Here is a 41,391-nt window from a genome sequence, read left to right on the forward strand (position 1 = left end):
GCCTCCACTCCAGCCAGCATCTTGAATCACAAAACAGACAAATCGGGAATCCCCTTCGATTCCATCAAGCCGTGAACCGCTCTAGAGGAACGACCGTCGTTCCTTCGCGCTCCCTCCGTCCTGCTGATGTCGAACAGTACGATGCCGCCAGCCTTGAGTCAGGCCGCCAGCTTGCGCGTTGTGCCCAGTGCTTCCTCGACCGTATCGAGAAACATCTCCGCACAGGCTTTCCAGCTATAGCGCATGGCACGTTCGCGGGCTTCGGCACGGTCTACATTGAGCGCGGCAAGCGAGGCCTCGCGCAGATCGTTGGAGACCGCGCCGCCGAAGCCGTCGCCGACGATGTCGATCGGCCCGGTCACCGGATAGGCGGCAACCGGCGTGCCGCTGGCCAATGCCTCGATGATGACGTTGCCGAACGTGTCGGTGCGGCTCGGGAAGACGAAGACATCGGCCGAGGCATAGATCTCGGCCAGTTCGTCGTTGGGGCGATGGCCAAGGAAATGCGCTTGCGGATATTTTGCCTTGAGCCTGGCAAGCTCGGGGCCTTCGCCGACGATCACCTTGCTGCCCGGCAGGTCGAGGTCGAGAAAGGCGGAGAGGTTCTTTTCGATGGCGACGCGGCCGACGCAGAGGAAGACAGGGCCGGGGAAGCCGAGATCCTTCTTCTTGTCGGGCCGGAAATGGTCGGTGTCGACGCCGCGCGTCCACGGCCGCAGCTTGGTGAAGCCGCGCGCTGAGAGGTCGTCTGCGAGCGACTGGGTGGCGACCAGCGTGCCTTGGCCGGAATTGTGGAAATCGCGCAGCCAGCGATAGGCCCAGCTTTCCGGCACCGGCAGCCGTGCGCTGAGATATTCGGGGAAGCGCGTGTGATAGCTGGTGGTGAACGGCCTGCCGGCATTGCGGCAATAGCGCCGCGCCATGATGCCGAGCGGTCCTTCGGTGACGATGTGGATGTGGTCGGCTCTGCCGGCGTCGATCAGGCGCGCGACATGGCCGGGCGTGGTCAGCGCCAGCCTGATGTCGGGATAGGTCGGCAAGGGCAGGGTGCGAAAGATGTTCGGCGTCAGGAAATCCACGGCGACATCGAAGGATTTCAGCGTCTCGGTGAGCCGCTCCAGCGTGTGGACAACGCCGTTAACCTGCGGCCGCCAGGCATCGGTGACCATCAATATGCGCATGGCGGCCCTTTGCAGGAAAGGTCGACGGTTGCCTTGAGACGATGCCGGAACGGCGACCAGCCCGCTGCTCTCGCTTCGCTCCAGCGCACCCGGACGGGCACGGGGTCGAAGTGAGGCGGCAAGGCCGAATCGATTGAGGTCGCGCGCTTCATGCACGCTCTTGATCATGGTTTCATGACGGGCGGATGAAGCCGGTTTCCACTTTTCGGAATCGTGCCCGGTTATGCGGGAACCTTGATGACAGCGCGCAGTCCGCCGAGCGGGCTGTCTTCAAGGGTGATGTCGCCGCCATGGGAACGGGCGATGTCGCGGGCGATCGACAGGCCGAGCCCGGTGCCGCTGGCATCGAGGTTGCGGGCCTCGTCGAGCCGCACGAAGGGTTTGAACACGTCTTCGCGCCGGTCAGCGGGGATGCCCGGACCATCGTCGTCGATGGTGACCAGCAGCGAGCCGCGGCCATGGGTGGCGTTGACTTCCACCGTCTTGGCATAGCGGAAGGCGTTGCCGATCACGTTGGACATCAGCCGGGCAAAGGCGTTCGGCCGCACATGCACGTCGGGGTCTCCGGCAAGCGTCGTCGACAGCTTGCGCTTGCGCAGCCTGGCCTCCTCGTCGAGTTTCTCGAAATAGGCCTCGAGATCGAACCGTCCGGCGTCTTCCGAAGCCTCGCCACGGGCAAAGGCGAGATAGCCTTCGAGCATCGACTGCATGTCGTCGATGTCCTGGTCGAGCGCGGCCTTGGTCTCGGCCTTGCCGCCGGAAAGCGCCAACTGCAGCTTGAAGCGGGTGAGGATGGTTCGCAGGTCATGGCTGACGCCGGTCAGCATGGCGGTGCGTTGCTCGATCTGGCGCTCGATGCGCTCGCGCATCTGCATGAAGGCAAAGCCGGCGCGGCGAACCTCCTCGGCGCCGCGCGGCCGGAAGTCGCGCGGCATCGGCCGGCCCTTGCCGAAACTTTCGGCGGCTTCGGCGAGCATCAGGATCGGCCGGATCTGGTTGCGCAGGAAGGGGATGGCGATCATCAGGAGCACCAGCGAGGTGCCGACCATCCAGATCAGGAAGATGTGGGTGTTGGAGGCATAGGCCTGGCTGCGGCGCACGAAGACGCGCAGCACCTTGCCCTCGAGCTGCACGCGCACCTCGACGATGTTGGAGTTGCCGACCGTGTCGATCCAGAACGGGCGGTTGATCTGGCGGGTGATCTCGGACGAGAGAACATCATCCAAAATCGAGAAAAACGGCTTTGGACCGGGCGCGGGCAGTGGGTCGGGCGGCAAGAGGTCGACCTTCAGCTGCATGCGGTCCTGGGCGATGCGGATGATGTTGGTGTAGTCGGCATCGCGCGGATAGGTCTCGATCAGGTCGATGATGGCGGCAATGTCGCGCACGGTGGCCTGCGACAGGCGCTGCGTCACGGTTGCCCAATGACGTTCCATGAAGACGAAGGCGACGACCGATTGCAGCAGGATCATCGGCGCGATGACGATGATCAGCGAGCGGGCATAGAGCCGCTTGGGCATATAGAGCGAGACGAGGCGCCAGAAGCGGTTCCAGGCGCGCGGCACCGCCTTCAGCGTCCGCGCGGCGCGTGCGCTCAAGCCGCCATTGCCCGGCTGTTCCAGTTCCGTGGTTGCCATTCGCTCATTTCGCTTGCCCGCAGCCGCTCAGCAGGCCGCAGGCGGCATTCTATTCCACGCTGAGCCGATACCCAATACCGCGCACGGTCTGCAGCCAGACCGGGTTGGACGGATCGCGCTCGATCTTGCGGCGCAGCCGGTTGATCTGGACGTCGATGGTGCGCTCGCCGACCTCCGAATCGTCACCGACAAGCTCGTGGCGGGGTATCGTCTCGCCGGCCCTTGCCGCGAAGATCGCCAGGATCTCCTGTTCGCGGTCGGTCAGCTTCAGCGCCTCGCCGCCACGCTTCAATTCGCGCCGGGCGATCTGGAAGGTGTAGGGGCCGAAGACCAACTGCTCGACCTTGGGCGTGGTCGCCGGGCCACCACGGCGAAGGATGTTGTTGATGCGCAGGATCAGCTCGCGCGGATCGAACGGCTTCGGCAGGTAGTCGTCGGCGCCGGCCTCAAGCCCTGAGATGCGGCTGTCGGTCTCCGACAGGGCCGTCAGCATCAGGATCGGTACGTTCTTTTCGGCCCGCAGCGACTTGGTCAGGTCGACGCCCGTCTCACCCGGCATCATGACGTCCAGCACCAGAAGGTCGAAGTCGAGGCCGGCAAGCTTGCGCCTGGCTTCGCCGGCATTGCCGGCGACGGTGACGCGAAAGCCGTTTTCGGTCAGATACTGCTTGAGAAGATTGCGGATTCGGGTGTCGTCGTCGACCACAAGCAGGTGTGGCGCGTCGTCGTCCGGTGCGGCCGCGTGATCGACCCGTTCAGTGCTCTCCATGGCTTTTCCCTGACATTTTTGCGGACCCAACGTCGATCTGCGCCCTCAGTTCCGGATTGACCATCGCTTCGAGGAACCGTTCCACCAAGGTCCGTTCGGTTACTCCGGAATCCCCCAATGCAGCATGGATGCGGCGCGACTGTGGCCGCGCCAGCGCCAGCGCCAGCGCACGGCCCTTGGCCGTCGGATAAAGTTCGCGCTGGCGGCGGTCGCGCGGACCTTGCAACTGCACGACATGGTCGGTGTCAATCAACTGCTTGAGCACACGGGCCAGGCTCTGTTTGGTGATCTTCAGCACGTCGAGCAGTTCGGCGACCGTCAGGCCCGGCCTGCGGTTGACGAAATGCAGCACCCGGTGGTGGGCCCGGCCGAAGCCGTAGTCGGCCAGGATCTGGTCCGGATCGGAGGTGAAGTCACGATAGGCGAAGAAGAGCAGCTCGATGATGGCGAAGTCGATGCCGTCCTCGACCGACATCGCGGTCCTGATCGGTTTTCCGGCGGCTAGGCTTCGATCCGTCATTATTTCTCCGTGGGAAAGAGAGATTATGTCAGTACTATTGACGTAATTTCCCTGCAATGGTAATTTTTGACAAGCTTTTGGGCGGATTGCGAACGAAAAGGCAAGGGAAGCCGGTTTTTCCGGAATTTCCTAAGTTTGCCAGAGCGCAATTATCCGCCTACGCTCCACCATAAAAGCCGCTTTGGGCGGCCGACACGAAACACACAACGATACAACTATCCGGGCTGCCGCCCGTGGGAGGTTACCATGGCATCCGTTCCCTTCGATCAACTCGATGGCTTCATCTGGATGAACGGCGAATTCGTCCGATGGGGTGACGCCAAGATCCATGTGCTGACGCACGGGCTGCATTACGCCAGCGCCGTTTTCGAGGGAGAGCGTGCCTATGGCGGCGAGATCTTCAAGCTCAACGAACACACCGAGCGCCTGCATGAATCGGCACGCCTGCTCGGTTTCAATATCCCCTATTCGGTGGCCGAGCTCAACGACGCCTCTTCCACGCTTCTCAAGAAGCAGGGTTTCCAGGACGCCTATGTCCGGCCGATTGCCTGGCGCGGCAGTGAGCAGATGGGCGTCTCGGCGCAGAACAACCGCATCAACTGCGCCATCGCCATCTGGCAATGGCCGAGCTATTTCGATCCTGCGCAGAAGCTGAAAGGCATCCGTCTCGATGTGGCGGAATGGCGCCGGCCCGACCCGCGCACCGCGCCTTCCAAGTCGAAGGCCGCCGGCCTCTACATGATCTGCACCATGTCCAAGCACGCCGCCGAGGCCAAGGGCTATGCCGACGCCATGATGCTCGACTGGCGTGGCCAGGTCGCCGAAGCGACCGGAGCCAACATCTTCTTCGTCAAGGAGGGCAAGATTCACACACCCAAGCCCGACTGCTTCCTCGACGGCATCACCCGCCGCACGGTCATTGGGCTGGCCAAGGATCGCGGCCTGGAGGTGATTGAACGCGCCATCCTGCCGGAAGAGCTGGAAAGCTTCGAGCAGTGCTTCCTGACCGGGACGGCAGCGGAAGTGACGCCGGTTTCCGAGATCGGGCCTTACCGATTCGAGGTCGGCGAAATAGCCAAGAATCTTATGAATGACTATTCTGCGGCCGTTCAGCCCAAGCACGCGATCGCCGCAGAATAACGAAAGTCACAGCTTTTTTAGGAAGTAGGGGCGGTTTTCGGGCCGCCCCTTTTATTTCAGCGTTTCTGCATTTGACTTTCGTCCAATTCGGCGTCTCATGATGGTGTCGGCCCGGGAGGCTGACAGCTATGGAGGGACTAATCATATGGACATGAACACGCTTCTTCCGATCATCATACAGGTGATTACTGGCGTCATCGGTGGTCAGGCGGTCGGTGCGGCGCTCAAGACGGCGGCGATGGGTCAGCTTCCCAAAATCCTGGGCGGAGCCATTGGCGGCGTCGGCGGTGCGGCGATCCTCGGCAGCCTGCTGGGTGGCGGTGCGGTCGATCCGGCGGCTGCGGCAGCAGCAACGAGCGGTCTCGGCAGCGCGCTGAACCTGCAGAACATCGTCGGCGGCGCCGGCGGCGGCGCGATCTTGACCGCCATTCTCGGCGCGGTCTTGGGCGCCATGAAGAAGTAGGCAGGCCGTTTCGGTCTTTTCAAATGGGCGGCTTCGGCCGCCCATTTCCGTTTTCGGAGCTACCGATGTTCGTCTTTCGAGGGTGGACGCCCTTTGTCCGCGCCTCTACATCACCCGTGAACATCGAAAGGACGATCATGGGTCAGCTCAATGCCGGCATCGTGCCGGTCACACCGTTCCAGCAGAATTGCACCATCCTGTTCGACATGGATGACAAGCATGGCGTCGTCGTCGATCCTGGCGGCGATATCGACAAGGTGCTGGCGGTGCTGAAGGACAATGCGATCTCAGCCGGGGCTATCTGGATAACGCATGGCCACATCGACCATGCCGGCGGCGCAATGGAGTTGAAGGAGGCGCTCGGCGTCGAGATCATCGGTCCGCATGAGGCCGACAAGTCGCTGCTCGACAATCTGGAAAACCAGGGCAAGCGCTACGGCATCGCCGGAGCGCGTAACTGCGTGCCCGACCGGTTCCTGGCCGAAGGCGAGACCGTGTCGTTCGGCGGCCATGTGTTCGAGGTGCTGCACTGCCCCGGCCATGCACCAGGTCACGTTGTTTATTACAACCGCGCGGCCAAGTTCGCCCATGTCGGCGACGTGCTGTTCCGCGGCTCGGTCGGCCGCACCGACCTGCCGGGCGGCGACCACGCGGCGCTGATCGCTTCGATCAAGGACAAGCTCCTGCCGCTCGGCGACGACATCGGCTTCATCTGTGGCCACGGTCCCGGCGGACGTTTTGGCGAGGAGAGGCGGATCAACCCTTTTTTGACTTGAACCAGGCTCGGAACCGTAGCTGTTTTCATCAGCCTCAAGCGACCGTTGACATTGTAGGGACCACAACAAAAAAGCGCTGGCCTTGCGGTCAGCGCTTTTCTGTTTTGGGGGCAGGGAAGCCCTTGGTTTAATTGGCAGTGCAGAAATGCTGTTCGCCGTCATTGCCGGTGAACGTCCCGGTACGGGAATTGAAGCTGCGGTAGCGGTCCGAGCAGTATTCGTACCAGTCACGCGTCCATGGCTCGGCATAACGATCGGCGTAGACCACCCGCGGCTCCGCATAGTAGCGGCGCACCGGGGCCGGGCGTATCACCACGTCACGATCGTAACCGTCATCGTAGTAGCGGTCAGCGCCGGGCGGCGGCCGGTCATTGGCCAATGCACCACCGATCAGCGCGCCGGCCGCGAGGCCGAGCACGCCGGCGGCAATGGCATCGCCGTTGCCATGATGGCCATGATGACGGCGCCAGTCGCGCGCATTGGCGGCGGGCAAGGCCGTGAGCGTGGTAGCGACCACGGCAGCGGCCAGGACGGCGGTTTTGAAAATTCGGTTCATGTCGATCTCCTTCGTGCCGGCCCGTGTAGTTTCGGGGATGCGGTCCGGCTTTACCGAAGACTAATATGCGACCGTGGCTGAACGGGGGCTGAACGGATTTTTACGTGTCTATTCAAAACAGACGTCAAAAATCATAGGCTCTCAAGGGAGCGATCTGCCTGGGATCGCCGGTTTGAAGCCGGCTCAGCCGACCGACAGGTTGACGGCCTTGGGACCCTTGCCGCGCTTGTCCGGCTCGGTGTCGAACGACACTTTCTGGCCATCCTCGAGACCGGGAAGACCGGACGCCTGCACGGCTGAAATATGGACGAAAACATCCTTCGCTCCATCATCGGGCGTGATGAAGCCGAAGCCCTTGGCATGGTTGAAGAATTTGACGGTGCCGGTCTGCGGCATGGGAAGCTCCTTTGTCCCATAAACTCCAGTCTCGGGCCGGCAAATGCCCGAGTGGAAATTTGTCCTTTATTTTAGCGTCATCGGCAAGGGAAAGTTTTGCGGGCGTCTAAAGCACGTTGCGGCGCGCTTTGGGTCTTTGTTTTTATGCAAGTCGTTGCCCAGAACCTGGCGGCTTGGGCGACATCACCGGCCCGCGCCTTCGATAAGGAAAAGGCGCGACGAAGATCGCCGCGCCTTTCAAAATTCAGATCCCTCTCCAGGCCAGGTGCAGGCATGGAGCCTCCGTCGCACGTCCGAGTGACATGCGGCGCGCCGATGGCTCAGGCTGCGCGGAGGTTGACGGCCTTGGGGCCCTTGCCCATGCGGTCCGGCTCGACGTCGAAGGTGACCTTCTGGCCGTCGACGAGCGTGCGCAAGCCGGAGGCTTCGATCGCGGAGATATGGACGAACACATCCTTGGCGCCACCATCGGGCGTGATGAAACCGAAGCCTTTGGTCGCGTTGAAGAATTTAACGGTGCCGGTCTGGGCCATTGGGGAAACTCCTTCACCCGTTCAGTCTTTGGTGGTCCCGCCCGCCGCCTGGCGCAAAGGGCAGTTCCCGGTGGTTGCTTCGGCAGTCATGCATTGGCGCATGGTCAAACCCCCCGCCGAAAACGGGGCCGTCAGAGATTCACAGTATCGGGGAAAGGTCGTCCAAAACGTTCCGCTCTCCGGGTCGCAAATGCCCGAACACGGAATTTATCGCACGGAAACGTGATGGTTGCAAGATACCGCCGCGGGCCGCCACACTGGGCGCATCCCGACGCAAGGATCGACTGACTTGGGCATCGATGGGCTCGGCATAGGCTTGCTTGCCGGTCGGGTCATCGGCCAGAGCCAGCCCACGAATGGGCCAGACATCGGCGGCGCGCTACCCCCCCCCTTGCGGGCCAGGCGCCGTCGTCGTTGCGGGGCCCAAACGGGGGGTTGCATTTGGCAAGGGAATGGCGAGGATCGATAACCGGGGACGCGATCGTGGGAGATCATCATGAAATTTCTGGCGGCAATCTTTTCGCGGCAGGGTTTTGCCATCCTGTTGCTGTCGGCAATTCTTGCCGCCTGCACCGTCGTCGTCGATGAGGGACCAGGGCCGCGCCCGCGTCCGCCACGGCCCGAACCGCAATATTGCAGCAAGCAGTACGAGCCGGTCTGTGCCCGCCGCGGCGGCGACCGCCAGACCTTCGCCAATGCCTGTCTTGCCGACCGGGCCGGCTACCGCATCGTGCGCGACGGCCCGTGCCGCGACGGCGGCGGTGGCGGTGGCGGTGGCGGTGGCGGTGAAGAGCAGACGTTCTGCACCCGCGAATATGCTCCGGTCTGCGGCCGCCGTCATGGCGAGATGCGCACCTTCCCCAATTCCTGCGAAGCCCGCGCCGCGGACTATCGCGTCGTTGGCGACGGGCCGTGCTGAGGACGCTGCGCCTTGTTGAGGACGACAGGCGTCAAGCCGTCGGCTTCACCTGGCGACAGTAGGCGATGAACTCGGACGCGGGCATGGGTTTGGCGAAAAGCCAGCCCTGGGCGTAGTCGACGTCGCGCGCCGCGAGATAGTCGGCTTGCGCCTGCGTTTCCACGCCCTCGGCAACGATCTTCAGCTTTAGTGTCTTGGCCATGTCGATGATATGCGGGGTGACGGAACTGGTGGCGGAATTCGTGCTGATCGTATCGATGAACGATTTGTCGATCTTGAGCGCATCGAGCGGCAGCCCCTCGAGATAGGACAGGCTGGAATAGCCGGTGCCGAAGTCGTCGATTGCCACTGCGTGGCCAAGTTCGCGGGCGCGAACGAGCGTCGAGCGGGCCGAGTTGATATCGACGAAACCTCGCTCCGTCGCCTCGAGCCAGATTTGCTGGGGCCGGATCCCGGTGTGCTGCAACGCCTTTTCGATGATAGGCAGGACCCGCGCGGTGCCGACATCGGTTGCGCTGAGATTGATGGCGATGTGAAGAGAGCGATCGGCGGCCAGGAGCCTGTTCAGGTCGAACACAACCATCGCAATGACCTGATCGGTGATCGCTGTGATCAGGCCGCTCTCTTCCGCCAGCGGAATGAAGAGATCGGGCCGGACGAGGGAACCGTTCGACCGCTTCCAACGCACCAGCGCTTCCGCCCCGATGCATTTGCCGGTCCTGAGTTCGACGATCGGCTGATAGTGGACGATGAATTCGCGCTTGCGTACGGCGATCTGCAATTCTCCCAAGGGTGAAAGCCGCCTTCGCGACAGCCACACAACCATGCCGATGATGAAGGCGGCCATGAAGGCGCCGAGCGGGAGCAGCAGAAATTGCTGCTGGCGAACGCTGCCCAGGATCTGGCTTGTCGGTTCGGTGGCGACAGCGATCCAGCCCGTCTCGCGCGCGGTGGCAAACAGGAGATCGTCATCGATGCCTTTGCTGGGGCCGGCGATGATCTTCTCGACGCGGGCGGGATCAGGGCCGTTCAGCGCGCCAAGCAGGATGCCCGTTTGCGTCGTCAAGGCGAGCTGGACACCGGGATCGACGATGACGTCGACAAAGCGTACCGGATCGACAAGGACATTGTGGTCCCTGTATTGCAGCGCCATCAGCGAATGGCCCTCGCTCATCACCGGCTGCATGCGGGCGGTGACGGCAATGCCGTCCCTGGTGGTGAAGTCCGGGGTGGATTGCGCAACGCGCCCTTCGGTCGGTCCCCAGGAAGAGCATTTGAGCAGGCCGTTTTCGAAATAGCCCATTTCTTCGATCGGGCGCGTGTTGATGGTGAGTTGCCGCATACGGGCTATATGGTCCGCCGAACAGCGGATGCCGGTGAACTGGTCGATCTGCCGCAAAGCGGCGGTGGCATCGTCGAGCGAGATGTCGGCCCTGGCGATGGCGCGGCTGGCGAACAGCTGCAGCCGCTCATGTTCCTTTTGGACGGCCTGAATCCAAGCGAGATGAAACATAGCCGCGATTGGCACGATGGCGCCCAGCATGGCCAACACCACCGCCGTCACGATGATGCGCGACCTGTCCATGCGCCTCCTGCCTCCGGGTATGAGCGGCGATCGTGGGTGGTCGCCCGCAACGTCTCGGCCACCAATCGTGGCAGCGGCCCGGTTCAGGCGGATCTTAGGGCCTCGATCTTACGTGAACTTTAATGGAGTCGTGGGGCAGCACCGCCGCTCTAAACCGGATAGGCGCCGTCGGCCGGGCCGGCGTAAAGCTCGCAGCCATTGTCGTCGCAGATGCGCAGGCGATCGGGGATTTGCGGCATGGCCAGCGTGTGGAACAGCGCGGTGGCGCCCTGCAGCGCGGCGCGCAGATTCGGCGCCTCCAGCGATACCTTGTCGAGAGTGGCTTCGTCGGCGTCGCGCGACCGGTAGAACTCGATGATGAAATTCAAGCGCGCCTCCGGGGCAGAGCATTGCGCGGGCCTGTTCAGTCAATTCGTCCCCTCACAGAGGGACGACGGAGAGGACGCACGAGGCGCCCTCCAGTTTGTCAGCCTTTCGACTTCGGCTTCAAGCTGCTCTCCGCCTGCTTGACCGAGGAGCCGAACGGGGAGGCGGGCTTTGCCACGACCTTGTCCTTCTTCGGCTTGCGTGTCTCGCGGTTGCTTCGCTGTTGACCTTTGGACATGTCGTGCTCCTGCTTCAGTGTTGGCTTGGCGGTGGGGTCTCAGATGAGCGGGTTGCTGGCAACAACGGGGTTGTCGGCAACAACCGGATCTGCCGGTTCGAGATTGTCTTCGGTGGTGACCCGCTCATAGGTCTCCTGCTCGCTGCGGATGCGGTATTGCGGCGAACCATCCTTGACCGGCAGCCTGCTCTTGATCTGGAACAGTTCGGCGGTCTTCTGAACGAGGCCGGTGCGGCTCTTCATGCGCACGGTCTGACCGATCGAAAACTGGTGCGCGGGCGTGTCGGTGCGCGGGCGCGCATTCTGCTGGAAACGGATCATGCTGCATTCTCCCTGTCGCGCTTCAGCGCTGTTTCGAGTTCGAGGTAATCGATGGCGACAAGCTGGCTGGTGGGCGGGTTTTTCGCTGCCCTTGCCGGCAGATGGATGAAAGTGGCGACGCGGCGCCAGGCAAGCCGCGACATGCCCTCGATCAGCTCTTCGTCGTGGTCGATGTCGTAGTCGCCGGCCGGCAGCTGCCCTTCCAGTCCGCCGAGCACGAAAGGTGCGGTGAAGTGCGCGATGGAGTGGGTGGTGCGGTCCGGCATTGTTTACCTATGCAAAGCAGCGGTCCTGAAAACAAAAAAGCGGGGACGAGCCCCGCTTTCCTATTTCCGGCAGTCGCTGGAAATAAGCCGCTTTCGAGAGCTGCCAGTACATCCGTGGTCAGCGTTCATCGAATTCGGCCGGATCAGATCAATTGCAAATTGGCGGCCGACTCGCGGCCCTTGGTGTCACGCTCCAACTCGAACTGCAGCTTCTGGCCTTCGGCGAGGCCGGGGAAGCCGGCGCGCTCCAGTGCGCTGACATGGACAAAGACGTCCTTGCCGCCCTCGGTCGGCTGAATGAAGCCGAAGCCCTTCTGGCCATTGTAGAACTTCACGGTTCCGGTGTTCATGTCGGTCTTTCGAAGAATGAGAATGGTCGCGCGGAGCGAATATGCCGCGCGCCCGGTATCGATGATTTGGAATGAGATTGGCGGGTCGAGAACCTCTGACGCCGCGAGATGCCAATTCTGGCCCAAAGCGATCCTGTACAGATAAGCCTTTTTTGTAATTTATCAAGGCGTTTTAAAATAAAATTGGGTTTCATTCAAAAAATTGCGCGCTGTAACTATCAGAAAAATGATGATACAAATTCATACAATTCAAAAACTGTTTGAAGATTAGCGGGAATAATTCTCCCGGTATTTTCATTTTTCTTGTGAATTGAAGAAGGAGACCTCGTGATGTCCGTAAAGACGCCAACAGGCAGCACCGTAACGATCACGCCGGTCGCAAAGCCGGTAATGGCAAAGCCGATGGTTGTCCTGTCGCCGCGGCTGACTGTCAGAAGTGACGAGGCGGCAAAGCGAAGGATCGCCGACACCGATGGAACGGTTCGGCGTGCCAGGCAGGTTGCCGAGACCAATCGCCTGATTTGATCTTTCCGCACCGACGAAAGGACGAGACAGCAAGCGAAGCCTTGAACCTGGCGCGCCGATGGCCTAGATCGCCACAGGCGGATAAAACACGGCAGGTTTCCCATCAACAGAGATCAAAGACGAGCGGCGGGTGCGGGAGCCAGGTCTGGCGCAGGCGGACAGCCACCGCTGGGCCTCGACCAGTATGTGCAGCAGGCGTTGCAACTGCATCAGGCGGGGCGCCGGCAAGAGGCTGAGACGATCTACCGGCAGGTGCTGGCGCGTCAGCCCAAGCATGCGGCCGCGGCGCATTTCCTGGGACTGCTGCTGCACCAGACCGGGCGCAGCGAAGAAGGGCTGGATCTCATCGAACGGTCGGTGAGCCTGCAGCCGACGAATCCCGATTTCCTCAACAATTTCGGTACGGTGATGCGCGACCTCGGCCGCCCTGCTGCGGCCATCGATTTCTTCCGCGGCGCGGTGGATCTGCGGCCGGACCAGCTCGCGGCGCGCGACAATCTCGGCTCATCGCTGAAACAGGTCGGCCAGTTCGAAGAGGCCGAAGAGATTTATCGCGGCACGGTTGCACGCAACCCATTTCATGTGCGCGCCCGCATCGGGCTTGCCGAAACCCTGCAGGAAGCCGGGCGGCTGGATGAGGCGCTCGCCGTCTTCCGCGAAGCGCTGACGATCCGGCCCAAGGATGCCGACCTGCTGCACGGGCTCGGCGTCGGGCTGATGGAAAAGGGCAAGCTCGACGAGGCGGCCGACCTGTTCCGGCAGGCGTTGGCGATCAACCCCGCCATGGCCACAGCCTGGCTGATGCTGACGCAGGTCAAGCGCCAGAAGGAGCGCGACAGCGAGCTTGGGGGCATGGAGGCCCAGCATGCCAAAGCGCCGCAGGACAGCCTGGCACGCATGCAGCTGTCCTTCGGACTCGGCAAGGCGAATGACGATCTCAGGGATTATGGCCGGGCCTTCGACTATTTCGCCGAAGGCAATGCGATCCGCCGCAAAGGCATCGACTACGACCAGGCCAGGACGCGGGCCGAGTTCGAAGCGATGAAGGCCACCTTCGATGCCGGCTTCTTCGAGAAGCACAGGCCCAGCTCAATCAGCGACGACACGCCGATCTTCATCGTCGGCATGCCGCGTTCGGGCACGACGCTGGTCGAGCAGATCATTGCCAGCCATCCGCAGGTCTACGGCGCAGGCGAGCTCAGCATCTTGAAGAAGGCGGTCGGCAAGCAGTTCCCGGCGACCATGCCGGGTGGCTTCCCATGGGGCGTATCGGATATGGGCGATGCGGATTTTGCCGAGGCAGGCCAAGCCTATCTCGACATGCTGCATGCCCGCTATCCGAACATGCGTCACGTCACCGACAAAATGCCAGGCAACTTCCTGCTTGTCGGCTTCATCCGCATGATGATGCCGAAGGCCAGGATCATCCACTGCGCGCGCGATGCGGCGGCCACCTGCCTGTCGATCTACAAGGTGCATTTCCGCGGCGACAGCCATCGCTATGGCTACGATCTCGGCGAGCTCGCCGACTTCCACAATCTCTACACCGACATCATGAAGCATTGGCACACGGTGCTGCCGGGCGTCGTGCATGATGTACGCTACGAGGATTTTGTCGCCGACCAGGACGGACAGACGCGGGCATTGATCGCTCATCTCGGCCTGCCTTGGGACGACGCGGCACTATCGTTCCACGAGACCGACCGACCGGTTCGCACGGCTTCAGCCGCACAGGTGCGCCAGCCGATGTATCAGGGGTCGGTCGATCTGTGGAAGCGCTATGGAGACCGGCTCAAGCCGTTGCTGGACAAGCTGGATTAGTGCAACGCTATCTAGCTGATCGCGTGGCCTTAGAGATTGGCCTAAGCACCCGCGTCGTCATCCTAGGGGCTTCGCGACGGAGCTTCGCTCCTGCTTCGCCCTAGGATGACGAAGCTGAGGCTTCTTCTAATCGCTACCGGCTGCTCAAAGCTCAATGAATGGCTTGAAGCCACCGAAGATCATGCGCTTGCCGTCGAACGGCATGTCCGCCCAATCGGCCTTCAAGCGCGGGTCGGCCATCACCTTGGCCATGACGGCATCGCGGCTCTCCCGCGACTCATAGACGGCCCAGGCGAAGACGACGATCTCGTCGTCCTTGGCCTGCACGGCACGCGGGAAGGACGTGACCTCGCCATAGGGCACGTCGTCGCCGATGCATTCGACATAGGCGAGCGCGCCATGTTCCCTCCAGATAGGCCCTGCGAGGTTGGCCAGCTTCTTGTAGTCATCGAGTTTTGCCTTGGATACGGCAAGTACGAAACCATCGACATAGGACATTTTGGATCTCCTCCTGGAAGTTCACGGGGCCTCACCGGCGCTGGCCGGTGAGGGGCTCGGGCCATCGGCGGCAGATCAGGCTTTCTTCACCGGCGCGTTCATCGCCCATTCGACGCCGAACGGGTCGCGCATATTGCCCCATTGATCACCCCAGAACATGACCTGGAGCGGCACGGCGACTTCGCAGCCGGCATCGACGGCGCGCTTCCACCAGGCTTCGATATCGTCGCTGCCGAGGTGAAGCTGCATTGTGTAACCCTGCGGCTTGACGGCGGGCATTCCGTTTTCCGGATAGAAATCGGAGAGCATGAGCGTCGAGCCGTTGATGTAGAGGTGAATGTGCATGGTGCGGCCTTTTTCGTCCGCCGGATAGGCAAAGACCTGCTCCGCGCCGAAGGCCTTCTTGTAGAATTCGGCAGCCTTGAAGGCGCCATCCAACTGCAGATAGGGGGTCAATCCGCCGAGCACTTTGGCCGCGGGCTGAACGGGGGTCTGGTCAGTCATTTGTTGTTCCTCTTTGCGTTTGGCCTTGCGAGCCAAAGGACGGATGAGGCGGCGGCGATCCTACATGGCCGGGAGATTTTTTTTGGCAGACCGGCCCTGGACTGGCCAGGCAGCCGGCAGCTGAACGAGAGACGTGAAACGAACTTGCGTCGACCGCCCCCAATCAGAGCGCAATTCTCGCTGCTCGCGGGCTAGAACAGATGGATCACGCGAACGCCGTTTCAGCCCCGGGACGACAATGATCCTCTACTATCAGACCCACTCACCCTTCGCGCGCAAGGCGCTCGTCTTCGCTCATGAGGCCGGCATTGCCGATCGGCTCGAGGTCATTCATCACGAGACCAGTCCGACCTTGCACAATGCTCGCGTCTACGCCGAAAATCCCCTCGGCAAAGTACCGGTGCTGCTGCGGCCCGACGCGTCGCCGATGTTCGACTCCGATGTCATCTGCGCCTATCTCGACACGCTGCATGACGGCCGCAAGCTGCTGCCGCAGGATGGCGAAGCGCGCTGGCAGGCGTTGCGGCTGCAGTCGGTTGCCCAGGGCCTCGCGCAGACAGGCATCGCTTTGCGCTGGGAGACGGAAAGAAGACCCGAACAGCTGCGTTATAGCGCTCTCGCCGACGGATACCGGGAAAAGATCGAGGCGAGCTACGACTGGATCGAAAGCACGCTGGACGACGAGGCACCGCTCCATGTCGGCCACATCGCCTTGGCCACCACGCTGTCCTGGATGGCGTTCCGCCACCTGCCGCCTTTTCGCTCGCGGGCGCGGCTGACGCACTGGTTCGAGGCTTTCGAAAAACGCGTATCGATGCAGGCGACACCGCTTTCAGGTGATACGCATGACTGACTGGCGCCTCGCGAGGTCAGGGGCGGCGGCCGTTCTGCGCGTCGAAGACGTCCGGAAAACCGATATCCTTGCGCAGCGAGGCAGGCAGTGAAAGCAGGATGCGCTCGCTGCGGTGACGAGCGCGCGCTGCCGCATACCGGGTTGCGACGCGACCGATGGATGAAAGAACCGACATGATAATTCTCCCTGGGTTGGCGCCGGCATCATCGTGTCGGCATCCCAAGGACGCGACGGGCTGAGGCTATCCGTCAGACCGTCGAGATTTTTTATCGCGGCGTCTGATGGTCTGTCCGAATGCTGCCGTGCGGACCTACGCAACCCTGAGCGTAGGGATCGCTGAAACATCAACTTCACGCTCTGCGTGCCAAGCATCGAAAGCCGCTTGCATTCGAAGCCAAATCGCGGCGCCGTCGCCGAACAGCTTCCCGAGGCGAGCGGCCACAGCCGGCGAAACCGGCTTCTTTTCGCGGATGATGTCATAGAGCTGCTGCCGGGAGATCCCGAGCAGATTTGCAATTTCCACCTTGGTCTTTCCAGTTGCCGGGATAATGTCCTCAAGCAGCGCTCCCGGGTGGGAGGGACAACGCTCAATAGGACGCGTCGGCTCGTGCACGGTCATAAGTCGAACTTCTCCAGTCTGGCCGCCTCAGTGATATTGCTCGAAATCGAAGCGGGCGGCGTCCTTGCCGTCGAACTCGAATGTGATGCACCACGGACCGTTGACGTGGACCGTGTAGCGGATTGGATCGAAGCCTTTCAGCGGGTGGAAATCGAAGCCGGGAAGGTTCATTTCCTCCGGCTTCTCCGAAGCTTCCAGGCGGTCAAGCCGGACAAGAATGCGCTTGTGCATCTTGGCGTCGATCTTGCCGGTCTTCCAGTTTGAAAGAGGTCCGACAGCGCCTTGTTCTTGAAGGACTTGATCATCGGTATATGTAAACAGATTGCTTACAAAAAACAAGGTCTGTAAGCAAATAATTTACATGCCAGTCGACTCCGTGGCCTCATCCTGCCGTTTCAACCACCGAGCGGAAGAAATCCTCCGGGTCTTCGACTTCGGTGAGCTTCCGCTTCTCGATCAGCCAGAAGCGGTTGCCGATGGCGCGGATGAAGGAGCGGTCGTGCGAGGCGAGCACGCAGCTTGCCTGATGTGCCAGCAGTTCCGCTTCCAGCGCTTCCTGGCCGTCGATGTCGAGATGGTTGGTCGGCTCGTCGAGCAGATAGAAGTTGGGATCGGCGAGCCTGAGCGCCAGCATCATCAGCCGCGCCTTCTGGCCGCCGGACAGCACGCCGATCTTTTTCTCCTGCATCTCGATGACCACGCCGGCGCCGGCCAGCAAGGACCGTGCGCGCTGCTCGCCGACATCGTAGCGCCGCGAGACCAGCGCCAGCGGCGTGTCGTCGCTGCTGATGCCGGACAGCGCCTGGTCGCTGTAGCCGAGCACGGTCGACGGCGTCACCTTCACATTCCGCAACGTGTCCGGTTCGATGATGGCATTGCGGATCAAGGTGACGAAGCGCGACTTGCCGACGCCATTGCGGCCGAGCAGCACGATGCGGTCGCCCTGGCAGATATGGCGCTTGCCGGTCTGAAACAGCAGTGTGCCGTCGGGTGTTTCGACAGCCGCGTCGTCGAGCGTGATCAGCACTTTGGCGTGAGTGCCGCGATTGGCCAGTTTTATGGCACCCGCCGACTTCTCGCGATGCGCCGGGTTCGCCGCTTCCTCTAGTTTTTCGGCCCGCTGGTTGAGTTGCTTGGTCTTGACCGTCAGCAGATCGCTGCCCGAATTGATGCCGATGTTGTTGAGCTTGGCCGCCTGTCGGCGCAATTGCTGCGCCACCTTCATGTCGCGCTGGAACTTGCGCTCCGTCGAAGCATCGACCTCGTCGAGCGCCAGCCTGGCGCGGGAGTAGGGCAGGGCAAACACCGGCGACTGTTCCGGGCGCAGGAACAGCGTCCGGTTGGTGGTGGCGTCGAGAAAGGCGCGGTCGTGGCTGGCAATGACGACCGGCACCTCACGCGGCAATGCGTTGAGCCAGGTTTCCAACTGGCTGATGCGAGCAAGGTCGAGATGGTTGGTCGGCTCGTCGAGCAGCAGCACGTCCGGATCGGTCACCCAGACGCGGGCGATCAGCGCCAGTCTCTGCCAGCCGCCGCTCAGCGCCTGCATTGGCCGCTCGCGCATGGGCTCCGGCACATCGAGTGAATCGAGAACCACGTCGACGCGCCACAGCTCGCTTTCAGCCTGCTCGGGCGGCAAGACGTCGGCCACTACCTGATGGAAGCTGCGGGTGAGAAGGGCCGGGGCAACGGATTGCTCGACATGACCGACGCGCAGGCCGCGCGTGCGGGTGATGTCACCGGAGGTCGGCTCCATCTCGCCGGTCAGGCATTTCAGCAAGGTCGACTTGCCGCGGCCATTGGCGGCGACAATGCCGAGCCGGCCGCCGGAGCCGATGGTGAGGTCGAGATTGGCAAACAGCGGCGCACTCATGGTGACGCCGAGGGATTTGAGGCTGATCAGGGCCATTTTGATTTCTCTGGTCTTGCCGGAGGAAAAGTCCGGTTCAATGCACTTTGACGGTGCGCAGGCTGGCCATCAGGCTCGGCGTTGCAACACCACGAAGGGCAGACCAAAAAATCGAAGCGGGAAAACCCGGACCGTCCCTGGTCAGCCCTGCAAGCAAGCTCGCAGGGCAGAAATCGGGCCACGCTGACGATGGTGACGATGAAACGTAAACACGTGAGCCCTCCTTTCAAGACGTTCGAGTGTGCGGAGCGATTACACCAAAGGCGAGGCTGGTGGCAAGTGGGCGGTCCAGGAGGGAGCGATGCGGTGAAGCTGCCAATCTCCCCCCTCGTGGGGGAGATGTCCGGCAGGACAGAGGGGGGGCGCTGTCCTGCCGGCGTTTGAATGAACTACTTCCCCGGCCGTCCGGTCTTGCCGGGCCTGCGCTTTTCGCGGCGGGCATCTCCCGCGTCTTCATACGAGCCGATGCCGGCGCGCTGGCGAACGATTGGTTTGCCGTCGTGTTCCTTCGCGCCCCCCTCTGTCCTGCCGGACATCTCCCGCACTTGGGGGGAGATCGGCTGCGGCTTGGCCGGCATCTTTCCTTCTACCGGCTTTTCGGTCCGCCGCACGGTCATCTCATCAAGCGAGTTCTTCTTGAACAGCGGCTTGACCGGCTCGCCGGGAATGCCGAAATCGGAGCCATGTGCCTCTTCGGCCGACTGTTTCTTGAACAGCGAGCGCGACACGGCGCCGGCCGGTGTCGTCATGTCGGTGCCAGGGCCCATATCGTCGATCGAAGGCTTGGCAAACAGCGGCTTCTTTACCGGTACGGCGCCATCGGCGCCCATTTCGTCGAGCGCTGGTTTGCGGAAGAGGTTGGGCCGGGCGGCCCTGGCGGCTTCCTCTGCGGCCTGTGCCGCGTCGAGCTTGCGGAAACGCTCCTGTTCCTCAGCTGTACGGTGTTTGGCCACACCCTTGTTGTGCTTGCCTTTTTCGCGACCCGAGGCCGGGCTTTCCATATCGGCGTATTTGGCCAGTGGGTCTTCGGAGATGGACAGTTCCATCTCTCGCAGACGCTTGATCTCGTCGCGGATACGAGCCGCCTTCTCGAAGTCGAGATTGGCCGCGGCATCGCGCATCTGCTTTTCCATCGCGTCGAGATGGGCCTTGAGGTTGTTGCCCATCATGGCGCCGGCGCTGTCGGTGAACTGCGAGATGTCGGCGCGGACATGGTCCTTCTCGTAGACCGAGTCCAGAATGTCGGAGATGCGCGACTTGACCGATTCCGGCGTGATGCCGTTGGCTTCGTTCCACTCCACCTGCTTTTCGCGGCGGCGGTTGGTTTCGGCCATCGCCCGTTCCATCGAGCCGGTCACCTGGTCGGCATAGAGGATGACCTTGCCGTCGACGTTTCTGGCGGCGCGGCCGATGGTCTGGATCAGCGAGGTTTCCGAGCGCAGAAACCCTTCCTTGTCGGCGTCGAGAATGGCGACGAAGCCGCATTCAGGAATGTCGAGGCCTTCGCGCAGCAGGTTGATGCCGACCAGCACGTCGAAGGCGCCGAGGCGCAGATCGCGCAGGATCTCGATGCGCTCCAGCGTGTCGATGTCGGAGTGCATGTAGCGGACGCGGATGCCTTGCTCATGCAGATATTCGGTCAAATCCTCGGCCATGCGCTTGGTCAGCACCGTGACCAGCGTGCGATAGCCGGCCTTGGTGGTGTCGCGGATTTCGCCGACGACATCGTCGACCTGGGTCTTGGCCGGGCGAACCTCGACCGGCGGATCGATCAGGCCGGTCGGGCGGATGACCTGTTCGGCGAAGACGCCGCCGGCCTGCTCCATTTCCCAGCCGCCAGGGGTCGCCGAGACGGCGACCGAAAGCGGACGCATGGCATCCCATTCCTCGAAGCGCAGCGGCCGGTTGTCCATGCAGGACGGCAGACGGAAGCCGTATTCGGCCAGTGTCGCCTTGCGGCGAAAGTCGCCGCGATACATGCCGCCGATCTGCGGCACGGTGACATGGCTTTCATCGATGAAGACCAGCGCGTTGTCGGGAATGTACTCGAACAGCGTCGGCGGCGGATCACCCGGCTGGCGGCCGGTGAGATAGCGCGAATAGTTCTCGATGCCGGCGCAGGAACCGGTGGCTTCCAGCATCTCGAGGTCGAAGCGGCAGCGCTGTTCCAGCCGCTGCGCCTCGAGCAGGCGGCCTGCGCGCTCGAGTTCGACCAGCCGGTGCTTGAGCTCTTCCTTGATCGACTTGATCGCCTGGTTCAGCGTCGGGCGCGGCGTCACATAGTGCGAATTGGCGTAGATTTTGACGCTTTTCAGCTCGCCGGTCTTCTGGCCGGTCAGCGGATCGAACTCGGTGATCTGCTCGATCTCGTCGCCGAACATCGAGATGCGCCAGGCGCGGTCTTCCAGGTGGGCGGGGAAGATCTCGATCGTGTCGCCGCGCACGCGGAACGAGCCGCGGACGAAGTTGATGTCCTGCCGCTTGTACTGCTGGGCGACGAGATCGGCGAGCAGCGCGCGCTGGTCGAGCCGGTCGCCGATCTGCATCTGGAAGGTCATCGCCGTGTAGGTCTCGACCGAGCCGATACCGTAGATGCAGGACACAGAGGCGACGATGATGACGTCGTCGCGCTCGAGCAGCGAACGCGTCGCCGAGTGGCGCATGCGGTCGATCTGTTCGTTGATCGAGGATTCCTTCTCGATGAAAGTGTCGGTGCGCGGGACGTAGGCTTCCGGCTGGTAATAGTCGTAGTAGGAGACGAAATACTCGACGGCGTTTTCCGGGAAGAATTTCTTGAACTCGGAATAGAGCTGCGCCGCCAGCGTCTTGTTCGGCGCCAGGATCAAGGCAGGGCGCTGCGTCTCCTCGATCACCTTGGCCATGGTGAAGGTTTTTCCGGAGCCGGTGACGCCGAGCAGCACTTGGGTCCGGTCGTTGTTGTCGACGCCTTCGACCAGATCCTTGATCGCGGTCGGCTGATCGCCGGCCGGCTCGAAATCCGAAACCATCTTGATGGCAATGCCGCCTTCGGATTTTTCGGGGCGGGCAGGGCGGTGCGGCGTCCACAGCACGCCGTCCTTGTGCAGCGGATTGCCGGATTCGATCAGCGCCGACAGCGCGGCGACGGTAGCGGTGACGCTGCCCGAGGCCATCGTCTCGGCGTCTTCCAGCGAGATGTCGAGACCGGCGACCGGGTTGAGGCCGGCTGCCGTGCGCTCCCTGGCTGACGCCGCGCCACCCATCGAGGTGCCGCGCGAACTGCGTCCCGGCGAGCTCGAGCGCTCGGGTATCTTCTTCGACGGCTTCGGCGATTTGCCGCCGTCGCCCTTGCCGACAAGACGTCCTTCGTTTTCGGCTTCCTGCTCGATCTGCTCGGCCCAATCCGCGATCGAACCGGTCAGCGGCGTGCCAGAGAGCTCCGGCTGCGGCATCTCGGCGAAACCGCCTTTGTGCAGCGGCTCGGAGGCGTCGAGGAAATCGGTCAGCGGGCTGCGCCGCTTCGGCGCGGCGCGGTCGTCGTTCGCCGTCGGCGGCGTTTTCTTATCGGGGGATTTGGCCATGTCCCGAATATGGGATTTCCTGGCCAAAATGGAAAGAGCGCGGTGGGGAGAGGCGTGCCGAACAGCGCTGCTCCTGACAGCAGGCTGTCAGGAGCAGGCGGGAAGGTGCGGCCGAAAGCCTCTTGTCGCTACACGCCCCTGGCGGCTGATGCGACCTGCGTCGCCGACCCGTTCAGGCGCGGCACCACGACAAGGCGTTTGATCTTGCCCTTCTTGTAGGCGGCGAGGAAGCGCGCATAGTCCTTGAAGGCGACGCAACCGCTCGACTGGCCGTAGCGGCCTCGAAGCAGGTAGGTATGGGCCAGAAAGCCGTCGCGATTGTATTTGTTGCGGCCATCGGCCGGTGTCAGGCGCAAGGCCTCCACTCCGTGGAAGCGCGTCTCGCGCAGCGACAGATTGTAGGTGTTGGGCGGTGTCGGTCCGCGGTTCTTCTGGTCGGCATAGCGCGGCTGGTCCGTCATGGCGCCGATGCCAGAATGAGCCTCGAGCCTTGAGCCGTCAGGCATGTAGACGGTGCCGGCGCTGATATCGTAGACGGCGACGCCATTTCCGGCTCCGCTTCTGGATCCCGGCGAGTTGAACAGATTTCTGAACGCCTTGCCAAGGCCGCCCGAAGGCGTGTCGGGCTTAGCATAGGCCAGCACATCGCCGCCATCGGCCGGCCGGCCTTGCCGCGTCGGTTTTGCCGGCTGGGCCTGCTGGACCGTCTCGCGTGCCGGCTTCGATTGCTGGGCGGGCTTGGGCTGCTGAACAGATTTGGGCTGCTGAACGGGCTTAGGCTGCTGCTGGACGATTTTGGGCTGCGGCGGGTCGAATTGCGGGCGGCGGGTCGGCAACGGCACGTCGTCGGTCAGCGCGTCCGGCAGCGAGGCGGCATCGCCGGGTTGATCCTGCTGGGTTTCGACGGGTGAAACCGCGACATCGGCTGACGATTCCTCGATCGGCAGCGGTGAGGCGAACGCCTCGTCGTCGGCCGGCAGCGACTGCACGAGGGCAAGCGCCAACTGCGAATTGTCCGGCGTATCGGATTGGGCAAAGCCCATCGGCTGCGGTGCGGTCTGCACGACCACCGAGCCGGTATCCAGCCGGGCGAAACGTTCGGCCGCCGGAACTGGCATGTTATCGGACAGGCTGGCCGTGACCTGGACGGACGGCACCAGCGACGCCTCGGCAATTCGCGGTGCGACGGTGGAGATCACCGGGCGCGTGTTGGCAGTGGCGGCAGGCTTTCCGGCGTCGGCAAAGGCAGCGGCCAGCTTCATCGGCGAAAGCGACGCTTCCATGCGTTCGAAGCGCTCCTGCGCCTTCGACTTCACGGCGGCTGGCATCGGCTTTGCCTGCGCTACAAGGCGTTCGGACTTTTCCGCCCGTGAGCTTACCCTGGCCAGCTTGAAACAGCTGGCACCGCACTGCACCGAATGATCATGCAGGGCCTGAGTGCCGCCATTGGCATTGGCCAGCACGAAGGGTGCTTTCAAGAAGTGCTGTTTCAGCGGATCGGTAAATGCGAGCGATCCCGGCATGGACAGCGTCTGGGGCAGGCCAACCGAAGTCGCCGACAGCGAGGCGCCGACGGAACTGAGGCCGGCCATGGTGCCGATCAGCCAAAGGCCGATGGCAGTGCTGACGCAGGGCAGTGCGACCCAGCGGGCCACCCGGCCAGCGTTGAAGGAAGAGGAACGCGGAGCATCGACGAACTCGCCGCCCTCACGCTGTCCCCGGTTTTTTTTATGTGTACTCAACAACGCCATGCAACCAATCTCGCTTCAATCGGTTTCCCCGTACGTGGCCTTGAGAGCCGCGACGACCATTCTGTGAGTGATCCCAGGTGGTCCTCGACGCGTTTGCCGCGTCTGTAGTTGGTTGCCAATTGCTTCAAAATATGGACAAAGTTGGTTAATCAATTCCTCTCAAAACCAACGACGAGATGTGGATTTTGGCCAAATCAGCCTTCGTCCACGGCCAGGAAAGTGGTGTTGTCGCCCTTCCGACCTGGTTTTGCTGCCTGTTTTTGGCGGCCGAGTCAAGCAAAACAGCCGCTGCTAATTTTTGCGAAGCGCCTTCGCGCGGCATCTGCAGTGAGGTGACTGCCAGCAGACATCGCCTGGGAAAGGCGCCTGTTTCCAGTAAAAATGTTGCCGGTCTTGCCAAGATTTCCCCTGCGGAAGAGCCTCAACATCCCGCCCTCAGTTGAACCAGAGCGCAAAGGTCAGAAACCCGCCGCCGCCGAACTGGCGCTGGATCTGGTCGAAATCGCTGCTGGTGACGAGCTCGCCGCTTTCGAGGTAGGGCGCGATGGCCGGGCCGGTGATCGACAGCACCAGATCGAAGTTTTTCGGGTCATCGAAGAAGCGCTTCATGTTGATGCCAAGGCCCGTGCCGGCGGTGACGCGGAAATGCGGCAGCAACTTGCGGCCCTCCAGGAGATCTTCGGCCATGGTCAGGGCGGCGAGCCAGGCCTGAACCTGCTCCTCGCCGACTTCGAGGCCGGTGAGCGGGTTCTCGCCCTTCTGCTGCGGTCCAGGCAGCCATTCGCGGTCATTGTCGGTCTCGGCGCGGATCGCCTTCCAGTCCTCGCGCGACAGCCGGATCATTTCCAGCAGGTGGCGGCGCGCCGCTTGCCGGCGCTCCGGTTCGACCACCGGCCAGTTGATGAGATGCACCATCGAGATGAAATCGGCGATGCGCCATTCCGACGAGAAGATGCTCGAGCCCATGTCGCCGGCCGGCGGCACCAGAATATCCTGCAACGGCAGCTTGGCGCGCGGGAACAGCATGTGGAACGAGCCGTCGAAGGTGCTCCTGAAATCATGCGCCAGCCAGAAATCGGCCTGCGCCATCAGGAACTCGGCATAGCCCTGCAGCCAGTACCCGTCGGCGCGGTCGAAACGGAAGGTGAGCGTGGGGACGGCGTCGTCCGATGTAATGCCGCCACGGGACAACGCGGCGATGATCGCCGCCATGCTCTCGTCCGGCGCGATGGTGCCGTCCTCGTTGAGGTCTATGCCCGCACGGGTGAGATCGATCGCCATGCCGATATCGGCGTTCGCCGGCACCGACGCAAACGTCGCCGCGGATTTTTCCAGCCGGTCGCGGAAGCCGACCAGGATGGCGCGGAACTGCTCGTAAGTCAGCGGCTCGGGATTGGGATTGTCGGGCACCGGCAACCGCATCAGTGGCAGCATGAAGGACTGCGGGCTTTCGAAACCATGGCGGTGCAGGCCGGTGGCCAGGATCTCCAATGCGGTGAAGAACTCGCCCGCCCCGGCCGCATAGGCGGATGCCGGGTCGTTTGGCGCGGCGGCCTCCAGCATCGACAGGGCAGCGTCGCGCGCGGCCACGCTCTTCGCCTCGAACAGTCGGGTAGCCGCTTCGGGCATTGCCGCCGACGCGGAAGACAGCGGCAGGAGCAAAATGAAAGCGGTCAGCAGGCCTGCCAGTCGTGTCATCTTTTCCCCCAATATTTGTCGCGCAGCGCAGATATACACCATTTGCAGCGCTGCGCTTCAACCCGCCCGCCGGACGGTCTACACAGGGCAAACAATTGGGCATCGCGTGTCGAATTATCCGTTTTCCTACAAGCTGTCCTGGCTGCCGCGTTTCCTGAAGCCGTCTCTGGCCGGCGACGTGCAAGACTTTGCGCCGATGGCTGGGACGCTTATGGATCCGCCGCCGAGGCAGACAATGCGGCTTGCCTTTGTCGGGGACATCTCGGCGGTGGCCAACCGCAGCGCGCCGGATTGCGATCCGGCGATCAAGGCGCTGCTCGGCGCTGCCGATCTGGTGATCGGCAATTGCGAAAGCCCTGTTGTGGACAGAGCAAGCGCGGCTCTGGGCACGACGCTCGGCACGCATCACGCGATGAGCGAGCGGTTCCTGGCCGAGGCGCTGGCGGCGGCTGGTATTTCACGCGAAAAGCTCTTGTTGTCGCTGGCCAACAATCATGTGCTCGATCAGGGCGTCGCCGGTTTCGACGAGACGGTGGCAGCGTTTCAGCGGCTCGGCATCCGCACGATCGGCCTGGTGGCCAATGGTCCGGTGATGCCTGTCCGGGTCGGACCGCTTGATATCGGCTTTGCCGCCTTCACGCTGTGGCGCAACGCCGATGAAAACCTGTTCACCGGGCGCGTTTCGATGGACAGCGATCCGGCGGGCTGGCCGCGCGCTGGCTTGGATCTTCTCTGCGCCGTGCCGCATTGGGACTGGGAGTTCCGGCATTTTCCGCGTGCCGAGACGCGGGCGCTGGCCAGGCGGCTGGCCGGGCAGGGCGTCGGACTGATCGCCGGCCATCACGCCCATGTCGTGCAGCCGGTGGAAAGGATCGACAAGACGGTGGTCGCTTATGGACTCGGCGATTTCCTCGGCACCGCCTTCGCCCGCCAGCCATGGCCGGGTCGCATCGGTTCTATCCTCACTGTCGATGTCAGTGCCGATGCCGGTACGCGCGGCACGATTGCATCTTACCGGCTGCATCCCTTCATGCGCCTGCGCGCCGGCGACCATGAGCGGCTGGTGTTGGTGGAGGCTTTGGAGGGCCGAGTGCGTGACAAGGTCGAGGGGCGACTGAAAGCGATCTTCCCTTCTCCACCAACCGATCAAGGCGTACCCGCTTAAACGTCTGGCGGCCCCTGCAAAACCGACTATCATGCTCCCGCAGAGGCAGGATTGCGGGGGATAGCGGTGGAAACAGCGGATTTCATGCCGAGCGAAACGGTCATCGCCGGCATCCGGAAAGACATCGCGGCCTATGAAGCGGCGAGGGCGTCGGCGGTCAGGCAGGTGCGCTGGCGGGTGCCGGTGTTCGTCGGCCTGGTGCTGGTGGCCGTGGTGCTGGTCGCCTGGCTGTTCAACAAGGTCGCCGACCCCAACGAGCAATGGGTCTCGACGCCGCATGTGTTCCTGTATGTCATCGGCTTCGCGGCTTCGATCCTGCTCTATTTCCAGGCCAGGAAACCGGCGACGCGGCTGCAGCAATCGTTCCGCGAGACGCTGTTGCCGATCATCTTCGGCTTCATCGCCGACATGCGCTACCAGCATGGCGTGACGCCGAATTCATTCGACCGGTTGCCGCGCACGGCGGTTGGTCCGTTCAACCGGCAGGCGTTCGACGACATCGTCGCGGGCCGCTACGAAGGGTTTCCGTTCGAGCTCTACGAGGCGCATCTGCGGGAAGGGTCGGGCAAGGGCTCGTCGACGGCCTTTCAGGGCGTCATCGTCGCCTTCGAGACCATCGCGCCGTTCCCCGGCATATTGGTGGCGACGCGCCGGACCAACGCGGTCATCAGTTTCTTTCGCGGCATATTCGCCAGCAAGCTGCAGGAGCTGTCCAGTGGCGACGTGGCGCTCGACGCCGCGTACGAGTTCCGCACCGACAATCTCGGGGCGGCACAGCCACTGGTGAGCGGCCGGCTGGCGCAGGCGCTGAAATGGCTTGGCGAAACCTGGCCGGACGATCCGGCCCGTGTCGCGCTCAACGGCAGCGATGGGTTCCTGCTGTTGCCGCAGACGAAGAATTTCTTCGAGCTGCCGGATATTTCGGTGCCGCTCGATTACACCACGCATGTCGCGCCGATGATATCGGACATGGGCGCGATGCTGGCGACGGCGGCACTTGTGCGCAAGATCGGCGCGAAGGACGAGATCGATTAGTTGGGCCTCGCTGTCAGCAGTCAAAGCCGTATTGGTCGCGCATGGTGTCCGCCTCCTCTTTCGACATTTTGTTGAACATAACGCAGACGGTGAAGCTGCCGACCTGATGGCCGGCGCGCATATAGCCCCAGTCGGAAATATCGTTTCGGGTGAGTTCTATATTCTGCCCGAGGACCACATTACGCACTTGCTCCGGCTGGTTCGCCAATATGCCGACAAAGCCTATTTCAGTGCGGCGGAACGGGATGACCCAGAAGTGCTCGCTGACGTTGCCGTCGCGCACCTTGACCTTCAATTTGAACCTGTCGGTGTCGGAGGAAGGAGCCTCGGACAGTGCCAGGAATTCATCCAGGCTGGCGAGCGCCTGCGCTGTCGCTGCCGCCATCTCGGGATCGTCCTCGGTAAACATAATCGTCTTGTCATCGCCCGGATCCGCGCCTTGCGCACAGGCGGACCCCGGCGCAAGCGCCAGCATCAGGGACATCGCGGTCCGGACTGCAAGTTTCATGGAAGGCCCCCTTCATCGTAACGGCGCACCATCCGGCATCCGTTCCCGATTTGCAACCGGAGCGCGAGTTTCATCCACTTCGGAGCGGCGAGTTGAGCTGATCCATGAAACAAAATGTGTATCGATGACCGGTCGGCAGTTTGTTTCGTGATGCCGCTTGAGACGGATTGCGGCGGCCGCGCCGTGATCGAAACCGCCCGCCACAATCCGGCTAAACGACTCTTTTCGCGGACAGAAGTCCGCTCATTGGGGGAGCCGAAGCGGCCTGAAATGATCTCGGTCGCAGACAATGTGTCGGAATTAAGCCTATGATATTGTTTGCAAAAATTCACCCAACGTGATTTGCGGAGCGAGCGCTTCCGTTCCAGTTTCAGGCCGTCCGGTGCTGTCGTTTCCCAAGGCGGCCCGGAAAAGTGAAACAGCACGGAGTGCACCCCATGAAGAAGACCCTCGCAACCACCGCCGCTCTGCTCGCCTTCCTCGGCACGGCCTATGCCGCGACCGTTCAGGGCACGATCCAGGCCGTCGACCCGACGACCAAGTCGATCACCCTCGACGACGGCAAGATCTACCAGCTGTCACCGGAAGCGACGATCGGGAAATTGAAGGTCGGCGCCAAGGTGGCGGTGACTGTCGATGACAAGACGGGCATCGTGACGTCGATCAAGAAGGCCTCGTAAGGCGAGAGCATCGTGCGTCGGCAGACCTGCTGACCGGATTTTTCAACCCTGTTCCACTCATGGCCGGTCCCTCCGGGATCGGCCATTTTCGTGCCCTCCACCCCTCGATGCGAGGCGGAACGCTGTCCCGGCGGCATCGCTATGGTTTTTGCCAAAAAGCCGCGCTATCCCTTGGCCAACGGGGGATATTCATGGCCGACGAACAAAAAGGGTTTCGCCTGTCGCGGCGATTGCTGCTGGGTGCGGCTGTCCTAGGTGGCGCGGTGCTGTGGGGCGGCAACACCGTGGCGCGGCTGGCGCGCGCGCCTTCGGGGCCGAAGAACGCCGGACGGATAGCCGATATCGACGGCTTCGCGTTGCCTTTGAAGCCGCTGGACAATGCGCCGGCCTTCGATGCGTCGCTGCCCTGGTCGGCAAAAGGCGGCGACATCAACGATGCCAGCGGCCTGTCGATGACGCCGGTCTACGGCGTCGTCGAGGTCAGCGAGGACGAGCACATCGCCAATGCGCTGGCCTTCGCGCGTGCCAATGGCCTGAAAGTCTCGCTTGCCGCCATTCGCCATTCGATGGGCGGGCATGCCTTCGACGACAACGCGCTGGTACTCGACCTCAGAAAGTTCAACAAGGTGACCGTGGATGCGGCGGCGAAGACCATGACCTTGCAGCCGGGCGCGCGCTGGCACGACATCCAGAACCTTCTGCATCCGCGCTTTGCGGTGAAGGCGATGCAGTCGACCGACATCTTCTCGGTCGGCGGCTCGCTGTCGGTCAATGCGCACGGTATGGACCACCAGGCAGGGTCGGTGGCGGGCTCGATCCGCTCGATGCGAGTGATGCTGGCCGACGGCTCGGTGACGACCTGCTCGCCCACCGAGAACACCGATCTGTTCCGCCACGTCGTCGGCGGCTATGGCCTGTTCGGCGTGGTGCTGGAGGCGACGCTCGATATCGTCGAAAACGCCGTCTACCGGACCTCGCGCGAAATCATCAGATCGGACGATTTTCCGAAATTCTTCGCCGAGGTGCTGGAGCCGAACAAGAATATCGGCCTGTTCTACGGCCATCTGTCGACGGCGCCCGGCAATTTCCTCGAGGATATGATCGTCTACCGTTACGACAAGGTGGCGGAGCAGCCGCCGGCGGATCAGCCTGAGATCGGCGAGCCGGGTTCAGTCGGGCTGAAACGGGTGATCATCAACCTGGCGAAATGGGGCAGCCTGTTCCAGGAGTTGAAGTGGTTCACCGAAAAGACGCTGGAGCCGAAATTTGAAAGCTGCACGGTGGCGCGTACTTCGGCCATGGCCGAGGGCGAGGCCTGTCTCGTCACCCGCAACAACCCGATGCACGATTCGGTGCCCTATCTCTTCAACGATCAAATAGAAGAGACCGACATCCTGCACGAATATTTTATTCCACGTGCCGCCTATGTCGAATTCATCGCGGAAACGCGCGAGATCCTGCGCAACCAGACGCTGCCGGTGCTCAATGCTTCGGTGCGCATCGTCCACAAGGAGGATGTGGCGCTGACCTACGCGCCGGAGCCAGCCTATTCGCTGGTGCTCTACATCAACCAGCCGACCGATGCCGACGGCAATGCCAGGATGCGCGCGCTGACGCGGGCGCTGATCGACGTGACGATCAAGCATGGCGGGCGCTTCTTCCTGCCTTACCAGCTGCATTATACGGCCAGGGAATTGCTCGCCTCCTATCCCGAACTGCCGGCCTTCCTGGCGGCGAAGCGGCAGTATGACCCGACGGAACTGTTTTCCTCGACCTTCTACCGTGCCATCAAGGCGCTGAGCGGGGTGGCGTAGACGTTAGGAGACTTCATGCGCAAGGTATCAGCCGCGGCACTCATCCTCATCGCGCTGTGCGCTGGCCCCGCCGGAGCCGAGGATCTCAAGGCCTTCAAGCTGACCATCGACGGTGTGACGGTCGATATCGATCCCGGCGAGAGCACTGATGTGACGCTACCCGGCGGTAAGCACAGCAAGGTGACGCTCGAGCGCAACGACTTCGCGACCTTCTCCGGCAGCGATTTCTCCTTCGTCCATCCGAGCAATATTTCGGTGACCAAGACCGATCTCGGCGATGATATCACGCAGTATCTAATGGCGTCGGCGCTGGGCACGATCGTCGTCGTGCAGGAATATGGCAAGATGAACCCGGTGTCGCTCAACCAGTTGATGCTGCAGGAGATGACCAAGGAATCGGTGCAGGCCGGCGCCAAGCTGACGCAGGAGCCGATGACGCGCAAGCTCGCCGACGGCAAGGAATTGACCGGGATCCGCGCCGAGGTGAAGACACGCACCGACACCGCCGATTTCGAGATCGTCGGCTTCGGCCTGGCCGATCGGGGGCTGCTGTTCATCACCCGCGTTGCCGGCGAGGATGCAGCGACCGAACAGCCGCTTATCGACAAGTTCTGGCAGAGCCTGAAGGTCAAGTTCAGGCCGGACTAGGGTCGTGTCTCAGTTGGGTTTCGGGGGGGAATCCATACTTTTGCATAACGGCGGCTCAAGTTATTCTGACGACCCTGAATTGGAGGTCCTGCAGCATGGCGAAGCTCATTTTCAGAATGAACCAGTCCCTCGACGGTTACGTCGACCACCAGAAAATGCCGTCAGGCCCGACAATCTTTCGTCACTGGATAGAGCAAGTGCGCAATTTGAGCGGCAGTGTTTACGGTCGCGGCATGTACGAGGTCATGCGTTATTGGGACGAAGACAGTCCTGAATGGAGCGCGGAGGCGCACGAATTCGCGGCGGCGTGGCGGAGCCAACCGAAGTGGGTTGTGTCGCGCTCGCTGAAGTCGGTCGGCCCCAACGCCACACTTGTCGGGGACAACGTCGAGGCGGTGATAGGTGGGCTTAAGGCTGAGCTCGTCGGGGAGATTTCAGTTTCCGGACCAAACCTGGCACGAAGCCTGACCGATCTTGGTCTTATCGATGAATATCAACTTTACCTCCATCCGTTCGTGCTCGGTCAGGGCAAGCCATTTTTCGCCGGCCCCCGGCCGCCGCTTCGCTTTGTGGCCAGCGATTTGATCGGTGATGACGTAATCAGGTTGACCTATGTTCCTGCCTGACCACGCGGTCGTCAAACGCCGGCGGGCCTAAAGCCCCTTCGGCACCAAGCCGGCCAGCCAGTTCACGGAGCGTTTCGCGGCATCGGCGGTCGCCGAGGCGGCGCGGCCGAGATCGGTCTTGACCACGGCGTAGCCGTTCTTGGTGCGATAGAGCACACCGGTTCCGCCGTCGACCACCTGTTCATAGGCGACCGGCCGGGCGGCATCCGCTTCCATGGCGGTCGTCGGTGAACCGACCGAAACGCTCGGCCGGTGGCTCAATTCAGGCGGCAATGGGCTTTCGGTCCTGACAACGCGGCTGGCGGGCTTCAGTTCCGGGCGCGATGCGGTCGCGGCCAGCTGCGAGGAGGACGACGAACCCTTCGTGCGGCAAATGCCGGAGACGAGCGGATAGTTGAAATTGCGCTCGTGCAGCATCTGGCTCTTCATCGCCGCTTCGCACTCGGCGACGGTCGACCACTTGGCCGGCGTCTCGCCGATATATTCGCAAAGCTTGGCGTCGCAGTCGCAGCCGACAATGGTCATGGCGACAAGGGCGGTCTTGATCACGGTCTTGTCCCTTCGAGATGCCCCCCGGCAATCCATCCATTTCTTCCCATTCCTTCGCGCGCGAACAAGGCGGGATTTGGCCGCGATTGTGGAATGGGCGTGGCGGAGCGCAGGAAATGCATATCCTGGCCGGGCGTGGCCGAAAGGCCTCAGTAATCGTAGACGTGTTCAAGCCGGGCACCGGCCTTGATCAGCGCCGGCAGCACGAGATGCAGCTTGCGCACGGCGACGACCATGCCGGTGCGGCGCGTGGATTGATCGGCCGGGAGCGGATAGCTGAACAGGATGCGCATGCCTTCGGGAACAGCGATCGTATCGGTGGAGAGCACCGTGACCATGATCTCGTCATTGCCGCCGATCTCGACGAAGGAGACGCCCTTGTCGATCAGGGGCGGGATCATTTCGGTGAAGACCTGATAGCGCCTGGTGACGAAGATGGTGCCGTCAGCGCCCATGTCGCGTTCGAGCAAGGTGTCGGGCTCGTTGCGGGTGGCTTCGCCGACGGGTCCCTTGGCCCAGACATGGACGTCGAGCAAGGCAGGGTCCATCGTCGCGGCGAGCGCCTTGGTGATCAGGTCGGCATAGCCCTGCTTGATGGTGTCGGCGAGGCCGAACGCCAGCTTGCGTTCGCTGGTCCGGATCGAGCTGTCTCCCGGCGCCGGCTGCACGGCAAACAGGCCGGCGCGCTTCTCGGCATAGGGGAACTGATACCAGGGCACCTGGTCGAGAAACCCTGCATAGTCCGCCGCCAGCTTGGCCTGATAGATGTCGGCGGCGGTGCGCTTGGCCGTCGTCGCCTCGGTGATGCGGCCGACCGTGTTCTCATAGGCCCACTGCAATATATGCTCGATCGAGTGGCTGGTGCCGATGATGACCAGCATCTGGTGGTTGGCGTAGTTGAACTTGTAGGCAGAACTGGCGCGGATGACCATGGCGTAGTCCTGCCAGAAGCGGCCGACATAGGACCAGTAGGGAAAGCCGCTCGGCTGGTCCTTGTCGACGAAGCCGGCATATTCGCGCGCGGCGTAGACGATCGCCCATTCCGGATAGGTGAGGAAGGTCGATTCCTCCGGCCGCTGGTAGAAGGGGATCTCGGCGCGGACCTTGTCGGCCAGCGCCTTGGGCGGCGCGCCATCGGCAATTCCGGGCAGCGGCGTCTTGTCGAGCGACGACGTCGTCAGAAAGCCGTAGCTCAGCCCGGCGATCGGGATGAGGATGACGAGGACGATCACCCACAGGATCGTCTTGATGATGCGCTTCAGCCAGCGGAACAGGAACATGCCAGATCAGGCCGTGGCGAAGTGTTCGTGTATGCGCCTGGCCAGCCGGAAGCCGACATAGACGGCGAAGCCACCGATGACCAGGTGCGGCAGGTTGGCGAAGAAGCGGGCCGGGAATTCGATATCGTTGAGGGAGCGGAAGCCGTTGATGAAGATGCCGGCATCGAGGCAGCCGGAACCGGTGACCAGACCGAGCACGCCGTCGAACAGGTAGACCGAACCGAACAACTTGAAATAGAACACCGCCTGGCGGTGCGAGATGAAGGCGGCGGCCAGCGCCCAGACGCCGGAGAAGGCGTGCAGCAGGTCGTCATACCATTGCAGCGAAAACAGACCGAACAGATTGCCGCCAGCGTCATTGAACGCGGGTATGTAGCCAATGGCGACGACGCCGAAAAACAGGAAAGCATAGGCGACGGCAAGCTTCTGGATCAGCGTCATGAAGTATCCCCCCTCTACGAGTCCGCTTTGCAAACAGACTCTGACGACGCAGCGATACTAACCGATTTTAGCGCGCGGTGAAGCGGCGCCCGCGAGATCGCCGGCGAAGGATATCGAGGGGCAAAAAGACAGTCGGCGCCGGGATTTCTCCCAGCGCCTCCCTGTCAGATCAGGACACGGTCGCGGCAGCAACTTCCGTAAAGTCGTCGCGCCTTGCCGGCCTTGATTTTGACGGTCCTGCCAGTCCGCCGCCCGAGAGCAGCGTCCGTTCGGGACCACGCTGGTTTCCACCCTTGCGGGCTTTGCCCTGCGCACCATCGAAGGTTTCTGCCGTCCTTCATGGCAGCATCGGTCCGCCGTCGGCGTTGGCACGCTTTCCGCGGCCCCGTAGGTCTCGGCTCCGTCCCTCGAAACAGGCAAGCCTGCTCTCGCTTCGGGCCGTACGGGCCTCAGGAAATCCGCCTTTCACTTCGCCTTTCGGCTTGATGATCGGTAGCCGCCTGAGATGGGTTTAACCTACGCCGGGTAAGGGTCCTGGGGAATGGCCGGAGGCCTGTGGATAACGGGATTATCGGGGATCAAGCTGGGGTAACGAAATTTTCCTGTCCGCCACGATGGGCGTCATCGGCGGACATTCGGCCTTGCTCTGCGGGCGGGTGCAGTCTTCAATGCCGGCAAAGGATTCGAGGCGCCGAGCGCCTCGATCCTTGCGGGAGGGTTGCTTGAAAGTCGGAGTGGTTCTCAACCCGATTGCCGGTGGGGGCCGGCTGAAACGGCATTGGCCTGATGTCGCCGTGTCGCTGAAAAAGCATTTTGGCGAATTCGAGCTGCGCGAAACGCAGGCGGAAGGTGACGCCGAAAGGCTGGCAATCGATCTCGCGATGATTGGCTTCGACCTGGTGATTGCGGCCGGCGGCGACGGCACTGCCAGCGAAGTGGCCGATGGACTGCTGCAGGCGTTCCAGGAAAGCGGCCGGACCACCGAGCTCGGCCTCTTGCCGTGCGGCACCGGCATCGATTTCGCGCGCGGGCTCGGCCTGCCGAAAGAGGTGGATGCCGTGCTGAAGCGGTTGGCCGAAGCCAAGGGTCGCAAGGTCGATGCCGGGCGCATCTGCTACATCGACGATCACGGCGCGCTGGCCAGCCGGCATTTCATCAACATCGCCAGCCTGGGGCTTTCCGGCGCCACTGACCGCGCCGTCAATGCCGACAAGCGCAAGGGCAGGATGTCGGCCAAGGCGCTTTTCCTGTGGCGCACCGTGGTCGAGTTCATCCGCTACCGCTTCCAGGACGTCAGGATCACGGTCGACGACGGCGCGCCCGTCGAAGCGCGCATGGCGCTGGTGGCGGTCGCCAACGGAAAATTCTTCGGCGGCGGCATGATGATCGCGCCGGATGCGGAACTGACCGACGGGCAGTTCGACATCGTCATCCTGCGCGCCGCCGGCAAGCTGAAGCTGATCTGGGACATCCGGCTGCTCTATGGCGGCCGGCACCGCAACCATCCAGCGATCACCATCTTGCGCGGCAGGAAAGTGGTGGTCGAACCGCTCGGCGATGTCGAGAAGAACGGCGCGCTGGTCGACATAGACGGCGAGTCGCCGGGACGCATACCCGCGACCTTCGAGATCCTGCCGGGTGCGTTGACGCTCAGATACTGAATCAAGCCGTTGACGGATTGATTCAGATGAATCCGCCGATCCAGCCAACTCGCTGAAATCGCTTAATATCCAGCCGGCGTTAGAGTTCGAGCTTGGCCGGGAAACCAGGTGCGCGCAGGTCGGTGCCGACGGCATCTTCCAACAGTTTGACGATCTGGGTCGACCAGGCGCCGCCGCCATAGGCGGCCTTGCCTTGCTGAAAAATCGCGTTGACGCGCGACGCCAGCTCAAGCGGCACGCCTGACTGTTCGCCCATGGCGAGCGCGAAGCTGAGGTCCTTCAGCGCCAGATCCATGGTGAAGCCGATATCGTAGGAGCCGTTGAGAATGAGCTGGCTTTCGGTATCGTGGACGAAGCTGTTGCCGGAGGAGGCGACGATGGCGTGATAAGCTTGGGCGAGGTCGAGCCCGCCTCGCTTGGCCAGCATCAGCGCCTCGCCGGCGGCGACGAGGTGAACGAAGGCGAGCATGTTGGTGATCACCTTGATCACCGCCGCCGAGCCGACCGGCCCCATCAAGAACGATTTCGCGCACATCGCTTCGATTGCCGGGCGATGGCGCGCATAGAGCGCTGGATCGCCGCCGACCAGCGCGGTGATCTTTCCGGCCGCCGCCAGATGCACGCCGCCGGTGACCGGGCATTCCAGCGTCTCGATGCCTTTGGCCGAGGCGAGGGCCGCGAGGCGGAGAATCTCGTCGCGGCCGTTGGTCGACATCTCGATCCAGGTGCCGCCTGTGGGCAGGCCCTCCAGCAGACCATCGGCGCCCGCCAGCACGGCTTCGCTGACCTTCGGAGAGGGCAGGCAGGAGATGGCGTTGCCGGCCCGTGCGGCGGCCTCGGCGGGGCTGCTTGCCGCTGTGGCCCCGAGCACCACCAGGCGCTCGACGGCGGTGGGATCACGGTCGAAGACGGTGACGGCAAAGCCGTTGCGGATCAGGCTGGCGGCAAGGTTGCCGCCGAGGTGGCCAAGACCGATGAAGGCGTAGCTTTCGCTCACGGCATCAACGGCGTCTGCATCATCTGCAGATGCAGGTCCTTGCCCGTATAGGGGTGCGCGTCGCAGACCGCCTCGTTGAGCTCGACGCCGAGGCCGGGCTCCTTTGAGGGGATGATTTTGCCGTCCTGCCACTCGATCTTCTTCTTCAGCAGCGTGGCGTGGAAACCGTCCCACTGCTTCAGCGATTCCAGGATGAGGAAGTTGGGCAGCGTCACCGCCAGCTGGATGTTGGCCGCACCGACGATCGGTCCGCAATAGCAATGCGGCGCGATCTGGATGTGGTAGGCCTCGGCCATGGCGGCGATCTTCTTGGTTTCGAGAATGCCGCCGGAGCGGCCGAGGTCCGGCTGCAGGATGGTCGCGGCGCGGTTCTCGATGACGCGGGCGAACTCGAATTTGGTCGTCAGCCGCTCGCCGGTGGCGATCGGGATCGAGGTCGCGCGGGCCACTTGCGCCATCACCTCCGGCATGTCGGGCGGCACCGGCTCCTCGAACCACAACGGATCGTAGGGCTCGATGGCGCGCGCCATGCGCAGCGCGCCGGACGCCGTGAACTGGCCGTGCGTGCCGAACAGGATGTCGGCGCGGGTGCCGACCGCCTCGCGGATTGCCTTGATCATGCGGGTGGACAGGTCGATATCGACGAGGCGCGGCTGATGGCCGTCGAAGGCGGTGTAGGGGCCGGCCGGGTCGAGCTTGACGGCATTGAAACCCTGGTCGACATATTCGAGCGCACAGGCAGCGGCGAGATCTGGATCGTTGTAGACGTTCTTGCCGTGCGCGTCCTCGGAGTGGACGCTGCCGCTGTGCGGATAGAGATAGGTGTAGGAGCGCAGCGTCTCGTGCACCTGGCCGCCGAGCAATTTGTAGACCGGCTTGTCGGCTTCCTTGCCGATAATGTCCCAGCAGGCCATTTCCAGCGCCGAGAAGCAGCCCATGCCGGACACATCGGGGCGCTGGGTGAAGCCGGAGGAATAGGCGCGGCGGAAGAAGTTCTCGATGTCGTGCGGATCGCGGCCGATGAGATAGCGCTCGGCCATGTCCTCGACCATCCGGGCGGTAACATGGGCCGAGAAGGTGGCGTTGTAGGCCTCGCCATAGCCGACCACGCCACCATCGGTGGTCAGCTTGACGAAGATGAAATACTTGCCGCCGATGCCGGGCGGCGGATTGCCGACAACCCAGGTCTTGACGTCGGTGATCTTCATTTTTGGTCCTCCAGAACCAATTCGGCGCCCTTCCAACCGGTCATGATCGAGGCGGCGTTGGTGTTGCCGGTGATGTTGTCGGGAAAGATCGAGGCGTCGATGACGCGCAAGCCTTCGACGCCGTGCACCTTGAGACGTGGATCGACGACGGCGCGCGCGGGATCGGGGCCCATGCGGCAGGTCGACACCGGGTGATAGACGGTGCCGGAGCGTTTCCGGAAATCCTGGATCAGATCGGCGTCGGAGGCGATCGACGGACCGGGCAGGACCTCTTCCTCGATGATCTCGGCCATGGCGGGCATCGACGCGATCTTGCGCACGAACTTCACCGCGTCGAGCATCTCGGCGACGTCGGCCTCGGTCGAATAGGCGTTGGCCGTTATCCTTGGGTAGTCGCGCGGGTTGGCCGAGCGGATCATGATCTCGCCACGGCTCGACGGGCGGCAGTTGGACAGGCCGATGGAGAAACCCGGCCACGGATCGGGCGTCAGGATCGGGCGCTCGCCGCTTTTGGGAATGACGGTCGAGAAGGCCTGGAAATAGAGCTGCATGTTGGGCCGCGCCGCCGCCGGGTCGGTGCGGAAGAAGCCGCCGGCATTGTTCATCGACAGCGACAGCGGGCCGGAGCGGGTGAGGATGTATTGCATGCCGACCAGCAGCTTGCCCCACCAGGGACGCAGCGTCTGGTTGAGCGTCGGCAGCCGGCCCTTGAACGTGTAGTTGATGCCGACATGGTCCTGCAGATGCGCGCCGACATTTTCGTTGGCATGGACGGCGGGAATGCCCAGGCCCTTCAGTAGCGCGGAAGGGCCGACGCCGGACAGTTGCAGCAATTGCGGCGAGTTGATCGAACCGCCCGACAGGATGATTTCGCGGCCGGCACGCGCCGTCTTCATCCCGCCGTTCTGCTGGTATTCGACGCCGACGGCACGCTTGCCCTCGAACAGGATTTTTGTCGCCAGCGCCTTCATCTCGACGCGGACATTCCCGCGCTTCATCGCCGGGCGCAGGAAAGCGCGCGCCGCCGACATGCGGCGGCCGTTGCGGGTCGAGATCTGGTAGATGCCGACGCCTTCCTGGGCGGCGCCGTTGAAATCCGGGTTGAGCGGCAGGCCGGCCTGCTGGCCGGCGGCGAGATAGCGTTTGGTCAGCGGATGGACTGCGTCCGAACAGTCGGTGACATGCAGCGGGCCGCCCGTGCCGCGCCATGTGTCGGCACCGGCCTGGTTGTCCTCGAGCGCCTTGAAGGCGGGAAGCAGATCGTCATAGCCCCAGCCGGGATTGCCGGCGGCGGCCCAGGCATCGAAATCCTCGCGGGCGCCCCTGATCCAGACCATGGCGTTGATCGAGCTTGAACCGCCGAGCAGCATGCCGCGCGGCCAGTGGTCGGTATTGCCGGCGAGGCCCGGATCCGGCTCGGCCTTGTAGTTCCAGTTGACGGCAGGATCGAAGAAGGTCTTGCCGTAGCCGAGCGGCATCTGCACGTAGAAGCGGCGGTCGGTGCCGCCGGCCTCCAGCACCAGCACCGAGAAGCGTCCCGAGGCTGAGAGTTTTTCGGCCAGGACCGAGCCGGCCGAGCCGGAGCCGACGATGATGAAATCATAGGTCTGCATGATGATGCGGGCGGCTCCGGAAAATTGGCTGCAGCCTAGACGCGACGGCATTCCGAAGTCGCCGCGCCATCCGGCATCAGTTGTGAAAAAAGCGACCGTCGAACTGGCCGGGTTTGCGGGGATGCCCGACAATCGCGCTTGATATCTACCTTCTCGACAGCCTATGCGATGGCATTATTTTGGCGCATGATTTTCTCCGAAAGTCTGCAACTTTTCGGAATCATGCTCTGGCCACTCTGCGGAAGGCAGGAAATCATATGCGAACCCTCCCTGACGCGTTCATCCCCGAACTGCCGGGCCACTACAGCGGCAAGGTCCGCGAGAACTACGACCTTGCGGATGGCCGGCGCATCATCATCGCCACCGACCGCCTCAGTGCCTTCGACACCATCCTGACTTCGATCCCGTACAAAGGAGAGATCCTGACGCAGACGGCGCGCTACTGGTTCGAGGAAACCGCCGACATCTGCCCGAACCATGTTCTCGAATACCCCGACCCGAACGTCGTCGTCGGCACGAGGCTCGACATCCTGCCGGTCGAGATCGTCGTGCGCGGCTATCTGGCGGGCACCACCAGCACCTCAATTCTGACGCGCTACAAGCGCGGTGACCGCGACATGTATGGCATCCACCTGCCGGACGGCCTGCGCGACAATGAAAAGCTGGCGGAGCCGATCATCACGCCGACCAGCAAGGCCGCGCATGGCGGCCATGACGAACCTCTGTCCAAAGCGGAGATCCTCGAGCAGAGTCTTCTCACGCAGGCGCAGTGGGATACCGTATCGGACTACGCCTTGCGGCTGTTCGCCCGCGGCCAGCAGCGCGCCGCGGAACGCGGCCTGATCCTCGCCGACACGAAGTACGAATTCGGCACCGACAAGGACGGGACCATCATTCTTGCCGATGAAATCCACACCCCGGACAGCAGCCGGTATTGGATCGCATCGAGCTACGGACAGGCGCTCGCCAGCGGCAGCCGGCCGGAGAGTTTTGACAAGGATTTCATCCGCTCCTGGGTCTCGGCCAGATGCGATCCTTACAAGGACCCGATTCCAGAGATACCCGACGAGATCGTCGAACAGGCTTCGCGGGTCTATGCGCAGGCCTATGAGGCGATCACCGGCAAGGAATTTTCTCCAGACCTTTCCGGGGACAGCGTGCTCGATCGTATTCGCACGAACCTCAGACGCTATTTCTGATCGACCTTCGCCGGGTGATGCGAACTGCCGTCTTCCACCCATCGCAATGCCAGAGCCCACCAACTCGGGTTAACGGAGCCTTTGCCGGGCGTTGGCTGACGGTGCATCAAACGAAAAACCCGCCTGTGTGAACTGACCCCCGAAAGTTGGACATCAACCTTCGGGGGTTTTCATGTCCAAACACAGCGAGAGTTTGAAGCGCACTGTTGTTGA

General features: G+C 62.7%; 44 protein-coding genes and 1 pseudogene. 14 read left to right on the forward strand and 31 right to left on the reverse strand.

The window, feature by feature from the left end:
• Positions 1–158: 158 nt before the first annotated feature.
• The 4 genes from NKJ04_RS31660 to NKJ04_RS31675 all read right to left on the reverse strand — a co-directional run bounded on the left by NKJ04_RS31660 (position 159) and on the right by NKJ04_RS31675 (position 4,107).
• Positions 159–1,181: a glycosyltransferase family 4 protein gene (locus NKJ04_RS31660; RefSeq protein WP_128303772.1), complete on the reverse strand. Its 1,023-nt coding sequence runs from the start codon at positions 1,179–1,181 to the stop codon at positions 159–161.
• A 221-nt stretch (positions 1,182–1,402) separates the two neighbouring features.
• Entirely contained in the window at positions 1,403–2,818 is a 1,416-nt protein-coding gene (locus NKJ04_RS31665; RefSeq protein ID WP_023809807.1) for an ATP-binding protein, read from the reverse strand.
• A gap of 49 nt (positions 2,819–2,867) precedes the next feature.
• On the reverse strand, positions 2,868–3,587 hold the full coding sequence (locus NKJ04_RS31670) for a response regulator (protein WP_013530014.1): 720 nt from the start codon (positions 3,585–3,587) through the stop codon (positions 2,868–2,870).
• Positions 3,574–4,107, reverse strand: coding sequence for a MarR family winged helix-turn-helix transcriptional regulator (locus NKJ04_RS31675; RefSeq protein ID WP_352679650.1), 534 nt, complete (start codon positions 4,105–4,107; stop codon positions 3,574–3,576). Before NKJ04_RS31675 ends, NKJ04_RS31670 begins: the two co-directional genes overlap by 14 nt.
• Positions 4,108–4,353: 246 nt before the next feature.
• Here NKJ04_RS31675 and NKJ04_RS31680 point away from each other — a divergent pair, with 246 nt between their 5' ends.
• The 3 genes from NKJ04_RS31680 (at position 4,354) to NKJ04_RS31690 (ending at position 6,486) form a co-directional block, all read left to right on the forward strand.
• Positions 4,354–5,247, forward strand: a complete 894-nt coding sequence (locus NKJ04_RS31680; RefSeq protein ID WP_352679653.1) for a branched-chain amino acid aminotransferase — start codon at positions 4,354–4,356, stop codon at positions 5,245–5,247.
• 145 nt (positions 5,248–5,392) lie between these two features.
• Complete coding sequence (locus tag NKJ04_RS31685) at positions 5,393–5,710, forward strand: hypothetical protein (RefSeq protein ID WP_352679656.1); 318 nt, start codon at positions 5,393–5,395, stop codon at positions 5,708–5,710.
• Positions 5,711–5,847: 137 nt separating this feature from the next.
• A complete protein-coding gene (locus NKJ04_RS31690) occupies positions 5,848–6,486 on the forward strand; it encodes an MBL fold metallo-hydrolase (protein WP_352440472.1) in 639 nt (212 codons plus the stop codon).
• 127 nt (positions 6,487–6,613) lie between these two features.
• Here NKJ04_RS31690 and NKJ04_RS31695 read toward each other — a convergent pair whose 3' ends face one another.
• From NKJ04_RS31695 to NKJ04_RS31705, 3 genes are all read right to left on the reverse strand, one after another.
• Entirely contained in the window at positions 6,614–7,042 is a 429-nt protein-coding gene (locus NKJ04_RS31695; protein WP_023809802.1) for a BA14K family protein, read from the reverse strand.
• Between the two features lie 183 nt (positions 7,043–7,225).
• Positions 7,226–7,438, reverse strand: a complete 213-nt coding sequence (locus tag NKJ04_RS31700; protein ID WP_013530020.1) for a cold-shock protein — start codon at positions 7,436–7,438, stop codon at positions 7,226–7,228.
• A 320-nt stretch (positions 7,439–7,758) separates the two neighbouring features.
• Complete coding sequence (locus tag NKJ04_RS31705) at positions 7,759–7,971, reverse strand: cold-shock protein (protein WP_006202520.1); 213 nt, start codon at positions 7,969–7,971, stop codon at positions 7,759–7,761.
• A 496-nt stretch (positions 7,972–8,467) separates the two neighbouring features.
• Between NKJ04_RS31705 and NKJ04_RS31710 the strand changes: the two genes are divergently transcribed.
• Positions 8,468–8,890 (forward strand): Kazal-type serine protease inhibitor domain-containing protein, encoded by a 423-nt coding sequence (locus NKJ04_RS31710; RefSeq protein ID WP_352553468.1) that lies wholly within the window; start codon positions 8,468–8,470, stop codon positions 8,888–8,890.
• 31 nt (positions 8,891–8,921) lie between these two features.
• Here the strand turns inward: NKJ04_RS31710 and NKJ04_RS31715 are convergent, their stop codons facing one another.
• The 7 genes from NKJ04_RS31715 to NKJ04_RS31745 form a co-directional block, all read right to left on the reverse strand.
• Positions 8,922–10,475, reverse strand: coding sequence for an EAL domain-containing protein (locus NKJ04_RS31715; RefSeq protein WP_352679660.1), 1,554 nt, complete (start codon positions 10,473–10,475; stop codon positions 8,922–8,924).
• A gap of 149 nt (positions 10,476–10,624) precedes the next feature.
• Positions 10,625–10,843: a hypothetical protein gene (locus NKJ04_RS31720; RefSeq protein ID WP_352679663.1), complete on the reverse strand. Its 219-nt coding sequence runs from the start codon at positions 10,841–10,843 to the stop codon at positions 10,625–10,627.
• A gap of 98 nt (positions 10,844–10,941) precedes the next feature.
• Positions 10,942–11,079, reverse strand: coding sequence for a hypothetical protein (locus NKJ04_RS31725; RefSeq protein WP_164482279.1), 138 nt, complete (start codon positions 11,077–11,079; stop codon positions 10,942–10,944).
• Between the two features lie 39 nt (positions 11,080–11,118).
• A complete protein-coding gene (locus NKJ04_RS31730) occupies positions 11,119–11,400 on the reverse strand; it encodes a hypothetical protein (protein WP_127294951.1) in 282 nt (93 codons plus the stop codon).
• Complete coding sequence (locus NKJ04_RS31735; protein WP_023809798.1) at positions 11,397–11,666, reverse strand: hypothetical protein; 270 nt, start codon at positions 11,664–11,666, stop codon at positions 11,397–11,399. The genes NKJ04_RS31730 and NKJ04_RS31735 overlap by 4 nt, the downstream gene beginning before the upstream one ends.
• A 143-nt stretch (positions 11,667–11,809) precedes the next feature.
• Positions 11,810–12,016, reverse strand: coding sequence for a cold-shock protein (locus NKJ04_RS31740; RefSeq protein WP_352679666.1), 207 nt, complete (start codon positions 12,014–12,016; stop codon positions 11,810–11,812).
• A 218-nt stretch (positions 12,017–12,234) separates the two neighbouring features.
• Positions 12,235–12,645 (reverse strand): hypothetical protein, encoded by a 411-nt coding sequence (locus NKJ04_RS31745; RefSeq protein WP_352679669.1) that lies wholly within the window; start codon positions 12,643–12,645, stop codon positions 12,235–12,237.
• Between the two features lie 94 nt (positions 12,646–12,739).
• On the opposite strand from NKJ04_RS31745, the gene NKJ04_RS31750 reads away from it, so the two are divergent.
• Complete coding sequence (locus NKJ04_RS31750) at positions 12,740–14,362, forward strand: tetratricopeptide repeat-containing sulfotransferase family protein (RefSeq protein WP_352679672.1); 1,623 nt, start codon at positions 12,740–12,742, stop codon at positions 14,360–14,362.
• Positions 14,363–14,506: 144 nt separating this feature from the next.
• Here NKJ04_RS31750 and NKJ04_RS31755 read toward each other — a convergent pair whose 3' ends face one another.
• Positions 14,507–14,860 (reverse strand): DUF1428 domain-containing protein, encoded by a 354-nt coding sequence (locus NKJ04_RS31755; RefSeq protein WP_023809794.1) that lies wholly within the window; start codon positions 14,858–14,860, stop codon positions 14,507–14,509.
• Positions 14,861–14,935: 75 nt separating this feature from the next.
• Positions 14,936–15,364: a VOC family protein gene (locus NKJ04_RS31760; protein ID WP_023809793.1), complete on the reverse strand. Its 429-nt coding sequence runs from the start codon at positions 15,362–15,364 to the stop codon at positions 14,936–14,938.
• A 238-nt stretch (positions 15,365–15,602) separates the two neighbouring features.
• Here NKJ04_RS31760 and NKJ04_RS31765 point away from each other — a divergent pair, with 238 nt between their 5' ends.
• Positions 15,603–16,217, forward strand: coding sequence for a glutathione S-transferase family protein (locus tag NKJ04_RS31765; protein WP_352679676.1), 615 nt, complete (start codon positions 15,603–15,605; stop codon positions 16,215–16,217).
• A 16-nt stretch (positions 16,218–16,233) separates the two neighbouring features.
• On the opposite strand, the gene NKJ04_RS31770 is transcribed toward NKJ04_RS31765, so the two are convergent.
• From NKJ04_RS31770 to NKJ04_RS31805, 8 genes and pseudogenes are all read right to left on the reverse strand, one after another.
• Entirely contained in the window at positions 16,234–16,392 is a 159-nt protein-coding gene (locus NKJ04_RS31770; protein WP_127268662.1) for a hypothetical protein, read from the reverse strand.
• A 135-nt stretch (positions 16,393–16,527) separates the two neighbouring features.
• Entirely contained in the window at positions 16,528–16,836 is a 309-nt protein-coding gene (locus tag NKJ04_RS31775; protein WP_127268663.1) for a HigA family addiction module antitoxin, read from the reverse strand.
• A 27-nt stretch (positions 16,837–16,863) separates the two neighbouring features.
• Positions 16,864–17,141, reverse strand: a pseudogene (locus NKJ04_RS31780) (type II toxin-antitoxin system RelE/ParE family toxin).
• A gap of 77 nt (positions 17,142–17,218) precedes the next feature.
• Positions 17,219–18,745, reverse strand: a complete 1,527-nt coding sequence (locus tag NKJ04_RS31785; protein ID WP_352679680.1) for an ABC-F family ATP-binding cassette domain-containing protein — start codon at positions 18,743–18,745, stop codon at positions 17,219–17,221.
• A gap of 389 nt (positions 18,746–19,134) precedes the next feature.
• Complete coding sequence (gene uvrB, locus NKJ04_RS31790; protein WP_352679683.1) at positions 19,135–22,305, reverse strand: excinuclease ABC subunit UvrB; 3,171 nt, start codon at positions 22,303–22,305, stop codon at positions 19,135–19,137.
• 128 nt (positions 22,306–22,433) lie between these two features.
• Positions 22,434–24,056, reverse strand: coding sequence for a DUF2778 domain-containing protein (locus NKJ04_RS31795; RefSeq protein ID WP_352679686.1), 1,623 nt, complete (start codon positions 24,054–24,056; stop codon positions 22,434–22,436).
• A 145-nt stretch (positions 24,057–24,201) separates the two neighbouring features.
• Positions 24,202–24,456, reverse strand: a complete 255-nt coding sequence (locus tag NKJ04_RS31800) for a hypothetical protein (protein WP_352679689.1) — start codon at positions 24,454–24,456, stop codon at positions 24,202–24,204.
• Between the two features lie 35 nt (positions 24,457–24,491).
• A complete protein-coding gene (locus tag NKJ04_RS31805; RefSeq protein WP_023809781.1) occupies positions 24,492–25,754 on the reverse strand; it encodes a hypothetical protein in 1,263 nt (420 codons plus the stop codon).
• A gap of 106 nt (positions 25,755–25,860) precedes the next feature.
• Here NKJ04_RS31805 and NKJ04_RS31810 point away from each other — a divergent pair, with 106 nt between their 5' ends.
• Both NKJ04_RS31810 and NKJ04_RS31815 read left to right on the forward strand, forming a co-directional pair.
• Entirely contained in the window at positions 25,861–26,919 is a 1,059-nt protein-coding gene (locus tag NKJ04_RS31810; RefSeq protein ID WP_128303780.1) for a CapA family protein, read from the forward strand.
• A gap of 84 nt (positions 26,920–27,003) precedes the next feature.
• Positions 27,004–27,954, forward strand: coding sequence for a hypothetical protein (locus tag NKJ04_RS31815; RefSeq protein WP_352630018.1), 951 nt, complete (start codon positions 27,004–27,006; stop codon positions 27,952–27,954).
• A gap of 13 nt (positions 27,955–27,967) precedes the next feature.
• On the opposite strand, the gene NKJ04_RS31820 is transcribed toward NKJ04_RS31815, so the two are convergent.
• Positions 27,968–28,462 carry a YegJ family protein gene (locus NKJ04_RS31820; protein WP_352679692.1) on the reverse strand — a complete coding sequence of 165 codons (495 nt, stop codon included), beginning with the start codon at positions 28,460–28,462 and terminating at the stop codon, positions 27,968–27,970.
• A 437-nt stretch (positions 28,463–28,899) separates the two neighbouring features.
• On the opposite strand from NKJ04_RS31820, the gene NKJ04_RS31825 reads away from it, so the two are divergent.
• The 4 genes from NKJ04_RS31825 to NKJ04_RS31840 all read left to right on the forward strand — a co-directional run bounded on the left by NKJ04_RS31825 (position 28,900) and on the right by NKJ04_RS31840 (position 32,230).
• Positions 28,900–29,142, forward strand: a complete 243-nt coding sequence (locus NKJ04_RS31825) for a DUF1344 domain-containing protein (protein WP_013530037.1) — start codon at positions 28,900–28,902, stop codon at positions 29,140–29,142.
• A gap of 191 nt (positions 29,143–29,333) precedes the next feature.
• Positions 29,334–30,956, forward strand: coding sequence for an FAD-binding oxidoreductase (locus NKJ04_RS31830; RefSeq protein ID WP_023809777.1), 1,623 nt, complete (start codon positions 29,334–29,336; stop codon positions 30,954–30,956).
• 15 nt (positions 30,957–30,971) lie between these two features.
• A complete protein-coding gene (locus NKJ04_RS31835; protein WP_352679695.1) occupies positions 30,972–31,604 on the forward strand; it encodes a hypothetical protein in 633 nt (210 codons plus the stop codon).
• 95 nt (positions 31,605–31,699) lie between these two features.
• Positions 31,700–32,230 (forward strand): dihydrofolate reductase family protein, encoded by a 531-nt coding sequence (locus NKJ04_RS31840; RefSeq protein ID WP_352440388.1) that lies wholly within the window; start codon positions 31,700–31,702, stop codon positions 32,228–32,230.
• A gap of 27 nt (positions 32,231–32,257) precedes the next feature.
• On the opposite strand, the gene NKJ04_RS31845 is transcribed toward NKJ04_RS31840, so the two are convergent.
• From NKJ04_RS31845 to NKJ04_RS31855, 3 genes are all read right to left on the reverse strand, one after another.
• Complete coding sequence (locus NKJ04_RS31845; protein WP_023809774.1) at positions 32,258–32,779, reverse strand: hypothetical protein; 522 nt, start codon at positions 32,777–32,779, stop codon at positions 32,258–32,260.
• A gap of 149 nt (positions 32,780–32,928) precedes the next feature.
• Complete coding sequence (locus NKJ04_RS31850; RefSeq protein WP_352679699.1) at positions 32,929–34,059, reverse strand: hypothetical protein; 1,131 nt, start codon at positions 34,057–34,059, stop codon at positions 32,929–32,931.
• 6 nt (positions 34,060–34,065) lie between these two features.
• A complete protein-coding gene (locus tag NKJ04_RS31855; RefSeq protein ID WP_127294990.1) occupies positions 34,066–34,500 on the reverse strand; it encodes a hypothetical protein in 435 nt (144 codons plus the stop codon).
• Positions 34,501–35,222: 722 nt separating this feature from the next.
• On the opposite strand from NKJ04_RS31855, the gene NKJ04_RS31860 reads away from it, so the two are divergent.
• On the forward strand, positions 35,223–36,161 hold the full coding sequence (locus tag NKJ04_RS31860; RefSeq protein WP_023809771.1) for a diacylglycerol/lipid kinase family protein: 939 nt from the start codon (positions 35,223–35,225) through the stop codon (positions 36,159–36,161).
• A gap of 79 nt (positions 36,162–36,240) precedes the next feature.
• Here NKJ04_RS31860 and NKJ04_RS31865 read toward each other — a convergent pair whose 3' ends face one another.
• From NKJ04_RS31865 to NKJ04_RS31875, 3 genes are read right to left on the reverse strand one after another with little or no spacing between them, the layout of a single operon-like run.
• Complete coding sequence (locus tag NKJ04_RS31865) at positions 36,241–37,158, reverse strand: NAD(P)-dependent oxidoreductase (RefSeq protein ID WP_352679703.1); 918 nt, start codon at positions 37,156–37,158, stop codon at positions 36,241–36,243.
• Positions 37,155–38,366, reverse strand: a complete 1,212-nt coding sequence (locus NKJ04_RS31870) for a mandelate racemase/muconate lactonizing enzyme family protein (RefSeq protein ID WP_352679706.1) — start codon at positions 38,364–38,366, stop codon at positions 37,155–37,157. Before NKJ04_RS31870 ends, NKJ04_RS31865 begins: the two co-directional genes overlap by 4 nt.
• Entirely contained in the window at positions 38,363–39,979 is a 1,617-nt protein-coding gene (locus NKJ04_RS31875) for a GMC family oxidoreductase (protein WP_352679711.1), read from the reverse strand. Before NKJ04_RS31875 ends, NKJ04_RS31870 begins: the two co-directional genes overlap by 4 nt.
• Positions 39,980–40,236: 257 nt before the next feature.
• Between NKJ04_RS31875 and NKJ04_RS31880 the strand changes: the two genes are divergently transcribed.
• Positions 40,237–41,178 carry a phosphoribosylaminoimidazolesuccinocarboxamide synthase gene (locus tag NKJ04_RS31880; RefSeq protein WP_352679708.1) on the forward strand — a complete coding sequence of 314 codons (942 nt, stop codon included), beginning with the start codon at positions 40,237–40,239 and terminating at the stop codon, positions 41,176–41,178.
• The last annotated feature ends 213 nt before the right edge of the window (positions 41,179–41,391 follow it).

Origin of the sequence: Mesorhizobium sp. M0618, assembly GCF_040320765.1 — a bacterium.
Taxonomy (GTDB): Bacteria; Pseudomonadota; Alphaproteobacteria; order Rhizobiales; family Rhizobiaceae; genus Mesorhizobium.

Coding starts and splice junctions, on each gene's coding strand:
- NKJ04_RS31875 (WP_352679711.1), bottom strand. CDS start 39,979: ATGCAGACCTATGATTTCATCATCGTCGGCTCCGGCTCGGCCGGCTCG.
- NKJ04_RS31770 (WP_127268662.1), bottom strand. CDS start 16,392: ATGTCGGTTCTTTCATCCATCGGTCGCGTCGCAACCCGGTATGCGGCA.
- NKJ04_RS31755 (WP_023809794.1), bottom strand. CDS start 14,860: ATGTCCTATGTCGATGGTTTCGTACTTGCCGTATCCAAGGCAAAACTC.
- NKJ04_RS31715 (WP_352679660.1), bottom strand. CDS start 10,475: ATGGACAGGTCGCGCATCATCGTGACGGCGGTGGTGTTGGCCATGCTG.
- NKJ04_RS31830 (WP_023809777.1), top strand. CDS start 29,334: ATGGCCGACGAACAAAAAGGGTTTCGCCTGTCGCGGCGATTGCTGCTG.
- NKJ04_RS31680 (WP_352679653.1), top strand. CDS start 4,354: ATGGCATCCGTTCCCTTCGATCAACTCGATGGCTTCATCTGGATGAAC.
- NKJ04_RS31690 (WP_352440472.1), top strand. CDS start 5,848: ATGGGTCAGCTCAATGCCGGCATCGTGCCGGTCACACCGTTCCAGCAG.
- uvrB (WP_352679683.1), bottom strand. CDS start 22,305: ATGGCCAAATCCCCCGATAAGAAAACGCCGCCGACGGCGAACGACGAC.
- NKJ04_RS31855 (WP_127294990.1), bottom strand. CDS start 34,500: ATGACGCTGATCCAGAAGCTTGCCGTCGCCTATGCTTTCCTGTTTTTC.
- NKJ04_RS31785 (WP_352679680.1), bottom strand. CDS start 18,745: ATGGCCCTGATCAGCCTCAAATCCCTCGGCGTCACCATGAGTGCGCCG.
- NKJ04_RS31710 (WP_352553468.1), top strand. CDS start 8,468: ATGAAATTTCTGGCGGCAATCTTTTCGCGGCAGGGTTTTGCCATCCTG.
- NKJ04_RS31695 (WP_023809802.1), bottom strand. CDS start 7,042: ATGAACCGAATTTTCAAAACCGCCGTCCTGGCCGCTGCCGTGGTCGCT.
- NKJ04_RS31760 (WP_023809793.1), bottom strand. CDS start 15,364: ATGACTGACCAGACCCCCGTTCAGCCCGCGGCCAAAGTGCTCGGCGGA.
- NKJ04_RS31705 (WP_006202520.1), bottom strand. CDS start 7,971: ATGGCCCAGACCGGCACCGTTAAATTCTTCAACGCGACCAAAGGCTTC.
- NKJ04_RS31765 (WP_352679676.1), top strand. CDS start 15,603: ATGATCCTCTACTATCAGACCCACTCACCCTTCGCGCGCAAGGCGCTC.
- NKJ04_RS31840 (WP_352440388.1), top strand. CDS start 31,700: ATGGCGAAGCTCATTTTCAGAATGAACCAGTCCCTCGACGGTTACGTC.
- NKJ04_RS31740 (WP_352679666.1), bottom strand. CDS start 12,016: ATGAACACCGGAACCGTGAAGTTCTACAATGGCCAGAAGGGCTTCGGC.
- NKJ04_RS31880 (WP_352679708.1), top strand. CDS start 40,237: ATGCGAACCCTCCCTGACGCGTTCATCCCCGAACTGCCGGGCCACTAC.
- NKJ04_RS31775 (WP_127268663.1), bottom strand. CDS start 16,836: ATGACCGTGCACGAGCCGACGCGTCCTATTGAGCGTTGTCCCTCCCAC.
- NKJ04_RS31660 (WP_128303772.1), bottom strand. CDS start 1,181: ATGCGCATATTGATGGTCACCGATGCCTGGCGGCCGCAGGTTAACGGC.
- NKJ04_RS31870 (WP_352679706.1), bottom strand. CDS start 38,366: ATGAAGATCACCGACGTCAAGACCTGGGTTGTCGGCAATCCGCCGCCC.
- NKJ04_RS31815 (WP_352630018.1), top strand. CDS start 27,004: ATGCCGAGCGAAACGGTCATCGCCGGCATCCGGAAAGACATCGCGGCC.
- NKJ04_RS31700 (WP_013530020.1), bottom strand. CDS start 7,438: ATGCCGCAGACCGGCACCGTCAAATTCTTCAACCATGCCAAGGGCTTC.
- NKJ04_RS31735 (WP_023809798.1), bottom strand. CDS start 11,666: ATGCCGGACCGCACCACCCACTCCATCGCGCACTTCACCGCACCTTTC.
- NKJ04_RS31670 (WP_013530014.1), bottom strand. CDS start 3,587: ATGGAGAGCACTGAACGGGTCGATCACGCGGCCGCACCGGACGACGAC.
- NKJ04_RS31820 (WP_352679692.1), bottom strand. CDS start 28,462: ATGAAACTTGCAGTCCGGACCGCGATGTCCCTGATGCTGGCGCTTGCG.
- NKJ04_RS31725 (WP_164482279.1), bottom strand. CDS start 11,079: ATGTCCAAAGGTCAACAGCGAAGCAACCGCGAGACACGCAAGCCGAAG.
- NKJ04_RS31685 (WP_352679656.1), top strand. CDS start 5,393: ATGGACATGAACACGCTTCTTCCGATCATCATACAGGTGATTACTGGC.
- NKJ04_RS31730 (WP_127294951.1), bottom strand. CDS start 11,400: ATGATCCGTTTCCAGCAGAATGCGCGCCCGCGCACCGACACGCCCGCG.
- NKJ04_RS31805 (WP_023809781.1), bottom strand. CDS start 25,754: ATGACACGACTGGCAGGCCTGCTGACCGCTTTCATTTTGCTCCTGCCG.
- NKJ04_RS31835 (WP_352679695.1), top strand. CDS start 30,972: ATGCGCAAGGTATCAGCCGCGGCACTCATCCTCATCGCGCTGTGCGCT.
- NKJ04_RS31665 (WP_023809807.1), bottom strand. CDS start 2,818: ATGGCAACCACGGAACTGGAACAGCCGGGCAATGGCGGCTTGAGCGCA.
- NKJ04_RS31745 (WP_352679669.1), bottom strand. CDS start 12,645: ATGGGAAACCTGCCGTGTTTTATCCGCCTGTGGCGATCTAGGCCATCG.
- NKJ04_RS31675 (WP_352679650.1), bottom strand. CDS start 4,107: ATGACGGATCGAAGCCTAGCCGCCGGAAAACCGATCAGGACCGCGATG.
- NKJ04_RS31795 (WP_352679686.1), bottom strand. CDS start 24,056: ATGGCGTTGTTGAGTACACATAAAAAAAACCGGGGACAGCGTGAGGGC.
- NKJ04_RS31850 (WP_352679699.1), bottom strand. CDS start 34,059: ATGTTCCTGTTCCGCTGGCTGAAGCGCATCATCAAGACGATCCTGTGG.
- NKJ04_RS31825 (WP_013530037.1), top strand. CDS start 28,900: ATGAAGAAGACCCTCGCAACCACCGCCGCTCTGCTCGCCTTCCTCGGC.